The organism is Cereibacter sphaeroides 2.4.1 (genome assembly GCF_000012905.2).
GTDB classification, from domain to species: domain Bacteria; phylum Pseudomonadota; class Alphaproteobacteria; order Rhodobacterales; family Rhodobacteraceae; genus Cereibacter_A; species Cereibacter_A sphaeroides.
This window is the reverse complement of the sequence record NC_007494.2, coordinates 206,669-262,650: the sequence shown is the minus strand read 5'-3', so window position 1 is coordinate 262,650 and position 55,982 is coordinate 206,669. Positions and strand designations below refer to the sequence as shown.

Annotated in this window: 54 protein-coding genes and 1 riboswitch (2 of these 55 running past the window's edge); of the genes, 29 read left to right on the top strand and 25 right to left on the bottom strand. The window is 70.8% G+C overall.

All coding sequences use genetic code 11. The annotated features are described in order from the left end of the window. The 7 genes from cbiM to RSP_RS16670 form a co-directional block, all read right to left on the bottom strand. Positions 1-27: the beginning of a cobalt transporter CbiM gene (gene cbiM / locus RSP_RS16700; protein ID WP_011339128.1), read on the bottom strand. 591 nt of this gene lie to the left of the window's left edge; the window shows 27 of its 618 coding nt (coding positions 1-27); its start codon is at positions 25-27; the stop codon falls past the left edge of the window. A gap of 1 nt (position 28) precedes the next feature. Continuing rightward, a complete protein-coding gene (locus RSP_RS16695; protein WP_011339127.1) occupies positions 29-799 on the bottom strand; it encodes a DUF4198 domain-containing protein in 771 nt (256 codons plus the stop codon). A gap of 263 nt (positions 800-1,062) precedes the next feature. Beyond that, a complete protein-coding gene (locus tag RSP_RS16690) occupies positions 1,063-3,282 on the bottom strand; it encodes a xanthine dehydrogenase family protein molybdopterin-binding subunit (RefSeq protein ID WP_011339126.1) in 2,220 nt (739 codons plus the stop codon). Beyond that, positions 3,279-4,262 (bottom strand): FAD binding domain-containing protein, encoded by a 984-nt coding sequence (locus RSP_RS16685; protein WP_011339125.1) that lies wholly within the window; start codon positions 4,260-4,262, stop codon positions 3,279-3,281. Before RSP_RS16685 ends, RSP_RS16690 begins: the two co-directional genes overlap by 4 nt. Continuing rightward, positions 4,259-4,780 carry a 2Fe-2S iron-sulfur cluster-binding protein gene (locus RSP_RS16680; protein ID WP_011339124.1) on the bottom strand — a complete coding sequence of 174 codons (522 nt, stop codon included), beginning with the start codon at positions 4,778-4,780 and terminating at the stop codon, positions 4,259-4,261. Before RSP_RS16680 ends, RSP_RS16685 begins: the two co-directional genes overlap by 4 nt. 163 nt (positions 4,781-4,943) lie before the next feature. Next, positions 4,944-5,975 carry a GlxA family transcriptional regulator gene (locus RSP_RS16675; RefSeq protein WP_011339123.1) on the bottom strand — a complete coding sequence of 344 codons (1,032 nt, stop codon included), beginning with the start codon at positions 5,973-5,975 and terminating at the stop codon, positions 4,944-4,946. Positions 5,976-6,209: 234 nt separating this feature from the next. Continuing rightward, entirely contained in the window at positions 6,210-7,121 is a 912-nt protein-coding gene (locus tag RSP_RS16670) for an AraC family transcriptional regulator (protein WP_011339122.1), read from the bottom strand. A gap of 168 nt (positions 7,122-7,289) precedes the next feature. Here RSP_RS16670 and RSP_RS16665 point away from each other — a divergent pair, with 168 nt between their 5' ends. After that, entirely contained in the window at positions 7,290-8,309 is a 1,020-nt protein-coding gene (locus tag RSP_RS16665) for an aldo/keto reductase (RefSeq protein WP_002723784.1), read from the top strand. A 149-nt stretch (positions 8,310-8,458) separates the two neighbouring features. Here the strand turns inward: RSP_RS16665 and RSP_RS16660 are convergent, their stop codons facing one another. From RSP_RS16660 to rsxA, 9 genes are all read right to left on the bottom strand, one after another. Further along, a complete protein-coding gene (locus RSP_RS16660; RefSeq protein ID WP_011339121.1) occupies positions 8,459-9,703 on the bottom strand; it encodes an Hsp70 family protein in 1,245 nt (414 codons plus the stop codon). Between the two features lie 140 nt (positions 9,704-9,843). After that, a complete protein-coding gene (locus RSP_RS16655; RefSeq protein ID WP_011339120.1) occupies positions 9,844-10,866 on the bottom strand; it encodes an FAD-dependent oxidoreductase in 1,023 nt (340 codons plus the stop codon). A gap of 49 nt (positions 10,867-10,915) precedes the next feature. Next, the gene (locus RSP_RS16650) at positions 10,916-11,173 is read right to left on the bottom strand and encodes an RnfH family protein (protein WP_002723777.1); all 258 of its coding nucleotides are present in this window, start codon (positions 11,171-11,173) and stop codon (positions 10,916-10,918) included. Next, the gene (locus tag RSP_RS16645) at positions 11,170-11,904 is read right to left on the bottom strand and encodes an electron transport complex subunit E (RefSeq protein WP_009561393.1); all 735 of its coding nucleotides are present in this window, start codon (positions 11,902-11,904) and stop codon (positions 11,170-11,172) included. Before RSP_RS16645 ends, RSP_RS16650 begins: the two co-directional genes overlap by 4 nt. A 15-nt stretch (positions 11,905-11,919) precedes the next feature. Further along, the gene (gene rsxG / locus RSP_RS16640; RefSeq protein ID WP_011339119.1) at positions 11,920-12,579 is read right to left on the bottom strand and encodes an electron transport complex subunit RsxG; all 660 of its coding nucleotides are present in this window, start codon (positions 12,577-12,579) and stop codon (positions 11,920-11,922) included. Further along, complete coding sequence (locus RSP_RS16635; RefSeq protein ID WP_011339118.1) at positions 12,576-13,664, bottom strand: RnfABCDGE type electron transport complex subunit D; 1,089 nt, start codon at positions 13,662-13,664, stop codon at positions 12,576-12,578. The genes rsxG and RSP_RS16635 overlap by 4 nt, the downstream gene beginning before the upstream one ends. Continuing rightward, complete coding sequence (gene rsxC / locus RSP_RS16630; RefSeq protein WP_011339117.1) at positions 13,661-15,214, bottom strand: electron transport complex subunit RsxC; 1,554 nt, start codon at positions 15,212-15,214, stop codon at positions 13,661-13,663. Before rsxC ends, RSP_RS16635 begins: the two co-directional genes overlap by 4 nt. Then, positions 15,211-15,777: an RnfABCDGE type electron transport complex subunit B gene (locus tag RSP_RS16625; RefSeq protein WP_011339116.1), complete on the bottom strand. Its 567-nt coding sequence runs from the start codon at positions 15,775-15,777 to the stop codon at positions 15,211-15,213. The genes rsxC and RSP_RS16625 overlap by 4 nt, the downstream gene beginning before the upstream one ends. A 19-nt stretch (positions 15,778-15,796) precedes the next feature. Continuing rightward, positions 15,797-16,378 (bottom strand): electron transport complex subunit RsxA, encoded by a 582-nt coding sequence (gene rsxA, locus RSP_RS16620; RefSeq protein ID WP_002723764.1) that lies wholly within the window; start codon positions 16,376-16,378, stop codon positions 15,797-15,799. A 488-nt stretch (positions 16,379-16,866) separates the two neighbouring features. Between rsxA and RSP_RS16615 the strand changes: the two genes are divergently transcribed. The 6 genes from RSP_RS16615 (at position 16,867) to RSP_RS16590 (ending at position 22,153) form a co-directional block, all read left to right on the top strand. Continuing rightward, entirely contained in the window at positions 16,867-18,162 is a 1,296-nt protein-coding gene (locus RSP_RS16615; protein WP_017140334.1) for an FprA family A-type flavoprotein, read from the top strand. 29 nt (positions 18,163-18,191) lie between these two features. Further along, positions 18,192-18,479 carry a ferredoxin FdxC gene (gene fdxC / locus RSP_RS16610; RefSeq protein ID WP_002723760.1) on the top strand — a complete coding sequence of 96 codons (288 nt, stop codon included), beginning with the start codon at positions 18,192-18,194 and terminating at the stop codon, positions 18,477-18,479. A 50-nt stretch (positions 18,480-18,529) separates the two neighbouring features. Next, complete coding sequence (locus RSP_RS16605) at positions 18,530-18,727, top strand: 4Fe-4S binding protein (protein WP_002723758.1); 198 nt, start codon at positions 18,530-18,532, stop codon at positions 18,725-18,727. 4 nt (positions 18,728-18,731) lie between these two features. Continuing rightward, positions 18,732-19,217 carry a SoxR reducing system RseC family protein gene (locus RSP_RS16600; RefSeq protein WP_017140333.1) on the top strand — a complete coding sequence of 162 codons (486 nt, stop codon included), beginning with the start codon at positions 18,732-18,734 and terminating at the stop codon, positions 19,215-19,217. Further along, positions 19,205-20,305: an FAD:protein FMN transferase gene (locus RSP_RS16595; RefSeq protein ID WP_017140332.1), complete on the top strand. Its 1,101-nt coding sequence runs from the start codon at positions 19,205-19,207 to the stop codon at positions 20,303-20,305. Before RSP_RS16600 ends, RSP_RS16595 begins: the two co-directional genes overlap by 13 nt. 252 nt (positions 20,306-20,557) lie before the next feature. Then, complete coding sequence (locus RSP_RS16590) at positions 20,558-22,153, top strand: glucan biosynthesis protein (protein ID WP_011339113.1); 1,596 nt, start codon at positions 20,558-20,560, stop codon at positions 22,151-22,153. 87 nt (positions 22,154-22,240) lie between these two features. Here the strand turns inward: RSP_RS16590 and RSP_RS16585 are convergent, their stop codons facing one another. Then, entirely contained in the window at positions 22,241-22,591 is a 351-nt protein-coding gene (locus tag RSP_RS16585) for a hypothetical protein (protein WP_002723750.1), read from the bottom strand. A 338-nt stretch (positions 22,592-22,929) separates the two neighbouring features. Then, positions 22,930-23,142: riboswitch (cobalamin riboswitch) on the top strand. A gap of 61 nt (positions 23,143-23,203) precedes the next feature. Here RSP_RS16585 and RSP_RS16580 point away from each other — a divergent pair. The 6 genes from RSP_RS16580 to RSP_RS16555 all read left to right on the top strand — a co-directional run bounded on the left by RSP_RS16580 (position 23,204) and on the right by RSP_RS16555 (position 29,825). Continuing rightward, on the top strand, positions 23,204-23,881 hold the full coding sequence (locus RSP_RS16580) for an energy-coupling factor ABC transporter permease (RefSeq protein WP_002723748.1): 678 nt from the start codon (positions 23,204-23,206) through the stop codon (positions 23,879-23,881). A 228-nt stretch (positions 23,882-24,109) separates the two neighbouring features. Then, positions 24,110-25,435, top strand: coding sequence for a cobyrinate a,c-diamide synthase (locus tag RSP_RS16575; protein WP_011339112.1), 1,326 nt, complete (start codon positions 24,110-24,112; stop codon positions 25,433-25,435). 160 nt (positions 25,436-25,595) lie between these two features. Next, a complete protein-coding gene (locus tag RSP_RS16570) occupies positions 25,596-26,756 on the top strand; it encodes an acetyl-CoA C-acyltransferase (protein ID WP_011339111.1) in 1,161 nt (386 codons plus the stop codon). Next, positions 26,756-27,517, top strand: a complete 762-nt coding sequence (locus RSP_RS16565; protein ID WP_011339110.1) for an SDR family NAD(P)-dependent oxidoreductase — start codon at positions 26,756-26,758, stop codon at positions 27,515-27,517. The genes RSP_RS16570 and RSP_RS16565 overlap by 1 nt, the downstream gene beginning before the upstream one ends. Then, positions 27,514-28,647, top strand: a complete 1,134-nt coding sequence (locus RSP_RS16560) for an acyl-CoA dehydrogenase family protein (protein ID WP_011339109.1) — start codon at positions 27,514-27,516, stop codon at positions 28,645-28,647. The genes RSP_RS16565 and RSP_RS16560 overlap by 4 nt, the downstream gene beginning before the upstream one ends. Further along, entirely contained in the window at positions 28,644-29,825 is a 1,182-nt protein-coding gene (locus RSP_RS16555; protein WP_011339108.1) for a CaiB/BaiF CoA transferase family protein, read from the top strand. The genes RSP_RS16560 and RSP_RS16555 overlap by 4 nt, the downstream gene beginning before the upstream one ends. Positions 29,826-29,828: 3 nt before the next feature. On the opposite strand, the gene RSP_RS16550 is transcribed toward RSP_RS16555, so the two are convergent. Together RSP_RS16550 and irr are read right to left on the bottom strand one after the other, a co-directional pair. Then, positions 29,829-30,641: a transglutaminase-like domain-containing protein gene (locus RSP_RS16550; RefSeq protein WP_011339107.1), complete on the bottom strand. Its 813-nt coding sequence runs from the start codon at positions 30,639-30,641 to the stop codon at positions 29,829-29,831. A 130-nt stretch (positions 30,642-30,771) separates the two neighbouring features. Further along, a complete protein-coding gene (gene irr / locus RSP_RS16545) occupies positions 30,772-31,212 on the bottom strand; it encodes a Fur family transcriptional regulator Irr (RefSeq protein WP_011339106.1) in 441 nt (146 codons plus the stop codon). Positions 31,213-31,361: 149 nt separating this feature from the next. On the opposite strand from irr, the gene fabA reads away from it, so the two are divergent. The 5 genes from fabA (at position 31,362) to RSP_RS16520 (ending at position 36,250) form a co-directional block, all read left to right on the top strand. After that, on the top strand, positions 31,362-31,871 hold the full coding sequence (gene fabA, locus RSP_RS16540) for a bifunctional 3-hydroxydecanoyl-ACP dehydratase/trans-2-decenoyl-ACP isomerase (RefSeq protein WP_002723732.1): 510 nt from the start codon (positions 31,362-31,364) through the stop codon (positions 31,869-31,871). 19 nt (positions 31,872-31,890) lie between these two features. Next, positions 31,891-33,120, top strand: coding sequence for a beta-ketoacyl-ACP synthase I (gene fabB / locus RSP_RS16535; protein WP_011339105.1), 1,230 nt, complete (start codon positions 31,891-31,893; stop codon positions 33,118-33,120). A 10-nt stretch (positions 33,121-33,130) separates the two neighbouring features. Then, entirely contained in the window at positions 33,131-33,919 is a 789-nt protein-coding gene (locus RSP_RS16530; RefSeq protein ID WP_011339104.1) for an enoyl-ACP reductase FabI, read from the top strand. A gap of 173 nt (positions 33,920-34,092) precedes the next feature. Next, complete coding sequence (locus RSP_RS16525) at positions 34,093-34,518, top strand: VOC family protein (RefSeq protein ID WP_011339103.1); 426 nt, start codon at positions 34,093-34,095, stop codon at positions 34,516-34,518. Between the two features lie 232 nt (positions 34,519-34,750). After that, the gene (locus tag RSP_RS16520; RefSeq protein ID WP_011339102.1) at positions 34,751-36,250 is read left to right on the top strand and encodes an NCS1 family transporter; all 1,500 of its coding nucleotides are present in this window, start codon (positions 34,751-34,753) and stop codon (positions 36,248-36,250) included. A 22-nt stretch (positions 36,251-36,272) separates the two neighbouring features. Here the strand turns inward: RSP_RS16520 and RSP_RS16515 are convergent, their stop codons facing one another. Genes RSP_RS16515 through RSP_RS16500 form a run of 4 tightly spaced genes read right to left on the bottom strand, consistent with a single transcriptional unit; the run spans position 36,273 to position 39,288 of the window. Beyond that, the gene (locus RSP_RS16515) at positions 36,273-37,106 is read right to left on the bottom strand and encodes a sulfite exporter TauE/SafE family protein (protein WP_011339101.1); all 834 of its coding nucleotides are present in this window, start codon (positions 37,104-37,106) and stop codon (positions 36,273-36,275) included. Further along, positions 37,106-37,972, bottom strand: coding sequence for an NAD(P)-dependent oxidoreductase (locus RSP_RS16510; protein WP_011339100.1), 867 nt, complete (start codon positions 37,970-37,972; stop codon positions 37,106-37,108). The genes RSP_RS16515 and RSP_RS16510 overlap by 1 nt, the downstream gene beginning before the upstream one ends. Next, positions 37,973-38,581, bottom strand: coding sequence for an RraA family protein (locus RSP_RS16505; RefSeq protein ID WP_227590663.1), 609 nt, complete (start codon positions 38,579-38,581; stop codon positions 37,973-37,975). An 8-nt stretch (positions 38,582-38,589) separates the two neighbouring features. Further along, a complete protein-coding gene (locus RSP_RS16500) occupies positions 38,590-39,288 on the bottom strand; it encodes a fumarylacetoacetate hydrolase family protein (RefSeq protein ID WP_011339098.1) in 699 nt (232 codons plus the stop codon). Between the two features lie 221 nt (positions 39,289-39,509). On the opposite strand from RSP_RS16500, the gene RSP_RS16495 reads away from it, so the two are divergent. The 11 genes from RSP_RS16495 (at position 39,510) to RSP_RS16445 (ending at position 55,012) form a co-directional block, all read left to right on the top strand. Then, entirely contained in the window at positions 39,510-40,541 is a 1,032-nt protein-coding gene (locus tag RSP_RS16495) for an ABC transporter substrate-binding protein (protein ID WP_011339097.1), read from the top strand. Further along, positions 40,541-41,356 carry an ABC transporter ATP-binding protein gene (locus RSP_RS16490; protein ID WP_002723717.1) on the top strand — a complete coding sequence of 272 codons (816 nt, stop codon included), beginning with the start codon at positions 40,541-40,543 and terminating at the stop codon, positions 41,354-41,356. Before RSP_RS16495 ends, RSP_RS16490 begins: the two co-directional genes overlap by 1 nt. Next, on the top strand, positions 41,353-42,198 hold the full coding sequence (locus RSP_RS16485) for an ABC transporter permease (RefSeq protein ID WP_011339096.1): 846 nt from the start codon (positions 41,353-41,355) through the stop codon (positions 42,196-42,198). Before RSP_RS16490 ends, RSP_RS16485 begins: the two co-directional genes overlap by 4 nt. After that, positions 42,198-42,938: a GntR family transcriptional regulator gene (locus RSP_RS16480; protein WP_011339095.1), complete on the top strand. Its 741-nt coding sequence runs from the start codon at positions 42,198-42,200 to the stop codon at positions 42,936-42,938. The genes RSP_RS16485 and RSP_RS16480 overlap by 1 nt, the downstream gene beginning before the upstream one ends. A gap of 85 nt (positions 42,939-43,023) precedes the next feature. Beyond that, complete coding sequence (locus tag RSP_RS16475; protein ID WP_009561349.1) at positions 43,024-43,482, top strand: (2Fe-2S)-binding protein; 459 nt, start codon at positions 43,024-43,026, stop codon at positions 43,480-43,482. Positions 43,483-43,485: 3 nt separating this feature from the next. Then, a complete protein-coding gene (locus RSP_RS16470; RefSeq protein ID WP_011339094.1) occupies positions 43,486-45,621 on the top strand; it encodes a xanthine dehydrogenase family protein molybdopterin-binding subunit in 2,136 nt (711 codons plus the stop codon). A 7-nt stretch (positions 45,622-45,628) separates the two neighbouring features. Further along, the gene (locus RSP_RS16465) at positions 45,629-46,216 is read left to right on the top strand and encodes a hypothetical protein (protein WP_011339093.1); all 588 of its coding nucleotides are present in this window, start codon (positions 45,629-45,631) and stop codon (positions 46,214-46,216) included. Positions 46,217-47,346: 1,130 nt separating this feature from the next. Next, positions 47,347-49,962, top strand: a complete 2,616-nt coding sequence (gene mprF, locus RSP_RS16460; protein ID WP_011339092.1) for a bifunctional lysylphosphatidylglycerol flippase/synthetase MprF — start codon at positions 47,347-47,349, stop codon at positions 49,960-49,962. A gap of 218 nt (positions 49,963-50,180) precedes the next feature. Then, positions 50,181-51,176 carry an HlyD family secretion protein gene (locus RSP_RS16455; protein WP_011339091.1) on the top strand — a complete coding sequence of 332 codons (996 nt, stop codon included), beginning with the start codon at positions 50,181-50,183 and terminating at the stop codon, positions 51,174-51,176. A 4-nt stretch (positions 51,177-51,180) separates the two neighbouring features. Beyond that, positions 51,181-53,886, top strand: a complete 2,706-nt coding sequence (gene rbbA / locus RSP_RS16450) for a ribosome-associated ATPase/putative transporter RbbA (RefSeq protein WP_017140331.1) — start codon at positions 51,181-51,183, stop codon at positions 53,884-53,886. Position 53,887: 1 nt separating this feature from the next. Continuing rightward, the gene (locus RSP_RS16445; RefSeq protein WP_011339089.1) at positions 53,888-55,012 is read left to right on the top strand and encodes an ABC transporter permease; all 1,125 of its coding nucleotides are present in this window, start codon (positions 53,888-53,890) and stop codon (positions 55,010-55,012) included. A 122-nt stretch (positions 55,013-55,134) separates the two neighbouring features. On the opposite strand, the gene RSP_RS16440 is transcribed toward RSP_RS16445, so the two are convergent. Beyond that, positions 55,135-55,896 (bottom strand): sulfite exporter TauE/SafE family protein, encoded by a 762-nt coding sequence (locus RSP_RS16440; protein WP_011339088.1) that lies wholly within the window; start codon positions 55,894-55,896, stop codon positions 55,135-55,137. A gap of 12 nt (positions 55,897-55,908) precedes the next feature. After that, on the bottom strand, positions 55,909-55,982 hold the 3' portion of the coding sequence (locus RSP_RS16435; RefSeq protein ID WP_002723694.1) for a LysR family transcriptional regulator. The gene runs 823 nt beyond the window's last position; the window shows 74 of its 897 coding nt (coding positions 824-897); the start codon falls outside the window, past its right edge; the stop codon is at positions 55,909-55,911.

Sequence of the window (55,982 nt, the reverse complement as noted above, 5' to 3'; positions counted from 1 at the left end):
CGTCAGGATGCCGTCGGGGATGTGCATCTCACTCACCCGCCTTGCGGGTGCGCACCCAGATCAGCGCGCCCTCCTCGACCGGCACTTCTGTGCCCTCGGGCGAGACCATCGGATCGTCCGCCTCGATCAGCGCGGCAAAGCCCCACCAGCCTTCGAAGGGCATCGCGTAGGAGAAGGTGCCGCTCGCATCCGCCCGGAGGACCTGCGTGATGTAGGCATCGTTCGGCGCGGGGATCCCGGCCGTGTTCACGAACTCCACCTCGACCTCGGCGTGAGGAACCGGCGCGCCGGCCTTCGTCACCACGCCGGTGAAGAGGTTGCCGGTCCAGAGCCCGGTCGGCCGCGTCAGCGGGCGGATCTCCACCGGCAGGCCCACCATCTCGTCCCAGCCCTCGCCGCTCGCATAGGCATCGACCACCACCTTCGCGTGATGGACGATGAACTTGCCCTCCGCGGGCTCCCAGTAGGGTTCGGGCGTGACGTAGAAGACGGCGGCGCCCGGCTGGTCGAGCGTGTGGCTGAGACGCCAGCTTCGGGCCTCGCCGGTCGCGGTCTCCTCCAGCGCGGCCGACAGGTCGGTGCGGGTGCCGTGCGCCAGCACGCCCACGGCGGCGGGACGCGCCATCTCCATCGCGGGACCGCCCTCGAACGGATGGGTGAAGAGGAGATCGAGCGTCACGGCGCCCCCGTCGGGCAGCACGTCGTCCGACGGCAGGATCTCCTGAAAATGTGCGTGGACCGGCGAGGCAAGGCCCGCCAGCAGGAGCGCCGCAAGAAGCGGCCGGGAAGAAAGCAGCATCGGCACCCATCCGTATGAACGATCGCAGGCTCGATCATACGATCTGCGGCGGCAAGGGATAAGCCGTCGCAGCAAGCGATGGGTCGTCCGCGCGGGGCGCTGCGCGGACGCCAATGCCCGTTCGTTGGGCGCGACAGAAGCATCGCGCTTGGAAAAGCAGCAGGATTAAGCTTTGTCGGCAGTGTGGGACGCCGACGTCCCTGCCCTTGGCATGCTTTCCGACGGTCTGCGGGCAGGCCATCAGCCTGCCCGCAAGTCCGGTCCTACCGCCCGAGGGCGCAGAGGCCGTCCAGCACCTTGTCCGGCGTGGCCGGCAGATCGCGCACCCGGACGCCGCAGGCGTTGTGGATCGCGTTGAGGACGGCGGCCCCCGATCCGCAGATCCCGAGTTCCCCGATCCCCTTGGCCTGAAGCGTGCCGCCGTAGCTGTCGCGCTCTTCGAGGAAGTGAACCTCCAATGCGGGCACGTCGGCATGGGCGGGGATATGGTAGTTCGCCAGATCCCGGCTCACCACCTGACCGAAGCGGCGGTCGTGCACCATCTCTTCCATCAGCGCCATGCCGATGCCGAAGGTCATCCCGCCCAGACATTGCGAGCGGGCGGTCTTCTCGTTCAGGATCCGCCCGGCGGCAAAGGCGCCCAGCATCCGGCGCACGCGCACCTCTCCCGTGATCTCGTTGACCGCCACTTCGGCGAAATGCGCGCCAAAGGTCGAGCTGCGGACGCCCTTCAAGGCCTTGCCGGGCTCGAAATGGCCCTCGGCCGACAGCGGCTGGGTCACGATCTCGGCCAGATCGCGGGTCCGGTTGCCGCAGGTGGCGCGCCCGTCCTTCAGGGTCAACTCCTCCTCGGGGCAGCCCATCCCCGCCGCGATCTGCCGGCGAATCTCCTCGCAGGCGAGGAACGCGGCCGAGCCGTTCGAGGCCGCGCCGATCGAGCCGCCCGAGCCGGAGCCCTCCGGCAGATCGGTGTCGCCGAGGACGGTGCGCACCCGGTCGGGCGCGAGGCCCAGCATCTCGGCCACGATCTGGGTGAGGATCGTGTAGGTGCCCGTCCCGATGTCGGTCATGCTGCTCTCGACGAGGGCGCCCTCGCCCGTCAGCGTGACGCGCACGCGCGCCTTGTGCAGCATGTTCACCCGCACGGCCGAGGCCATGCCCATCCCGATCAGCCACTCGCCCTGCCGCCGCTCGCCCGGCGCGCGCCGGTCCGACCAGCCGAAGCGGTCGGCGCCGTCCCGCAGCGCCTCGGCCAGCATGTGCGAGGTGAAGGGCTTGCCGGTCTCGGGATCCTCTTCGGGAATATTGCGAAGCCGCAGCTCGAGCGGATCGAGGCCCGCCTTCTCGGCCAGCTCGTCCAGCGCCATCTCGAAGATCGTGACCCCCACCGCCTCGCCCGGCGCGCGCACCGACCCCGCGCAGGTGAGGTTCACCCGCGCCACCTCGTGCCGGATCTGACGATGCTCGCCGCGATAGGTGAAATGGGTCGCCTGCTGCACGGGCTCGGAGAAGCTCTCCCCGTCGAGGTTCGACACCCGCGCCTCGTGCCCGATCCCGGTGAGCCGTCCGTCCGCGTCGAGGGCGAGGCGCACCCGCTGCTCGGTTTCGGAGCGGCGGTGGGCAATCTCGAACTCCCGCTGCCGGGCGAGCGTCACCATCACCGGCCGGCCGAGCGTCTCGGACGCCACGGCCGCCGCCACGGCCTCGGGCGCGATCCCGAGCTTCGAGCCGAAGCCGCCGCCGATGAAGGGCGCGAGAACCCGCACCTTCTCGGGCGCGATCCCCAGCGCATCGGCCAGTTCCTCGGCATTCTGCGACACCATCTGATAGGCGCCGCAGAGCGTCACCCGGTCGCCCTCCCACCAGGCGAGGGCCGCGTGCGGTTCCATCGCGGCGGCGGCCATCGAGGGGGTGCTGTAGGTCGCATCGAGCGAAACGGCGGCCTCGCGCAGGGCGGCCTCCAGATCCCCCTGCGCCGACTGCTTCTTCTCGGGGAATTCGGACGGCGCCTGGGCGGGGTCGAGCTCGGCGTCGGCCGAGGTCTCGTAGTCCACCCGCACCAGCCGCGCGGCTTCGCGGGCGGCCTCGAAGCTCTCCGCCACCACCAGCGCGAGGGGCTGGCCGAAATAGGTGACCTCGGACGGATCCTGCGGCGGCGACTTCCGCGCCATGCCCTGCGCCGGATGGCGCACGAGGCGGGGATCCTGCAGCACCTTCAGCACGCCGGGAACCGCGCGCGCCGCGTCGGAGGCAAGCGAAGCGACCCGGCCCAAGGGCACGGTGGCCCGCACGAAGACGCCGTAAGCGCAGTCGGCGCGCTTCTCGGACCAAAGGCTCGACGCCTGTTCGGCCGCATAGACGGCCCGTCCGGACACTTTCAGCGCGCCTTCAGAGCGGTCGATGGGGCGCCCGACCACCTCCTGCGCCATGGCATCCAGCCGGTTACGCTTGTCGGGCTCGTCGAATACGAGATGAGCGGTCATGCCATGCCTCCGGTGGCTTCGCGCAGCGCCGCCGTCAGGGCGCGCCGCGTGAGCGGGATCTTGAAATCGTTCTCGCCCTGACCTCGGGCGCTCTGCAGCAGCCGGTCGGCTGCCCTGTCGAAGAGATCGTCCGAGGGGGTCTCGCCTTCGAGACAGGCCTCCACCTCCGGATCGCGCCATGGCTTGTGGGCCAGTCCGCCGAAGGCGAGCCGCGCGGTGGCGATCCGGCCCTCTTCCATCCGCACCACCGCTGCCACCGAGATGAGCGCGAAGGCATAGGAGGCGCGATCCCGGATCTTGCGATAGACTTGCCGCTCGCCCGCGGGCGCGGGCAGGATCACCGCGGTGATGAGGTCGCCCGGGTCGAGACAGGTCTCGATATGGGGCGTGTCGCCCGGCAGGCGGTGGAAATCGGCCAGATGCACATGCCGACGCGCGCCGCCCGGCGCCTCGATCTCGACCACCGCCTCGAGTGCGGCCATCGCCACGGCCATGTCGCTCGGATGGGTGGCGATGCAGGCCTCGGACGCGCCGAGGATCGCGTGGTAGCGGGTAAAGCCGCCGATCGCCGAGCAGCCGGCACCGGGGGTGCGCTTGTTGCAGGCCATGTCCGTGTCGTAGAAATAGGGGCAGCGCGTGCGCTGAAGAAGGTTGCCGGCGGTGGTGGCCATGTTGCGGAGCTGACCGCTCGCCCCGGCCAGGAGGGCGCGGGACAGGACGGGGTAGCTGCGCCGCACCCGCGGATCGGCCGCCAGATCGCTGTTGCGCACCGTGGCCCCGATGCGCAGGCCGCCGTCCAGCTCTTCGATGAAATCCAGATCGAGCCGGTTCACATCCACCAGCCGGGCGGGCGTCTCGATCCCGAGCTTCATCAGATCCAGAAGGTTGGTGCCGCCGCCCAGAAAGCGGGTCGCGGGCTCCAGCGCCTCGGTCGTGGCCTCGTCGCGGGAGGAGGCGCGAAGATAAGCGAAATCCTTCATTCGGCAGCCTCCGCCATGCGCGCTTCCGCAACCTTCGCGATCGCTTCGACAATGTTCGGGTAGCAGGCACAGCGGCAGAGGTTGCCGCTCATCCGCTCGGATATCTCCTCGCGGCTGAGCACGGCCTCGCCCTCTAGGTCTTCGGACACCCAGCTGGGCCAGCCCTTCGCGGCCTCCTCGATCATGGCGGTGGCAGAGCAGATCTGGCCCGGGGTGCAGTAGCCGCACTGGAACCCGTCCTGCGCAAGGAAAGCCTCCTGCAGCGCCGAGAGCCGCCCGGGCTCGCCCAGACCCTCGATGGTCGTGACCTCCGCCCCCTCCTGGGTGCAGAGGAGCGTGAGGCAGGAATTTATGCGCCGACCGTCCACGATCACCGTGCAGGCGCCGCACTGGCCGTGGTCGCAGCCCTTCTTCGTGCCCGTCAGCCCGACGTCGTGACGCAACGCGTCGAGCAGGGTGACGCGCGCCTCGGCCTCGATCTCGCGGTGCTCGCCGTTGATCGTGAGCGTGGTCTTCATGCTTGCCCTCCGGCTGGCTGTTCAGCCGGAGCAACAGACGAGGCTGCCCGAGGTTCCGTCTGCGACGGGACGGCCGCCTCTGCGCGGCGCTCTCCTGCCGGTCCTGCGGGGGAGCGGGCGGCAGTCCGACCAGCGCCGCCCTACGGGCGCGTCAGGCCCCCGTCTAGGCGCGCGCCATCCGGCTCGGGCTGCGGCTGCGGTGGCTGAAGCGCGTGGGCACCGTCCCGAACCGCGCCTTGAAGCATTTCGAGAAATGCGAGACCGAGTTGAAGCCGCAGGCGGTCGCCACTTCGAGCAGCGTCATGTCGGTGGTGCTGAGCAGATTGCGCCCCCGGTCGAGCCGCAGGCCGCGGTAGAAGCCGTTCGGCGTCTCGCCCACCGTGGCCTTGAAGAGCCGTTCGACATGGCGGCGCGAGCAGCCCGCGGCGTCGGACAGTTCCTCGAGCGAGAGCGTGTCCTCCAGATGCTCGTTCATGAGTTTCACCACCGCGATCAGCGCGGGGCTGCGCGAGCGCATCAGGGCGGCGAGCGAGCTGCGCTGCTCGGGCGCGGCCCCCGCGAGCACGGTGCGCAGGCACATGTCCGAGACCATGGCGGCGAAATCGGCGCCGTGGTCCCGGGCGATCAGCGAGAGCATCATGTCGGTCGAGGCCGCCCCGCCGCCGCAGGTCAGCGTGCGACCTGCGCTCTCGAACCGGTTCGAGGTCGGCACGAGGCGGGGGAAATCCTCGAGAAAGCCGGGCTGGTTCTCCCAATGGAGGGTGAAGCGGCGGTCTTCGAGCACGCCCGCATGGGCGAGGGCGAAGGCGCCGGTGCAGATGCCGCCCACCGTGCCGCCGAAGCGGTGGTGGCGCTGGACGGTGGCCACCACCGCCGAGCCGGCTGCGGCCGAGGGGATGTTGCCCGCGCAGACCATGAGGTCGGTCTCGCGGTCGAGCGGTCCCAGCGCCTCATCGGCCGCCACCGTGATGCCCGAGGAGCTGGCGACCGGACGCCCGCCTTCGGACAGGACGCGCCACCGGTAGAGCGGCTTCTGCGACAGCTGGTTGGCGATGCGCAGGGGCTCGACGGCGGAACTGAAGGCCAGAAGCGTGAAGCCCGGCACCAGCAGGAAGGCGTAGCTGCGCGTGTCGCCTGCGCTCTGCACCGGATAATAGGCCGCGCCCGGCGGCACGAGAGGGGCGTGGGTGGGCAAGTTCCTGGCCTCCGAGGCGGCAGCCAGACGGCCGCCTTCCCGCGCTTGTGCCGGGTCCGGAGGCAGCCCGCAATCGTGCGAGCGGCGCAATTCGGCTCACCCGCGTCATCCGGGGGTCCGCGGCGGCCGGGTGGCAAGTCTCTGCCGGGTCTCGCGAGGGAGACGCGGTTGATTGGGGCGTGTCCGTTCCCGGGCACGCGGGATGCCATGGCGACTGCTGCCCGAACGGGCCGCCTAGAGGCGGAGGGACGCGGGCGCCCGGATCTCGCGGCGGATCTGGGCCCCGTCGCGGCCGGGAGGCGCACCGAACAGGCGGCGATATTCGCGGCTGAACTGCGACGGGCTCTCGTAGCCGATGGCGAAGCCCACCCGCGCCACGTCGGCCCCGTCCGAGAGGAGCAGCCGCCGCGCCTCCTGCAGGCGCAGGCTCTTCTGGAACTGCACCGGGGTCATGGCCGTCGCCGCCTTGAAATGGCGGTGGAAGGTGGCCGGGCTCATCCCCGCGAGGCCCGACAGCCGCTCGATGCTGAGCGGCTCGGCGAAATGGTCGCGGATCCAGGCGATGGCCCGGCCGATGCGCGACATGCGGCTGTCGGCGAGCCCGATCTGGCGCAGGGCCGCGCCCTGCGGGCCGGTCAGCAGCCGCCAGACGATCTCGCGGCGGATCATCGGCGCGAGCACGGGGATGTCCTGCGGCCGCGCCGGCAGCGCAAGAAGCCGCTCGAGCGGCCCGATCAGCTCCTCGGTCAGCGGATGCACGGCGAGCGCCGGGGACGGCATCCCGGGCTCCATCGGCAGGCTTCCCTGCCCGAGGATCAGGTCGGCCACCGTTGCTGGGTCGAGCGTGAGCGCGAAGGCGAGATAGGGCGCGCCCGGCGCGGCCTCGGTGATCTCGGCGCGGATCGGCACCTCGAGCGAGGCGATCAGGCATTTCCCCGCATCGTAGCGGAAGGCGCGGTCGCCGAGACGGCTGGTCTTCGCGCCCTGCAGCACGACGCAGAACGAGGGGTCGTAGACCGTGTGGATCGGCCCGGTCGGAGCGGTTTCGCAGGAAATCCTCAGCCCCTCGAGCGGCCCCTGCCGCCCGTGCCGGTCCCATTGCTCGCGCGTGAGCCGCTTCAGCCTGTCGAGTCGCGATCCATCCATGCCCCGGATCCTAGCCGAGCCCACGGCCCGCCCCAAGCGCCGCCGCCCACGCTTGAGAGGATCGTGCAGCATTTCGAGAGGATCGGCGTCGCGGGAACCGGCCCCTCTGCCCCATGTTCGGAAACGTGGCGGAGCCAGCGCCCGGCCGACAAGGAAAGGATTTCATCCATGCGTTACCGTCGTCTCGGCCCGAGCGGCCTTTTTGTCTCCGAGCTCTGCCTCGGCACCATGACCTTCGGCGGCTCGGACGGCATCTGGGGCCAGATCGGTCAGCTCGGACAGGACGAGGCGGATGCGCTGGTGCGCACCGCGCTCGATGCGGGCATCAATTTCATCGACACGGCCAATGTCTATGCGGGCGGCGAGAGCGAGCGCATCCTCGGCCGGTCGCTGCGCAACCTCGGGGTGCGGCGCGAGGATGTGGTGATCGCGACCAAGGTGCTCGGGCCCATGGGCGCAGGCGTCAATGCGCGCGGGGCCTCGCGCGTCCATATCCTCGATCAGTGCAAGGCCAGCCTCGAGCGGCTGCAGCTCGACCATATCGACCTCTATCAGATCCACGGGTTCGACGCCGAGACCCCCATCGTGGAGACGCTGGAGGCGCTCGACACGCTCGTGCGCCACGGCCATGTCCGCTACATCGGCCTGTCGAACTGGGCGGCCTGGCAGGTGATGAAGGCGGTGGGGATCGCCGAGGCGCGCCGTCTGGCGCCGATCCTGTCGCTTCAGGCCTATTACACTCTGGCCGGCCGCGATCTCGAGCGCGAGGTGGTGCCGATGCTGAAGGACACGGGCATGGGCCTCATGGTCTGGAGCCCGCTGGCGGGCGGCTTCCTGTCGGGAAAGTACGACCGCGAGGGCAAGGCCGCCGACGGGCGCCGCGCGGCCTTCGACTTCCCGCCGGTCGACAAGGATCGCGGCTGGACCGTGATCGAGGCGATGCGCCCCATCGCGGAGGCGAAGGGCTCGTCTGTCGCGCAGGTGGCGCTGGCCTGGCTCCTGCATCAGGAGGCGGTCACGAGCGTGATCGTGGGGGCCAAGCGCGTGGATCAGCTGGCCGACAACATCGCCGCGACCGAGGTGCGGCTCGAGGCCGAGGATCTGGCGGCGCTCGACCGGGCGAGCGCGCTGGCGCCGGAATATCCGGGCTGGATGCTCGAGCGGCAGCGGAGCTACCGCGCCCGGTAGGCCGCTCCGGAGCCTGCCGCCGCGGACCCGCGGTCTGCGGCGGCGCCCCGGGCGGGCCCGCGGCCAAGGCCAGCTCGTCCACCATCGCCGTGACGGCTCCGGCGCTCCGCAGCAGGGCTGCGAGACAGCGGGCGCGGGCCTCGTCGGCCTCAGCCCGGCCGGCCGATCGCCAGCGCCAACCCGTCCACCACTGCCGTGAAGGCCTCGGCGCTCCGCAGCTCGGCCGCGGGACAGAGGGCGCGGGCCTCCTCGGCCACCAGCCGCATGAGGCTCGAGCCGCCGACGAGGATCACCGTCTCGACCTCCTGCGGCGCCACGCCCGCGCGGCCGCAGGTCTCTTCGGCGGCGGCCCGGAGGTCGGCGCGGTGCCGTGCCAGCGCCTCGGCCAGCGAGGCCTGGCTGATCTCGGCATAGAGCCCGCGCTCGATCCGGCCCATGCGGATCGCGGCGCCGGGCTTGTCGGCATTGGCCTCGATCTTGCCGCGCTCCACCGCGAAGGCCAGATCGTGCCCGAGCTCATGCTCCAGCACCTCGGCCAGACGGCGCAGCAGCCGCGGCTCCTCGGCGCGCTTCACCATTTCGGCCACGGCCGAGCGCGTCTCGCGGGTATAGAGGAACGGGATCTTGGCCCAGGTCGCGAGATCGACGAAGAGGTCGTTCGGCATGGGCAGAAGCCCCGGCCCCATCTCGCGCCGCAGCCGCCCGCCATGGCCGAGGCAGGGCATAGCATGGGCGAGCGAGACCGACCGGTCGAAGTCGGTCCCGCCGAGCCGGATGCCGTGGCTGGCGAGGATGCCCACCTGCCCCGCCTCGGCGCGGAAGAGCGAGAAGTCCGAGGTGCCACCGCCGATGTCCACGATCAGCCCCGGCGCGCCGTCGCGGCCGAGCGCGTGGCTCGCGAGCGCGGCGGCCTCGGGCTCGTAGAGGAACGCGACCTCCTCGAAACCGGCCGCGAGATAGCAGGCCCGCAGATCCTCTTCGGCGCGGGCGTCGCGCGCCGGATCGGCATGAAAGCGGACGGGGCGTCCCGAGAGGGCGCGACGGAACGGGCGGCCCGTGGTCTGCTCCGCGCGCGCCTTCACCTCGGCGAGGAAGGCCGTCACCACTTGGGCGAGCGTACGCCGCCGCCCGCCCACCAGCCGCGCTTCGTGAAAGAGCGGCGCGCCCAGCACGCTTTTCAGCGCGCGCATGTAGCGCCCCTCCTCGCCCGCGATCAGCGCCTCGGCCGCCGCGGCGCCGATCCGCATCGGGCCGCGGTCGGCGGGGAAGAAGACCGCCGTCGGCAGCGTGTCGGCGCCCGGTTCGAGCGCGAGCCTCTGCACGCGGCCCTCCTCGAGCACCGCGGCGGCGGAGTTCGAGGTTCCGAAGTCGATGGCGAGCGTGTCGGCTTGCATGGGGCCCTCCCGGAGAAAGCCTGCGCGGCTAGCCGAGATCGGGCCGGGGTGCAAGTCCGCCCTGCCGCACCGCTCCGGCCGCAGAGGCGCCGGAGCGCCCGTGCCCTGCGCTTGCGACGCTCCGCGCCCGGCCGTTCCCCTCAGGCGAGGTGATCCGTGGCCGCCCGCGCCGACCGGAGCGCCTCGGCCACGGTGCGCGGGGCCGACTTCCGCGCGTCGCCCAGCACCAGCGCCTCGCGCCGCAGGACGGACCGGCCCGCCGCATCGCAGGGGCACCAGCCGCTCGTATCGGCAAGGCCCGCCGCCGCGGCGATGGCCCCCGCCCGCAGCGCCGGCACGAAATTCACCACATCCGCGCGGATCGGTCCCGCCTCGGTCTCGATCAGCCCTGCCCGCGCATCCACCGCGCGCACCCGCCCGCCCTGTGCGGCCGAGACCCACTCCACCCGGGCAGCCGCCTCGGCAGGGGCACGGTCGGCGAAGGCGCGGGCGAGATCCGCGCCCTTCGAGCCGTCGAGCACCGTCAGCCGCGCGCCCGGCCGCCGCGCCACATGGCCCGCCAGCGCCAGCGCCCGGCCGAGCGCCGCCGCGGGATGGGCGGCCTCGCCCTCGGGCAGGCGCAGGACGACATGGCCGCGCTCGGGCAGCGCCTGAAGGCCTGCGAGCAGACGTCGGGCCTCGCGCGGGCTGCCCCAGGCGGCGGGCCATGCGTGGCGGGCCACCGCATCGAGCCCCGAAATCGCCTCGTCGCGCGGCGCCGTGCCGGGCGCGAGCAGTAGCCGGTCGAAGGCCAGATCGCGGCCCGAGAAGAGGACGGCCCGCCCCGCGGCCCAGTCGACGCTCACCACCTCGTCGAGGGCGAGACCCACGCCCGCGGCCTTCAGGGCCGCAAGCCCCGCCTCGGCGCGCGGGCGCAGGAAACCCGCAAGGCCCGCCTCATCCGGCTCGCGCGCAAGCCGCGTCGGATCGCGCTCGACGAGCAGCACCGAAGCCCGGGGATGAGCGGCCCGGAGCGCAAGCGCCGCCTCGGCCCCGGCGGGACCGCCGCCCACGACGAGGACGCGCTCGCCCGGACGAAGCGCGAAGGCGGCGCCTCCTGCCGCGAGACTGGCTGCGGCGGCAAGGCCAAAGGTGAAATGGCGGCGGCTCAGGCTCTGCATCATCAGGTCTCCTAGCGGGACCGGGCCCGGCCCGCGGCCGGGACGCCCGGGATCAGCGTTTCTTTTCCAAGAGCTCGGCTTCGGGATGGATCGGGCGGTAGATCTCGACGCGGTCGCCCTCGGCGAGTGTCCGGTCGAGCGGGCAGATGGCGCCGAAGATCCCCACCTTGTTCACTGCAAGGTCGATCTCGGGGAACTGGGCCAGAAGCCCGGACCGTTCGATCGCCTCGCGCGCAGAGGTGCCCTCGGGCACGTCCACATGTTTCCAGACCTGCACGGTCGGCTTGGCATAGGCCACTCCCACGATCATGCGTCGTCCCCCGCCTCTTGCAGCCGCGGCGTCAGCACGCCGGCCGCGGTGAACACGCGTTCGACGCGCAGATCCCGGATCTCCTGCTCGAGGCTCTTCTTGCGGCTGTCGACGATGGACTTCAGCGCGAGGATGACGCCGAGCAGGATGAAGCCGCCCGGCGGCAGGATGGCGATCAGGAAGCCCGGATAGTCGGGCAGGATCGTGAGCTCCATGAAGGCGAAATGCGGCCCGAGCAGCACCGAGGCCTGCGCGAAGAGCGTGCCAGACCCCACCAGCTCGCGCACCGCCCCGACGAGGACCAGCGCCAGCGTGAAGCCCACGCCCATGGTCAGCCCGTCGAAGGCCGAAGCGAGGATGCCGTGGCGCGAGGCGAAGGCTTCGGCGCGCCCGAGAATGGCGCAGTTCGTGACGATCAGCGCGATGAAGAGGCCCAGAACCTTGTGCAGGTCGTGGACCCAGGCATTCAGCGCGAGATCGACCACCGTCACGATGGCCGCGATCACGAGGACGAAGGCCGGGATGCGGATCTCGGGCGTGATGGCGCGGCGCAGGGCCGAGATGGCCGCGTTCGACAGGATGAGGACGGCGGTGGTGGCCAGCCCCATCCCGAGCCCATTGGTGGCCGTGCCGGTGATGGCGAGCGTGGGACAGAGCGCCAGCATCTGGCCCACCACGATGTTCTTGTCCCAGAGCCCGTCGCGGGCGATCTTGCCGAAGTCCGTGGACATGGGGGGCCTCCTCCCTCAGGAGCGGGGTGGGAGCGGGGCGAGCAGCTCCGCGCGGTGACGGTCGAACAGGGTGAGGCCGCGGTGGATGGTGCCCACCACCGCGCGCGGCGTGATGGTCGCGCCCGAGAACTGGTCGAACACGCCGCCGTCGCGGCGCACCTTCCAGCCCGCGGGCCCCGGATCGGTGAGCGAACGTCCGGCGAAGCCCTCGATCCAGTCGTCCTTGCCGATCTCGATCTTGTCGCCGAGGCCCGGCGTCTCGGTGTGCGAGAGGACGCGCGCACCGAGGATCGTGCCGTCGGCGGCCACAGCCATCAGGACGCGGATCGCGCCGCCGTATCCATAGCCCGTGAGCTCGAAGGTGACGGCCGTCACCGCCCCGCCCCTGGCCGCGACATAGACCCGCACCGCCCCTTCGTCCGCGTCCGAAAGGGTCCGGATGTCGGCGGTGGGATCGTTGTCGTGCAAGGTTTCGGGCAGCACCTGCGCCAGCGAGGCCAGCAGATCCTCGGCCGAGCGGGCGGCGATGGGGCCGCGGGTGGCGTCGCTGGCCAGCGCCAGCATCAGCGCCGAGACGAGCGAGAAGAGGCCGAGGAGCAGCCCCGAGACGAGGGGCGAGCTCTTCCAGTCGCGGGCGGGGCCCCGGGGCGGCGGAGCGGCGGTGTCGTCGGTCATCTCTTCCCTCCGCGCGGCGTCCGGGCCTTGACCGGCAGGGACTTGCCCGTCCGGGTGCGGCCGAAGACGCGCGGGCGCACATAGGTTTCGATCAGCGGCGTGCAGGCATTCATCAAAAGCACCGCGAAGGCCACGCCCTCAGGGAACGATCCCCAGGTGCGGATCACGAAGACGAGCGCGCCGATCGCCACGCCATAGACGAGCTTGCCCATCGCAGTGACCGGCGAGGTCACATAGTCGGTCGCGATGAAGAAGGCGCAGAGCATCGTCGAGCCCGAGGTCAGATGCAGGAGCGGCGGCGCGAACCGGTCGGGGGCGAGGGTCGAGGCCACCGCCGAGAGCCCGGCCAGCGTGCCCAGCACCGAGAGTGGGATCACCGGCGTGATGATGCGCAGCGCCATCAACGCGATGCCTCCGAGGAGAAGGAGGATCGTGCTGGTCTCGCCGAGGCTGCCCGGAACGAGGCCGATCAGCCGCGCCTCGAGATCGGACAGATCCGGCGCGATCTCGGACATGGTGGCGCCCGCGCCGATCTGGCTCTTGATGTGGCTCAGCGTGGACGCGCTCGAGACCGCGTCGAACTCCTGCGAACCCGCGAAGGTGATGGCGAGGCCGTCGAGGAAGCCCGGCCCCTCGGGCAATCCCACCGGCGCGACCCAGGTCGTCATGTGGACGGGCAGCGCGATGAGCAGCATGGCGCGGGCGACCATGGCCGGGTTGAAGAGGTTCTGGCCGAGGCCGCCGAAGAGATGTTTCGCGATGACGATGGCGATGGCCGAGCCCGTCATGCCGAGCCACCAAGGCGCATAGGGCGGCAGCGTCATGGCCACGAGCCAGCCCGTCAAGATGGCCGAGCCGTCGCCCGCGAACCGCGCCACGGGCTTGCCCGCGACCCGGAGGCAGGCCACCTCGAACAGCCAGGCCGAGGCCACCGTCACGAGGAAGAGGAAGATCGCGGGCCAGCCGAACATCCACAGGCCGAAGAGCGTGGCGGGCGCCAGCGCCGCGCTCACCGTCAGCATGGTGCGCGAGACGGTGAAGAGCGTGTGGGTATGGGGACCCGAGATGATGAGCGGGGCGGTCATTGCGCGGCACCTCCGGGCTGGGCCATCGCCTGAGCGAGCGGTGGCGGCGGGGGCGCGGCGGCCTCGCGCTGCTTCCTGGCCTCCATCTCGGCCTTGCGTTTCGCCATCATCTGCCGCTTGGCCTCGGCCGCGGCCTCCTCGCGCGCCTTCCGCGCGGCGGCGAGGCGCTTCGTCTCTTCCTGTTGGTGCCTGCGCCCCTCGGCCTCGGCGAGCTTGCCCTTGGCGTAATGGATCGTCTGCACGAGCGGGAGGTTCGAGGGGCAGGTGAAGGAGCAGCAGCCGCAGGTGATGCAGTCGAGAAGCCCGATCCGCCCCGCCCCCTCGAGATCCTCGGACTGGATGCGGGCATTGAGTTCGAAGGGCGTGAGGCCCACGGGGCAGGCCTGCGCACAGCGCCCGCAGCGGATGCAGGGCATCGTATCGACGCCGGGGGTCTCGGCGCGCGTCAGGGCGAGGATGCCGCTTGTGCCCTTCACCACCGGCACGCGCAGGTTCTGGATCGGCTGGCCCATCATCGGCCCGCCGAGAAGCAGCCGGTCGGGCTCTTCGGCATAGCCGCCGCAATGGGCGACGACCTCAGACACCGGCGTGCCGATCAGGACGCGCACATTGGCAGGCCGCCGCACCGCCCGGCCCGAGACCGTGACCACGCGCGACAGGAGAGGCTCGCCGTAGCGCACCGCGAGATGGACGGCATGGGCGGTGGCGGCATTGTGGACGACGACGCCCAGATCGGCCGTCAGCGCCCGCGCCGGCGTCTCGCGCCCGGTCAGGATCTTCACCAGATGCTTCTCCGAGCCCATCGGATACTGGGTCGGCACCACCTGCACCCGGAGCGGGATGTCGAGCGCGCGGTCGAAGCGCTGCATGGCCGAGATCGCCTCGGCCTTGTTCGACTCGATGGCCACGACGATCTGCGTCACGCCCAGAGCCCTTGCCATGATCCCCACGCCGTCGGCGATCTCCTCGGCCCGCTCGCGCATCAGCCGGTCGTCGCAGGTGAGGTAGGGCTCGCATTCCGCCCCGTTGATGACGAGCGTATGGAGGTCGTATTTCGCCCGCAGGTTCAGCTTCACCGCCGAGGGGAAGGTGGCGCCGCCCATGCCCACGATCCCCGCCTCGGCCACCTTGGCCGCGATCTCCTCGGGGGTGGCATTCTCGGGCCGGAGGCGACCCAGCCGGGGCCCCCAGCTGTCCTGCCCGTCGGTGCGGATGGTGATGGTGGGAATGGGCAGCCCCGAGGGATGGGGAGCCGCGAAATGGCCCACCGCGATCACCCGGCCCGAGGTCGGCGCGTGTATGTTGGCCGAGACCGGGCCGCGGGCGCGCCCGATCAGCTGGCCCTTCACCACCAGATCGTCGCGCCTGACCAGCGGCTCGGCCTCGGCGCCGATATGCTGCTGGAGCGGCACGCGGATCAGCGTGGGGATCGGCATGTCCTCGATGGGGCTTTCCGAGCTCAGATGCTTGCGCGTCTCGGGGTGGACGCCGCCGCGGATGCCGAAGAACTGCGAGGGCCGGAAGAGGGCCGCGAAATGGGGAAAGCTCATGCCGCCACCTCCGTGCCCCGGGCCTCGAAGGCCGTGCGGGGCTTGTCCCAGTACCAGCTCTTGAGGGTCTTCGGCTTCACGCGCGCCACGATGGCCTCGGTCGGGCAGGCCTCGATGCAGGCGTTGCAGCCGATGCAGGCGTCGGTGACCACGGTGTGGATCTGCCTGTTCGCGCCGATGATCGCATCGGTGGGACAGCGCTTGAAGCAGCGCATGCAGCCCGTGCAGTGGTCCTCGAAGATGAAGGCCACGGTGGGCTCGGCCTCGGCCATGCCCGGAACCGCCCCGCCGCCGCCGTCGGTCTCGACGATGGCCGCCAGCGCCAGCGCCACGTCGCGTCCGCCGGGCGCGCAGGCGGTGACGGGGGCCGCGCCCTCCGACATGGCCTCGGCGAGGCCCCGGCAGCCGGGATAGCCGCAGGCGCCGCAGTTGGTGCCGGGCAGGATGCCCTCGATCGCATCGACGATGGGCGGGCTCTCGACATGGAACCTGCGGGCGGCCACCCCGAGCAGGAGGCCCAGCCCGAGGCCCAGGGCAGACATGGAGACGGCGGCTTCGATCATGGTGGGGCTCCGGTCCGGGTCAGTTCGGGGCAAGTCCCGCGAAGCCCATGAAGGCCATCGACAGGAGACCTGCGGAAATGAAGGCGATGGGCGCGCCCGCGAAGGGACCGGGCACCGAAAGCTGCGCCAGACGCTCGCGCATACCGGCGAAGATCACGAGGACGAGGGTGAAGCCCGAGGCCGAACCGAAGCCGTAGAGCAGGCTCGAGGCAAGCCCGTGCCCCTCCTGGATGTTCAGGAGCGCCACGCCGAGGACGGCACAGTTGGTCGTGATGAGCGGCAGGTAGATCCCGAGCGCCCTGTGCAGCCCCGGGGCCAGCTTGCGCATCACCACTTCGATGAACTGCACGATCGCCGCGATCACGAGGATGAGGCTCAGGATGCGCAGGAAGGTGAGATCGAGCGGCTCGAGGATCAGCGCCTCGACCATCCAGCTCGCGCCGGCGGCAAGGGTCAGCACGAAGGTGGTGGCGAGGCCCATGCCGATGGCCGCGTCGGTCTTGCGCGACACGCCCATGAAGGGACAGAGCCCCAGAAACTTGACCAGAACCACGTTGTTCACGAGCGCGGTGCTGAGCAGGATGAAGAAGAAATCGCCCATGGCCTGTCCCGTCTGACGCCCGCCTCCGCGGAGATCGCGGGAGGGGAGCGGCGCTGTCGCACATCTGTCACGACCCGGAAGAAGCAGCCGCCGTGCCAAGTGGCGGAAGGAGGCGCCTCGCGCCCGCCCGCACGACGCGCCCCCGCGACCGTCAGAGGAAGGGTCCCGTCCCACGGGCCGCTCCGTCACACGGGGGCGTGATGTCGCGTTCCCGACAGCTCTGTCGGGGTTCCGCCCGTTTCGGACAAACGGCGCGGGAGGGATGACCTTTCCGAGAGTTTCCCTGCGGCCCTGGTCCTTGCTGCCCATCCAGGTCCGGGAGGCAAGGGACCAGGGCCCTTCCCGGCCTCCCGGGCTCTGGCGCTGGCGGAAGGAGACGCGCTTCCCCGTCAGCCCCGGCCGCGCCCGAACGGTCGCCGGACCGGCGCCGCCGCACTTGGCATGCCGCCTGCTTCTTCCGCTCCAGATGCCAGCCGAAGGAGCGTCCCTTGACCGCCGCCGCCGCACGCCCTGCCTCCGTGCCGCCCCTTCCCGCAGAAGGGCCGGTCGAGATCGTGCCCGGCGTGCACTGGATCGGTGCCTTCGACCCGGGGCTGCGCAGCTTCGACACGCTGATGAAGACGGCCAACGGCACGAGCTACAACGCCTACACCGTCCGCGGCGCGGCGGGCGTGGCGGTGATCGACACGGTGCATGCGGATCATGCCGAGACCTTCTTCGCGCGCCTCGAAGCCGTGGCCCGCTACGACGAGATCACGCAGATCGTGCTCAACCACCTCGAGCCCGACCATTCCGGCGCCCTGCCCGAGCTGCTGCGCCGGGCGCCGCAGGCCGAGATCCGCCTCTCGCCCCGCGGCCTGCCGATCCTGCGCGCCCTCCTCCGCGATGCCTTCGAGACGGCCCGGATCCTGCCCGTCACCACCGGCGCCGAAGCGGATCTGGGCGGCCGGCGGCTGCGCTTCCTGACCACGCCCAACGTCCACTGGCCCGACACGCAATGCACCTATCTCGTCGAGGAGGGGATCCTCTTCACCTGCGATCTCCTCGGCAGCCACTATTGCGACGAGCGGCTCTTCGACGACCGGGTGGGCGATTTCCGCTTCGCCATGGACCATTATTTCGACCGGCTGATGCGGCCCTTCCGCAGCTTCGTCACCCAGGCGCTCGACCTGATCGAGCCGCTCGACCTCACCGTCATCGCCCCCTCGCACGGCCCCGTGCTGCGCACCGATCCGCGCGCCTATCTGCGCCAGTATCGCAGGCTCGCGGGGCCGCGCTCGGCCCCCGGACCCGACCGGACGCTGGCCATCCTCTACATCTCCGCCCATGGCGCGACCGCACGGCTCGCGCAGGCGATCCGGGACGGCGCGGCCGGAGAGCCGGGCGTGCGCGTCTCGCTCTTCGATCTCGAAGGGGGCGAGCTTCATCCCTTCCTCGACCTGATCGAGGAGGTCGACGGGATCGCGCTCGGCACGCCCACCATCAACGGCGATGCGGTCCGCGCGATCTGGGAGCTTCTGGCCATGCTCGTGGACATCGAGACCCGCGGCAAGCTCGGCGCGGTCTTCGGCTCCTACGGCTGGTCGGGCGAGGCGGTCCGTCAGGTCGAGGCGCGGCTTCAGGGGTTGAAGATGCGCCTGCCCGAGCCGGGGCTGAAGGTGAAGCTCGAGCCCACCGACGAGGATCTTCAGGAGGCGCGCGCCTTCGGCCGCCGCCTCGCCGCCCATCTCACCGGCCGCGCCCCGCCGCGCGAGGTCGATCTGGCCGATCTGGCCTCCCGCTGACACGAGCCCCGACACGAAAAGGACCCGCGATGGAAAAGGCCACCCTCACGTTCACCGATGTCGCCATCACGGTCAATGTGCCGCCCGGAAGCCGCATCATCGAGATGTCCGAGAAGGTCGGCTCCGGCATCACCTACGGTTGCCGCGAGGGCGAATGCGGCACCTGCGTCACCCACATCATCGAGGGGAGCGAGAACCTCTCGGACCCTTCGGCGCTCGAGCTCCGCGTGCTCTCGGAAAACATGGCCGGCAAGGACGATCGCCTCGCCTGCCAGTGCCGTGTGCTGAGCGGCGCGGTGAAGGTGCGCCCCGGCTGAGGCCGGGCGCGTCCAAGGCAGGCTTCTCCCACCCCAGAAAGGAACGTCCCATGTCCATGACCATCTCCGCCGATCTCTGCACCGCCTGCGGCGACTGCGAGCCCGTCTGCCCCACCCATGCGATCGTGCCGCGCAAGGGCATCTATTTCATCAAGTCCGAGGTCTGCACCGAATGCGAGGGCGCCTTCGACATGCCGCAGTGCATGAGCGTCTGCACCTCCGACAGCATCGCCCCGCTGGAGGCCTGAGCCGATGGCGGGCGCCGGCACCCCGGCCGATCCGCGCCTGCTGCGCGAACGGCTGAGGGTGGTCGCCGCACCTGCCGGGCGCTTGCGGCTCACGGCCCCGCGCGCCGCGGGCTGCGCCGGCTGCGGCGCGCGCGCGGCCTGCGGCGGGGCGGCGGCCTCCGGCCCCGCCCGGCTGCTCGAGATCGCCTGCCCGCCGGACCTCGCGCCCCGGCCCGGCGATGAGGTCGAAGTCGCTCTGTCCGGCGGGCGCTTCCTCGCGGCGGTGGGGCTGGCCTATCTGCTGCCCACGCTGGCGGTCGTGATCGCGGCCGGCGCGGGGCTGGCGCTGCAGCTGTCCGATCTGGGCGTGGCGCTCCTCTGCCTGCCCGCCCTTGCGCTCTCGCTCATCCCCCTTGCCCTCGCCGGCCGGGGCGAGGGGCTGACAGAGGCGCTCCGCGTCGAGGCCCTCCACCCCGCCGGGCCTTCCGAACCCGACCCATGCGGACCGTGACCCTCCCGCGCCGGGCCTTCCTTGCTACCCTCGCCGCGCTCGCGCTCGGCGGGGTGGCGGCCCTGCGCCTCGAGCCCGCCTCGGACGTTCGCGAGACCTTCTATCTCTTCGGCACGCTGGTAGAGATCGAGACCCACGGCGTGCCCGAACGCATGGCCCGCGCCGCCATCGCCCGCGCGGGCCAGAGCCTTGAGGCCGCGCATCGCGACTGGCACGGCTGGCGGCCGGGCGAACTCGGGACCTTGAACACGGCCATCGCGGCGGGGCGCCCGCAGCGCGTGGATGCGACCCTCGCGGCCCTCCTGCGCAAGGGGCGCGCCCTCTCCTGTGCGAGCGGCGGGCTGTTCGATCCGGCCATCGGCAGGCTGGTCGGCGCCTGGGGCTTTCACGCCGACACATTGCCCGAGGGCGATCCGCCATCCGCCGCCGCCATCGCGGCCCTCGTCGCGCGCCACCCGCGCATGACCGACCTGCGCTTCGACGGCACCGAGGTGCGCTCGCTCAATCCCGCGGTTCAACTCGATCTCGGGGCCTATGCCAAGGGGGCGGCGCTCGAGATGGCGGCGGCCGAGCTTCGGGCGGCAGGCGTCGAGGATGCGGTGCTGAACGCCGGCGGCGGTGTGCAGGTCATGGGCCGCCACGGCGCGCGGCCCTGGCGGGTGGCGATCCGCGATCCGTTCCAGTGGGGCGTGGTGGCGGGCGTTTCGCTCCGCCCCGGCGAGGCCCTGCATACGTCGGGCAATTACGAGCGCTATTTCGACCGCGGCGGTGTGCGCTTCTCGCACATCCTCGATCCGCGGACGGGCCGTCCGATGCAGGGCATCGTCTCGGTCTCGGTGCTCGACACCGACGGCGCGCGGGCCGATGCCGCGGCCACCGCGCTCTGCATCGCGGGCCGCGAGGCCTGGCCGCGGGTCGCGGCGGCGATGGGCGTGCGCGCCGTCCTGATGATCGCGGACGATGGCGCGGTCTTCGCCACGCCCGAGATGATGGCGCGGCTCGAACCGGCGCAGGGCGGCTACCCCGCCCCGGTGCAGATCGTATCGCTGCCGGAGGATGTCACACCGCCCGCCTGTCCCGAGGACTGACGGACCCCGCACCTCCGCTTCCGGCGGAAGGTATCGCGAGGCCCGGGCGACCGGCAATCGCACGACATGGGTCGCGGAGGCCGCCCAATCAAGCGCTTCGCCTCCGATGGGCGATCCTCCGCGGGCGGAGCGCCCAAAGGCTGCGCTTCTTGGGCGCAGGGCCGCTGAACGGCGGCGGCCGCTGCAAGTTGGTCTTGATCTGGCGCCGATTCGCCCACATCGCATCGCTCGGGCTTCCGCGCCGGAAGCATAATGGAGCAGACCTTGTCCTCGCCGCCCTTCAGACTGACCGCCCTCAGCCTCCTGGCCGCATTGTCGCTGTCAGGCGCCGTTCTCGCACAGGAAACCCCCGTCCCCGCGGCGGCCTCCTCCGGCCCGGTGTTCTCGGCGCCGTCCGCCTTCTCCTTCGACCTTCTGGCCGAGCGCGCCGCAACCCTTGCGCGCCAGCCCTATGCGCCGACCCCGATCGAGCATCCCGAGGTGCTGGAGAAGATCGACTACGACGCGCACTGGCGCATCCGCTTCCGCGATGCGGCCTCGGTGCAGGTGGGAGACACGTTCGCGCAGTTCTTCCATCTCGGCACCTACTTCCGCCAGCCGGTGAAGATCTTCACCGTGGCCGAGGGCGAAGCCCGCGAGGTGGTCTACAGCCCCGACTATTTCGAGATGCCCGAGGACAGCCCGGCGCACGGTCTCGAGACGAACGCGGGCTTCGCGGGCTTCCGGCTCATGCGGCCGGACATGAAGAGCGACTGGATCTCGTTTCTGGGCGCGGCCTATTTCCGCAGCGACGGCGCCCTGCGCCAGTACGGGCTGTCGGCGCGCGCCGTGGCGCTGAACACCGGCCTCTCGATCCCCGAGGAGTTCCCGCGGTTCACGGAGTTCTACCTCGAGCCCGGGCCGGACGGCGCGACCATCGTGAACGCACTGATGGACGGGCCGAGCGTGACCGGCGCCTACCGGATGGTGATGCGCGACACGCCCGGCAAGGGCCAGGTCATGGACATCTCGAGCCGCCTCTTCTTCCGCGCCCCGGTCGAGCGTCTGGGCGTGGCGCCGCTCACCTCGATGTTCTGGTATTCCGAGAGCAACCGCTTCCAGTCCGCGGACTGGCGGCCGGAAGTGCACGACACCGACGGGCTCATGATCCATACCGGCGCGGGCGAGCATATCTGGCGGCCGCTGAACAACCCCGACCGCGTGGTGACCTCGAGCTACCTCGACCGCGGGCTCAAGGGCTTCGGCCTCGTGCAGCGCGACCGGGATTTCAACCATTATCAGGATGACGGGGTCTTCTACGACAAGCGCCCGGCCGTCTGGATCGAGCCCACCTCGGACTGGGGCGCGGGCGCGGTGCAGCTGGTCGAGATCCCCACCGACGACGAGATCTACGACAATATCGTGGCCTTCTGGAACCCGGAGACCGCGCCCAAGGCCGGAGACGAGCTGCGCTTCGACTACCGGATGCACTGGGTGGACGAGCCCCCCGTCGAGATGCCGCTCGCCCGCACCGTCGCCACGCAGGTGGGCAATGGCGGCGTGCCCGGCCAGCCCCGTCCGAAGGATGCGATCAAGGTCGTGCTCGACTTCGCGGGCCCGGCGCTCGAAGGGCTCGACCCGCGCGAGGGGGCCACGCCCGAGATCTCGGCGCCCGAAGGGGTGAAGGTGGTCAATCCCTTCGTCGTGCGGGTGGTTGGGACGGATCGCTGGCGGCTGACCTTCGACCTGAAGGCCCCGGCCGAGACGGACACGGTGGACCTGCGCGCCTATATCGCGCAGGACGGCGTGCCGCTCACGGAGACCTGGCTCGGCCAGTTCCATCTGGCCCAGATCCATCGCCTGCGCTGAGGCGGGGGCGTGCGCCACAAGGGAAAGGCCGGACCCGAGGGTCCGGCCTTTTGCTGTCAGCGCGGGTCGCGCGGGCGCGGGGTGCGCTCACTGCGAGGCGAGGCTGAAGGCCACGGGTTCGGCGGTGATCGTCACCTGATCCGCAACGCGGGCGAAGGTATAGACCGTGCGCAGGTCGGACGGCATCGAGAACTGCACCCGGTCCTGATCGGCGAGGAGCATCTTGACCACCTGCGGCTCGCCCGACGGCGTGCGGGCGCGGAAGGCGGCAGTGACTTCGAGCCCGCCTTCCGCGAGATCGCGGCGGTAGGCCACGAGATCGAGCGCGCCCTCGTGCAGGCTCTGGGCCTGCATCGGGGCCTTCAGCGCGATCTCGCCTGCAAAGGCGGCGGGAACCAGCATCATCGTAGCGGCGGCGGCGGCCATGATCGTTTTCATCTTGAGACTCTTTCCAGAAGGGCGGGCCCATGACGGCAGGCCGATTGATGGCGGGAACATATTGCTGCGGCGCAGCAGCGTCTACCGGCGCCCCTGCAGTCCCGTCATGCAGCGAACGGGACGCTGACCGCTGCATTATGCCGCAGGATGAGCGGCTTGACGGCCGAAAGTCATGCGCGGACCGCATCTTGCTGCACCTGCGAGGGAGCGCGCTCTTGCCGCGGCCGACAGCCGCCGCGGGGCCCCGGGCGCGCGGCCGCGACGTCCGGTCGCTGGCTGTCCGCCTTGGGCAAAGGCCCGGCCTGCCCGTGCCGCAGTTGACGCGGGCACCGGGATCTGTCACGCCGGGCTATGACGGTTCCCGAACGCCGCAAGGTCAAGGGATGAAAAGGGAACGCGGTGAGGGGTGCTGACCCCAGTTCCGCGACTGCCCCCGCAACTGTGAGCGGCGAGCCCGCCCCGAAGACGCCACTGGACCGAAAGGGCCCGGGAAGGTTCGGGGAAGGCCGCGACCCGCGAGTCAGGAGACCTGCCGTCGAGCGCGCAAGCGCCTGTCCGCCGGGAGACCGGCTCCACCCCACCGCCGTCGGGGATGACGGCCAGGAGGACCACATGCATATCGAACCCGGTCTGGTGACCGGCGCCAAGCTCATCGCAGGCTATGCCACCGCCGCCACGGCGGGTCTCTACACGCTGAAGCTGGGCTGGGAGGCCATTCGCGAGAAGGGTCTCCTGTCCCTCGCGGCACGCGCGCTGATCGCCACGGCCTGCGTCTTCACCTTCTTCGAGATCTTCCCGCATTATCCGGTGGGCGTCTCGGAGGTCCACCTGATCCTAGGCTCGACCCTTTTCCTGATCCTCGGAGCGGCGCCGGCAGCCCTAGGGCTCGCCCTCGGGCTGCTGGTTCAGGGGCTCTTCTTCGCGCCCTTCGACCTGCCGCAATATGGCATGAACGTCACGACGCTGCTCGTGCCGCTCTTCGCCGTCAAGGCGCTTGCCGACCGGATCATCGCTCCCGACTGTCCCTATGTGGAGCTGCGCTACGGCCAGGCGCTCGCGCTCTCGACCGCCTATCAGGGCGGCGTGGTGGCCTGGGTCGCCTTCTGGGCCCTGCTGGGCCAGGGGGTGGAGGCCGGGAACCTGACCTCCATCGCCACCTTCGGCAGCGCCTACATGCTGGTGGTGCTGATCGAGCCGCTGGCCGATCTCGCGGTGCTGGCCGCGGCCAAGGCCGGCAGCCGCTTCGCCTCGTCGGGGCTCTTCACGCCGCGCCTGCATCAGGCGGCCTGAGACGGAGACCTGCGCCCGGACGCGCGGCGTTGTGCCCGGGCGCGCCGACAGAGAGGGGGCTGTCTGCCCCCCACGGGCCCGGCCTCGCGGCCGGACCCTCCCCCCGAGGATATTTGGGCAGAGTGAAAGCGGGCTTGGACGGGTGACGGCCCGGAGGCGGTGCGCCTGCCGGAGCGCTGCGCCCCGGCCCCGGGCGGGCCTCGATCTGCCGCCACAGAGGAAGAGCCCATGTCGACCGCGTCCCTGTTGCCGCCCGGCCTCCTGATCGCAGCGCCCGGGTCGGGATCGGGGAAGACCACGGTGACGCTGGGCCTGCTGCGGGCCTATCGCACGCAGGGGCTCGCCGTGCAGCCCTTCAAGAACGGGCCGGATTACATCGATCCGGCCTTTCATCGGGCGGCGGCCGGGCGGGCTTCGGTCAATCTCGACGGCTGGGCGATGCCGGACGCGCTGCTCGCGGCGCTGGTCCGGGCGGCGGAAGGGGCGGATCTGGCCCTGGCCGAAGGATCGATGGGTCTCTACGACGGCACCTCGCTGCCCGGGATGAGCGGGCGCGGCTCGGCCGCCGAGATCGCACGGCGCTTCGGCTGGCCCGTGCTGATCGTCCTCGATGTGAGCGGGCAGGCGCAGTCGGCGGCGGCGACCGCGCTCGGCTTCGCGCAGCATCCCGACGCACCGGCGCTCGGCGGCGTGATCCTCAACAACGTGGCCAGCCCGCGCCACGAGACCCTGATCCGGCGCGAGATGGAGCGGCTGGGGCTGCCGGTGCGGGGCGCCCTGCCGCGGCGGCGCGATCTGGCGCTGCCCGAGCGGCATCTGGGTCTGGTGCAGGCGGGCGAGCATCCCGATCTGGAGGGGGCCATCGGGCAGTTCGCGGCTTTGCTGGCGGAGCATGCCGATCTCGACGCGATCCGGGCCGCCGCGGGCGACACCCGGGCCGGCCCGCCGGGCGCCCTGCCCCGACCGCCGGCGCAGCGGATCGCGCTCGCGTCGGATGCGGCCTTCTCCTTCGTCTATCCGCATCTGATCGCGGGCTGGCGGGCGGCGGGGGCCGAGATCCTGCCCTTCTCGCCGCTCGCCGACGAGGCGCCGCCCGAGGCCGATCTCGTCTGGCTGCCGGGCGGCTATCCCGAGCTGCACGCGGGCCGGCTGGCCGCGGCGGCAACTTTCCGGGCAGGCCTCTGCCGCCATGCCGCGACGCGGCCCGTCCATGGCGAATGCGGCGGCTACATGGTGCTGGGCGAGGCGCTGATCGATGCGGCGGGAGAACGCCATGCGATGACCGGGCTTCTGGGCCTCGTCACGAGCTTCGAGCGGCGGCGGCTGCATCTGGGCTACCGCTCGGCGCGGCTTCTGGCGCAGGCGCCCGGCCATGCGGCGGGCGCGCGCCTGCGGGGCCACGAGTTCCATTATTCCACCATCCTCGAACAGCCGGATGCGCCGCTGGCGGAGGTGCGGGATGCGGAGGGGCGGCCCGTGGCCGAGACCGGATCGAGCCGGGGGCCGGTGACGGGGAGTTTCTTCCACCTGATCTGCGCCGAAGCGGAGGCGTAAGCGAGATCCGCCTCCGCGGGGGCGGGGCGCCACTCCGGCACGGCACCGGCGGTCGCAGGAACCGTTACGGAACGTCACGGCATGGTGCGGGGCCTTTCCCCTTCCCCGGCGCGGGCAGGCCGGATTAGCCTCCGCCGGTCAGCAGGCAGGGGAGGGCTTCATGGCAGCGGAACCGATCGTGATCGCGGGGGCGGCGCGGACGCCGATGGGCGCCTTTCAGGGTGCGCTCAAGGGCCGGACGGGGGTCGAGCTCGGCGCGGCGGCGATCTCGGCCGCGCTCGCGCGGGCGGGCCTCGCCCCCGAGGCGGTCGAGGAGGTCGTGATGGGCTGCGTGCTGCCCGCGGGCCTCGGGCAGGCGCCGGCGCGGCAGGCGGCTCTGGGCGCGGGGCTGCCGCTCTCGGTGCCCTGCGCTACGCTGAACAAGGTCTGCGGCTCGGGGATGAAGGCCGCCATGGCCGCGCATGACATGATCCGGGCGGGCAGCGCGGGCATCGTCGTCGCGGGCGGTATGGAGAGCATGTCGAACGCGCCCTATCTGCTCGACAAGGCGCGCGGCGGCTACCGGATCGGGCATGGGCGCGTGCTGGACCACATGTTCCTCGACGGGCTCGAGGATGCCTACGACCGCGGCCGCGCCATGGGCACCTTCGCCGAGGATTGCGCCGAGGCCTACCAGTTCACCCGCGACGCGCAGGATGCCTATGCGCTGGCCTCGCTGGCCCGGGCGCAGGCGGCCATTGCCGAGGGGCGCTTCGCGGCCGAGGTGGTGGCAGTGGACGGGGTGGCGGTTGACGAGGCCCCGGGCCGCGCCCGCCCCGAGAAGATCCCCCAGCTCAGGCCCGCCTTCCGCGAGGGCGGCACGGTGACGGCGGCCAACAGCTCCTCGATCTCGGACGGGGCGGCGGCGCTCGTGATCGCCTCGGCCGGCGCGGCCGAGGCGCAGGGGCTGACCCCGCTCGCCACGATCCGCGGCCATGCAAGCCATGCGCAGGCGCCGAACCTTTTTACCACGGCGCCGATCTTCGCCATCGGGAAGCTTCTCGAGCGGTTGGGCTGGAGCGCGGCCGAGGTCGATCTCTTCGAGATCAACGAGGCTTTCGCAGTGGTGGCCATGGCCGCGATGCGCGACCTAGACCTGCCCCACGACAAGGTCAATGTGAACGGCGGCGCCTGCGCGCTCGGCCATCCGATCGGCTGCTCGGGGGCGCGGATCGTGGTGACTTTGATCGAGGCGCTGCGGGCGCGGGGATTGAGACGCGGCGTGGCCTCGCTCTGCATCGGCGGCGGCGAGGCGACGGCGCTGGCGGTGGAGGTGATCTGATGGACCTTCGGGATCAGGCGGCGCTCGTCACCGGCGCGGGATCGGGCTTGGGCGAGGCCACGGCGCGGGCGCTGGCGGCGGCGGGGGCGCGGGTGGCGCTCCTCGATTTCAACCTGCCCGCGGCCGAGGCGGTCGCGGCCGAGATCGGCGGGCTCGCCATCGGCTGCGACGTGGCCTCGGCCGAGGGCGCCGAAGCGGCGGTGGCGCGGGCCGCGGCCGAGCAGGGCGTGGCGCGCATCCTCGTCAATTGCGCGGGGGTGGCGCCGGCGAAGAAGATGCTCGGGCGCGCGGGCGTCATGCCGCTCGAGGAGTTCCGCCGCACGGTCGAGGTGAACCTCGTGGGCAGCTTCAACCTTCTGCGCCTCTTCGCGGCGGGGGCGGCGGAACTCGCGCCGCTCGAGACCGGCGAGCGGGGGGTGGCGATCCACACCGCCTCGGTGGCGGCCTGGGAGGGGCAGATCGGCCAGACCGCCTATGCCGCCTCGAAGGGGGGCATCGTGGGCCTCACCCTGCCCGCCGCGCGCGAACTCGCCCCGCTCGGCATCCGGGTCTGCGCCATCGCCCCCGGCATCTTCGAGACCGCGATGCTGAAGGGCCTGCCCGAGGCCGCGCAGGAGAGCCTCGGCGCGGCGGTGCCCTTCCCCTCGCGGCTCGGCCGGCCGGCCGAATTCGCGGCCCTTGCGCTCCACATCCTGTCGAACCCCATGTTGAACGGCGAGACGATCCGGCTCGACGGCGCGCTGCGGATGGCACCGAAATGAGCGTCCTGACCGACGAGCAGCGCCTCGTGCAGGAGATGGCGCGCACCTTCGCCCGCGAGGTGCTGGCACCCGGCGCCGCGGCCCGCGCGAAGGCCAAGGCGATCGAGCCGGCCGTGCTCGCGCAGATGGGCGAGCTCGGGTTCTTCGGCATGACGGTGCCCGAGGAGATGGGCGGCGTCGGCGCCGACTATATGAGCTATGCGCTGGCGCTGATCGAGATCGCGGCGGGCGACGGCGCGGTCTCGACGGTGATGAGCGTGCATAACGCCCCCTTCAACGCGATCCTCCAGCGGTTCGCGAGCCCCGCGCAGCGCGAGAGGGTGCTGCGGCCGGCGGCACAGGGCGCCTTCATCGGCGCCTTCGCCCTGACCGAGGCCCATGCGGGTTCGGACGCCTCGGCGCTGCGCAGCCGGGCGCGGCGCGCGGGCGGAGACTATGTGATCGACGGCGAGAAGGTCTTCATCACCTCGGGGCGGCTCGCGGGCTGGGCAATCCTGTTCGCGCGGATGGAGGGAAGCACGGGCAAGGAGGGCATCACCTGCTTCCTCACCCCCACCGACACGCCGGGCTACGAGGTGGTCAAGGTCGAGGACAAGCTCGGGCAGGAGGCGTCCGACACCTGCGCGCTGCGCTTCGACAGCCTGCGGGTGCCCGAGGCGCTGCGGATCGGGGCCGAGGGCGAGGGCTACCGGATCGCGCTCTCCAGCCTCGAGACCGGGCGCATCGGCATCGCGGCCCAGTCGGTCGGCATGGCGCAGGCGGCGCTCGAGGCGGCGGTGGCCTATGCGCGCGAGCGGACCTCGTTCGGGCGGCCGCTGATCGAGCATCAGGCGGTGGGCTTCCGGCTTGCCGAGGCGAAGACGCGGCTCGAGGCGGCGCGGCAGATGGTGCTTCATGCGGCGCGGATGAAGGATGCGGGCCAGCCCTGCCTGACCGAGGCCGCGATGGCCAAGCTCTTCGCCTCGGAGGCGGCCGAGCGGATCGTGTCGGACGCGATCCAGACCTTCGGCGGCTACGGCTACAGCCGCGACTTTCCCGTGGAGCGGATCTACCGCGATGTCCGGGTGTGCCAGATCTACGAGGGCACCTCGGACATCCAGAAGATGCTGATCCTCAGGGGCATGGCGTGAGCCTCGCCGAGGGCGGGCCGGAGGCTTCCGGAGAAGCCCCTGCCGGACCGCTGGCGGGGCTGCGGATCGTCGAGATGGTGGGCCTCGGCCCCTGCCCCTTCGCGGCGATGATGCTCTCGGATGCGGGCGCCGAGGTGATCCGCGTCCATCCGCTCGCGGCGCGCGCCGAGATCCCGCTGATGGACACGGAGTTCGACGTGCTGGCGCGCGGGCGGCGCTCCATCGCGATCGACCTCAAGCGGCCCGAGGGGGTGGCGCTGCTCCTCGATCTCGCGGAGCGGGCGGACGGGCTGATGGAGGGCTTCCGGCCGGGCGTGATGGAGCGGCTGGGGCTCGGGCCCGCGGAGTGTCATGCGCGCAATCCGCGCCTCGTCTACGGGCGGATGACGGGCTGGGGGCAGGACGGGCCGCTGGCCGCCACCGCCGGGCACGATCTGACCTATATCGCGCTCTCGGGCGTCCTCGGCGCGCTGGGGCCTGCCGACCGGCCGCCGGCGGTGCCGCTGAATCTCATCGGCGATTTCGGCGGCGGCGGCATGATGCTGGCCTTCGGGATGGTGGCGGCCCTCCTGCAGGCGCGCACGACCGGGCGCGGGCAGGTGGTCGACGCGGCCATGACCGAGGGCGCCTCGCTGCTCGCCGCGATGATCTGGGGCTTCCGGGCCGGCGGCGCCTGGCAGGACGGGCGGCAGGCGAACCTCCTCGACGGCGGGGCCTGGTTCTACGGCACCTACGAATGCGCCGACGGCCGCTTCCTCGCCGTGGCCCCGATCGAGGGCCGGTTCGCGCGGACCTTCCTCGAGCGGCTGGGCCCCGAAGCTGCGGAGCTGCGGCAGGGACCGCCCGCCGACTGGCCCGCGCAGCGCACGCGGCTGGCCGGGATCCTGCGGACGAAGCCGCGGGACGAATGGGTCGCTCTCTTCGCTGGAACCGACGCCTGCGTGGCGCCGGTGCTGGACTGGTCAGAGGCGCCGGAGCATCCGCAGGCCCGTGCCCGCGAGACCTTCGTGACCGTGGGCGGCGTGCCCCAGCCCGCCCCTGCCCCGCGCTTCTCCGACTTCCCGGGCCCGCGGCCCTCTCCGCCCGCGCGGCCCGGGGCCGACACGGCCGAGATCCTCGCCCGCTGGGGTGTGGACGGAGGCCCGGCCGCCGCCGCAGGCGCCATCCCGACGGGCTGAGGCTCAGCCCGTCTCCGCCACTTCCTCGCAGCGCACGAAGAAGTTCGTGAGCAGATGCGGCCCGAAGGAATGGACCATCGGCACGTCCGCCGCATCCCGGCCGCGTGCGATGACGATGCGGCCGATCCGGCGCTGGTTGTTGCGCGGGTCGAACACATGCCAGCGGCCGCCGAGATAGACCTCCATCCAGGCGCAGAAATCCATCGGCCCGCCGGGAGGCACGCCGATGTCGCCCAGATAGCCGTTGATGTAGCGGGCGGGAATGTTCAGTGCGCGGCAGAGCGCGATGCCCAGATGGGTGAAGTCGCGGCAGACGCCCGTCCCTTCCTCCCACGCCCCGTAGGCCGTGCGGAACGAGCTTGCGGCGGCATAGTCGAAGCGGATGTGACCATGGACGAAGTCCGAGATCGCCTGCACCCGTGCCCAGCCGGGCGTCACCTGTCCGAACATGTCCCAGGCGAACTGGCTGATCCGGTCGGTCTCGCAGTAACGCGAGCCGAGGAGGAACGGCAGCACCTCGTCGGGCAGTTCCGCCACCGGGATCTCGGCCGCGCCCCAATCCTCGGGATCGGGCGTGCCCGGATCCTCCATCACCCCGCCGCCGGTCAGGCGCAGGGTGCCGGCCGGCGCCACCAGCCGCCGGCAGCGGTTGCCGAACATGTCGTGATGCACCGTCATCGGCACCGAAGGATCGGCCTCCGCGGTCTCGGGGATCCGAAGCGCCCCGCGCTCTTCATCGCGGATGTCGAGAAGGCAGATCATCGGCGTCGGGACCTCGCATTGCAGCGAGATGTCGTAGCCGAACCGTATCAGCATAACCTGCCCCCTTTCGTGGTCCAGGCTCCGCCAACACATGGCCGGGCCACCGGTTCCGCGGCCGGGCCGGCTAAAGCGACGCCTGCCCGCAGAAGCGGCAGACGCTGCGCAATAAAGCGGGAATTGCCGATCAGGTACGCTTGAGGCGGATGACCACGTCGACCCGGCTCAGCTCGGCGCCCGGCGGCAGTTCGGGAATGCGGCTGATCTCGAGCTGGTCGGCCGGGGCGTCGAAGAGGTCGGCCGTATCTTCCCAGTAGAAGTGGGGATGGTTGTCGACGCGCGTATCGAAATAGCTGCGTGCGCCATCCACCACGACCTCCTGCATGAGGCCCGCTTCGCAGAAGGCGCGCAGCGTGTTGTAGACGGTGGCGAGGCTGACCTTGTCGTTGGACTGGCCGGCTGCGGCGAAAAGACTTTCCGCCGTCACATGCCGGTCGCGACCGTCGCCGACCAGAAGCGCCGCCAGCGCCACGCGCTGCCGCGTCGGGCGCAGGCCGCCCTTCGCCAGCCAGTCGGTGCCGCGTTCGATTGCCGATCGTGCCATCATTCCATCTGCCATGAAATGCATCTTATCCCATTGCGGGCGCAAAATTCAAACGGAAAGACCCATGTTTTTCTGACGGCCCGCTGCCCCGGTGACGCAGGGCGCCGCCCTTGCCAGCCCTTCCGTACGGGTGCTAAGGGGAAGCGGTTGACCCAGGGACGGACGGGAGAAAAATGGCGGACTATCCGACGAGCTTCGACAAAGAGGCGCTGCTGGCTTGCGCGCGGGGCGAGCTCTTCGGGCCTGGCAATGCCCAGCTCCCGTTGCCGCCGATGCTGATGATGGACCGCATCACCGACATTTCGGCCGATGGCGGGCTGCATGGCAAGGGGCATGTCGTGGCCGAGTTCGACATCCATCCCGACCTATGGTTCTTCGAATGCCATTTCCCGGGCAATCCAGTCATGCCGGGCTGCCTCGGGCTCGACGGGCTCTGGCAGCTCACGGGCTTCAACCTCGGCTGGCGCGGCTGGCAGGGCCAGGGCTTCGCGCTCGGCGTGGGCGAGGTGAAGCTCTCGGGCATGGTCCGCCCGGACCGCAAGCTCGTCACCTACCACGTCGATTTCACCCGCGTGATCGACCGCCGCCTCAAGATGGGCGTGGCGGACGGCCGCGTCTTCGCCGATGGCGAAGAGATCTACAGCGTCAAGGACATGAAAGTCGGTCTGGCCGCTGCGGCCTGATCGAGGGGGAGGAACACCGATGCGCCGCGTCGTCATCACCGGGATCGGCATCGTCTCGCCGATCGGGAACAATGCCGCCGAAGTGGAAGCGAGCCTGCGCGCCGGCCGCTCGGGCATCTCCTTCTCGGAGGACTATGCCCACCACGGCTTCCGCAGCCAGATCCACGGGATGCCCGATCTCGTGCTCGAGGACCATGTCGACAAGCGCGACCTGCGCTTCATGGGCGCCGGAGCCGCCTACAACTTCATCGCGATGGAGCAGGCGATCAAGGATTCGGGCCTCGAGGCCACCGAGGTCTCGAACCCGCGCACCGGTCTCGTGATGGGCTCGGGCGGGCCGTCGACCTCGAACTTCTTCCAGGCCCACAAGATCGTCATCGAGAAGGGCTCGCCCAAGCGGATGGGTCCCTTCATGGTGACGCGCTGCATGAGCTCGACCAACTCGGCCTGCCTTGCCACGCCCTTCAAGATCAAGGGCGTGAACTATTCGATCACCTCGGCCTGCTCCACCTCGGCCCATTGCATCGGCAACGGCACCGAGCTGATCCAGATGGGCAAGCAGGACATCGTCTTCGCCGGCGGCGGGGAAGAGCTCGACTGGACGCTCTCCTGCCTCTTCGACGCGATGGGGGCCATGTCGTCGAAATACAACGATGCGCCCGAGACCGCCTCGCGGCCGTTCGACGCCACGCGCGACGGGTTCGTGATCGCGGGCGGCGGCGGCGTGGTCGTGCTGGAAGAGCTCGAGCATGCGCTGGCGCGCGGCGCGAAGATCTATGCCGAAGTGACCGGCTACGGGGCCACCTCGGACGGGGCCGACATGGTGGCGCCGTCGGGCGAAGGCGGCGAGCGGTCGATGCGGCTGGCGCTCGGCACGCTGCCCGAGGGGCGCCGGGTCGATTACATCAACGCACACGGCACCTCGACGCCCGCGGGCGACGTGACCGAGGTGCGCGCGATCCGGCGGATCTTCGGCGAGGGCAAGGTTCCGCCGATCTCCTCCACCAAGTCGCTCACCGGCCATTCGCTGGGGGCCACCGGCGTGCACGAGGCGATCTATTCGATCCTGATGATGCAGGGCGACTTCATCGCGGCCTCGGCCAACGTGACCCAGCTCGACCCCGAGATCCAGCCGGACGAGATCGCCACCACCCTGCGCGAGGGGGTCGAGATCGACTCGGTCCTGTCCAACAGCTTCGGCTTCGGCGGCACCAACGCCAGTCTGCTCCTGAGCAAGTTCAACAACTGAGGGTGCGGCGATGGCCGATCTGATGAAGGGTAAACGCGGTCTGGTGATGGGGGTCGCGAACGACCGCTCGATCGCCTGGGGCATTGCACGCGCCCTGGCCGCCGAAGGGGCCGAACTCGCCTTCTCCTATCAGGGCGAGGCGTTCGGCAAGCGGGTCGAGCCGCTGGCGGCCTCGGTCGGCTCGGACTTCCTCGTCGATGTCGATGTGATGGACGATGCCTCGCTCGACGCCTGCTTCGGCGCGCTGAAGGATCGCTGGGGCACGCTCGACTTCGTGGTCCATGCAATCGCCTATTCGGACAAGACCGAACTCGCCGGACGCTTCATCAACACCTCGCGCGAGAACTTCCGCAATTCGCTGACGATCTCGTGCTATTCCTTCATCGACATCGCGCGGCGCGCCTCGGAGCTCATGCCCGACGGCGGCGCGCTGCTGACGCTGACCTATCAGGGGTCGAACCGGGTGACGCCCTATTACAACGTGATGGGCGTGGCGAAATCGGCGCTGGAATCGGCGGTGCGGTATCTCGCCAATGACCTCGGGCCGCAGAAGATCCGGGTGAATGCGATTTCGCCCGGCCCGATGAAGACGCTCGCGGGCGCGGCCATCGCGGGCGCGCGCGCCACCTTCCGCCACACCGAGGCCAACGCGCCCCTGCGGGCGAACGCGACGCTCGAAGCGGTGGGCGGCACGGCGGCATGGCTCGCCTCGGACTATGGCGCCTGCACCACGGGCGAGATCGTCCGGGTGGACGGCGGCTATCATGTGCTGGGGATGCCGCAGCCCGACCATCTCTGACGACGGGGATGCGCCGGAGACGGCGCGTCCGGGATCCTGAGGAACGGGCCTGACGGCGGCCCGTTCAGTCCTGTCCCGCGCCTCTCGCGCAGCGGCGGAGGGAACGGCGGGCCCCGTCGCTCCGTTTCCTGTCCATGCGGCCCGGCCGCACCATCGGACAGCGAGGGAGCCCCATGCCCCAGTCGATCTATGTCAACCTGCCCGTCGCGGACCTCGATCGGTCCATAGCCTTCTATCTGTCGCTCGGCTTCCAGCTCGAGGAGGCCTTCACCGACGAGACGGCCGCCTGCATCGCCATTTCCGGCTCGATCCGGCTCATGCTGCTCACCCATGCCCGGTTCGATCAGTTCGCCACCCTGCCGCGCGCCGATCCGCGCACCGCGACCTCGGTGCTGCTCGCCCTGTCGCGCGACAGCCGCGACGCGGTGGACGATCTTCTGAATGCGGCGCTCGGGGCGGGGGCGACAGAGCCCAAGCCCGCGGACGACCACGGCTGGATGTATCTGCGCACCCTGCACGATCCGGACGGCCATGTGTTCGAGATCTTCTGGATGGATGCGGAAGCCGCCTCGGCCGCAGGCAGGATGCCGAGCGGCTGACGGGCCGCCGCACGCCCGGCGGCTTTCGCGCAGAGGCTCCGGCCTCTGCCGAGCCCGGCCTCATCAGGCCACGGCACGCGGCACCGGAGGCGCTTGACCTCCGGCGCCGGACGCGAGACATGCGCGCCGGGGGCCGCGCGCCGGACCCCGATGCGCAGAGCCGCGCGGCGGCGCCCGGTTCCTTCCCGACAGGCGGCGGACCGGCCCGCCGGCCGTCCAACGGGGAGAAAAAATGACACTGGCCGACCAGCTGCGACGCGCCGAGCACGACCGCTCGGCCCTGATCGAGGAATCGATCCTGCCCACCCACCTCAACCAGCGTCCCATCGGGATGATCGGCTATGGCTGGATCTGGGTCGGCATCGCCGTCATCATCGCCACCTACTCGCTGGGCGCCGCGGGCGTGGGCGGAGGCGTGCCGCTTGCCACGGTGATCCTCACCATCTTTGCGGCCAACCTCACCATCGGCGCCTTCATGCTGCTCACGGCCGACATCGGCACCGAGCATGGCGTGCCCTTCGCGGTCTATCTGCGGGCGCCCTTCGGCATCCACGGCACCCACCTGCCCTCGCTCTCGCGCGGGCTGGTGGCGGCGATGTGGTTCGGCATCCAGACCTATCTCGGTGCGCTGGCCCTGAACGGGATCGGCGAATATGTCCTCGGCGTCTCGAACTGGTTCGTCTGGTATCTCCTCTTCGGCCTCCTCCAGATCGCGAGCACCATGGCGGGCATCCGCTCGGTCGAGCGGCTGGCGGCGCTGGCCGCGCCCGCGATCATCGCCATCTCGGTCTGGATGTATTTCAGCCTCGAGGGGATCGCCGAGACCAAGGGGCTCAACATCTGGACCTTCCGCGCCGAGGGGCAGATGTCGCTGCTCGCGCTCTTCATCGCCAACCTCGGCTTCTGGTCGACCATGGCCATCGACATTCCGAACCTGACCCGCTTCATCGCGGTGAAGCCCGGCGCGCGCGGCTTCCTCAGCCGCAACCGCGCGGTGTTCCTGGGCCAGCTCGTGGCGCTGCCCGTCACTCAGGCGCTGGTCGCGGGCATCGGCGGGGTCTCGTTCATCGCCACCGGCAACTGGAACCCGATCGAGGTGATCCAGGGGGATGCGCAGGGCCTCTCGCTCCTCACGCTTCTCCTCCTCGTCGTGCTGGCGCAATGGTCGACGAACAACTCGGCCAACCTGATCCCGGCCGCACTGACCTTCGTCAACCTCGCGCCGCGCCGGATCGATTACCGCATCGGCGTAGCGCTGGCGGGGGTCGTGGGCACGCTCTGCTTCCCGTGGGAGATCCTGAACAACCTCTTCACCTTCCTCGGCTACTGCGGCGCCTTCCTGCTTTCCATCGGCGGGATCATGGTGGCGGATTACTATGTGCTGCGCGGCCGGCGGGTGAACGTGCCTGCCCTCTACGATCCGCAGGGCCAGTACCGCTACGCGGGCGGCTTCAATCCCGCGGGCCTCGTGGCCTGGATCGTCGCGGGGGCGGCGGCAGCCTGGTGGTCGGACTATTCCGTCTTCGTGGGCTTCCCGCTGGGCGCCCTCCTTTATCTCGCGCTGATGAAGCTCGTGGTGCTGCCGCGCCATCCGCAGCCCGAGATGGCCGCGGCCGAGGGCTATCTCGCCACCTCCGAGGGGGTGAGCTGGGCCTATCTCGGCGGCGGCCGGTTCACCCGCCTGCGCCCCGGCGAGACGGCGGGCGCGGTCGTCCCGCGCGAGGATCTGTAACGCGCGCCGGGGGCGGGTCCCCTCACCCGTCCCCCGCGATCATCGCCACGAGGAACCGCGCGCAGACAAGGAGCAGGAAGCAGCCGAAGCTGCGCGCTAGCCATTCCTTCGACAGCCGGTGCGCCAGCGCCACGCCGAAGCGCGTGGTCAGGATCGAGGTCGGGATCGTCAGGAGGAAGGTCGCCACCGAGACGAACCCCAGCGCGTCGGGCGGCAGGTCGGGCCGGCCCCAGCCCGCGATCATGTAGCCTATCGTGCCGGGGACGGCGATCAGCACGCCCACGCCGGCCGCGGTCGAGACGGCACGGTGGATCGGCACGCCATGGAGCGTGAGGATCAGGTTCGAGACCGCGCCGCCGCCGATGCCCATCAGCGCCGAGACGAGCCCCACCACCGCGCCGTAAAGGCGCAGGATCGCGCGGCGCGGCAGGCCCTCGGACAGCCGCCACTTGCCCCCGGTCAGGAGCTTCGTCGCGATGAGCAGCGCCACGCAGACGAAGACGCCCTGAAAGAGCCGCGGTGGCGCGACGCTGGCCAGCGCCGAGCCGAGCGCCACGCCGATGAGGATCGGCAGCGCCCAGACCTTCAGCAGATCCTTGTCGACCGTGCCGCGCTGCAGGTGCCCGTAGGCCGAGACGAGCGAGGTCGGCACGATCACCGCAAGCGAGGTGCCCACGGCGAGCGGCATCGCCACTTCGGGATCGTGGCCGAGCAGCCGGAAGACCTCGAAGAAGACGGGAACCGAGATCGCGCCGCCGCCGATCCCGAACAGGCCCGCGAGGAACCCCGTCACCGCACCCGCCGCGGCCAGCGCCGCGATGAGCGCGAAGATCGTGCCCGAGGAAAGGAGCTCCATCAGCCTTCGGCCGTCCGCCGCGCGAGGCTTGCGCCGTCGAACCGGCCGAGGCCCGCCTCCAGCGCCGCCCGATAACGCTCCTCGGCGGCGGCGGAGAGCGGCAGCGCCGCCCCCTCGCGCTCGGCAAGGGCCAGAGCCAGATGCAGATCCTTGGCGAGGCCCGCGATGTCGAAGGTGCCGCGCTGATCGGCCCCTTCCAGGGTCTCCACCACCACCTGCGCGCGGTTCTTCAGCACCGCGGGACCGCCCGAGCTTTCGGCCATCAGGCCGATCGCCTGCTCGGCCGGAATGCCCGCCCCGCGCAGGAGGAGGAGGCTCTCGCCCAGCGTCTGCCAGTAGAGCGCGAGCGGCAGGTTCACGGCGAGCTTCATCCGGGCCGCGGCCCCGACGGACCCCAGATGCTCGACGCGACGGCAGAGCCGTTCGAGCACCGGCCGGGCCTGTTCGAGGGTCTCGGCCGGCCCGCCCGCGAAGCCCAGAAGCTGGCCCTTCAGCGCGGGGGCCACGGTGCCGCCCACCGGGCAATGGAGGAACTGCGCCCCGAGCGCCGTGGCCTGCGCCTCGAGCGCCTCGGCCTGATCGGGCAGGAGCGTCGACATCTCGACCACGATGCGGCCCGCCAGCGCCGCGCCCATGCCCGCCAGCACCGCCTCGGCTGCGGCGGCATCGGTCAGCGACAGAAGAACGAGATCGGCCTCGGCCAGCGCTTCGAGCGCCACGGCCTCGGCGCCGGCATCGACCGCGGCGCCCGTCCGGTCGGAACTGCGGTTCCAGACCCGGACCGGGGTCCCCGTCTCGCGGAGGCGGCGGGCGAAGGCCGTGCCCATGCGCCCGGTTCCGGCAATGCCCACCACGGTGTCGCTCATTCAAGCCTCCTTCATCAGTCCGAGTATCGCGAGCGTCGTCTCGCCCGCGGCGATCCGGCGCTTCATCTCTTCCTCGCGGCCGGCCCGCGCGCGGCCCGCGGCCAGCGCCGCCCCGGCCTCGTCGCGCGGCAGGATCAACACGGCATCCGCATCCGCCACCACCATGTCGCCGGGCCCGACAGAGGCCCGCCCGAACCTCAAGACCGCGCCCAGCTGGCCCCGGTCGGTCTTGGTCGTGCCGCGGATGTCGAGCCCGCGGGCGAAGACCGGAAAGCCCAGATCCGCGATCTGGGCACTGTCCCGCACCGCTCCGTCGATCACAAGGCCCGCGAGACCCCGCGCCATGGCCGCGAGCGCCATGATCTCGCCGAAGGGACCGCTGTCGAGGCTGGCTTCGTAATCGACCACCAGCACCTCGCCCGGCCGCGCCACCGCAAGCGCGCGGTGGAGCGCGAGATTGTCGCCCGCCCGGCAGCGGACCGTGAAGGCCGGCCCCGCCAGCGCCATGCCCGGCGCGAGCGGGCGGAGCGGCAGGCCCGGCAGACGCGCGCCGGGCCAGGCCTCGCCGAGCGTCGCCGTGCCGAGCGCGAGGAGATCGGCCGCGCGCACCACGGCTGTCAGACGGCCTTCGGCCCGATGCGGACCTGCATCGGCTCGAGCCCCTCCATCGTGCAGTCGAGCACGTCTCCGGTCACCACCGCGCCCACGCCCGCGGGCGTGCCGGTCATGATGATGTCGCCCGGCTGAAGGCGGTGCTGCTCGGAGAGCTTGGCAATGATCTCGTCGACCTTCCAGATCATCAGCCCGATGTCGGCATCCTGCTTGACCTCCCCGTTCACCTTCAGCGTGAGCTGGCCCGAGGTCAGCACCCCGCACTCCTCGGCGCGGGTGACGGGGCCGATCGGGGCCGAGAGGTCGAAGGCCTTCGTGACCTCCCACGGCAGGCCTTTTTCCAGCACGCCCTTCTGATGGTCGCGCCGCGTCATGTCGAGGCCCACGGCATAGCCGTAGATGTGGCTGGCGGCATCGGCGACCGAGATGTTGTAGCCGCCCGACTTCAGCACCACCACGAGCTCGCATTCGTAATGGAAGTTCTCGGTGAAGACCGGATAGGGGATCTCGCCGCCGTTGCGCACCACCGCATCCGCAGGCTTCATGAAGATCACCGGCGGGTCGCGCTCGTCCGCATTCATCTCGCGGATGTGGGCGACGTAGTTCTTGCCGATGCAATAGACGCGGCGCACCGGGAATTTCTCGTCGCTGCCGACGACATCGAGGTGGGCTTGCGCCGCGGTGGGTAGGACGTAGGCCGCCATCTGTCACTCCTCCTGAACAGTCGCGTGCGGGCCGCAGCCCTCCCGGCCGCGACTCGTGATGACAAAGCGTTCCCGGTATCGGGCGGCAGATCAAGATATGAAAACGCCTGATCTTCCGTTTCGTATATTTTTTTGAATTGTGGCTCGAATGGTATACGCTGAGTCGCGGAGGGAGCGCCCCTCGTCGGGGCGGAACGTCCGACAACGGGAGGAACAACAAGATGACCAGCACGACCAGACTGAGCCGTCGCAGCTTCGGCCTTCTGACCGCCGGAAGCGTCGCGAGCCTTGCCATCGGGGCGCCGAGCCTGATCCGCGCCCAGACGGCGGTGAATTTCGCCGTCCCCAATCCCTCCGCCCTGACCTGGCTGCCCTACTGGGTGGCGGTGGGCGAAGGCTACTTCGCCGAAGAAGGCTTCGAGCCCCGGCTCGAGGCCATCGACGGCTCTTCGGCCGTGCTTCAGGCCATGTCGGCGGGACAGGCACAGATCGGCGCGCCGGGACCGGGCCCGACGCTCGGCGCGCGCGCGCGCGGGGTGGACGTCAAGTTCCTCTACAACCTCTATCCGAAGTCGGTCTTCGGCCTCCTCGTGAAGGAGGACAGCGCCTATCAGACCCCGGCCGACCTCAAGGGCCAGGTCATCGGCGTGGGCACCGCGGACGGGGCCGAGGTCTCCTTCACCCGCGCCATCCTGACCGAGGCGGGCATGACCGAGGGGGCCGATTACAGCTTCCTGCCGGTGGGCGACGGCGGCACGGCGGCGGTGGCCTTCCTGCGCGACGAGGTGGCGGCCTATGCGGGCGCGGTCTCGGATGCGGCGATCCTTGCCGCGCGCGGCCTCACGCTGCGCGAGATCACGCCCGAGGCCTTCCTCGGCTTCTTCGGCAACGGCATCGCCATGCTGGAAAGCCAGATGCAGGCCATGCCCGAGCTTGCCCCCGCTTTCGGCCGGGCGCTGGTGCGCGGCACGCGCTTTGCCTCGGATCCGGCCAACAAGGAGAAGGCACTGGCCCATTGCGCGGCCGGCAACCCGCAGGAGGGCGAGCAGGATTACGCGGCCTCGCTCTATGACGGCGTGGTCAACCGCATGACCCCGACCGAGGCCTTCATCGGCAAGGGCTACGGCTACCAGCCGCCCGAGCACTGGCAGGCGATCCACGATTCCGCCGTGGCTTCGGGCGCCCTCTCCGAGCCGATCGAGGATCTGGCCTCGGTCTATACCAACGAGTTCGTCGAAGGCTGGAACAGCTGATGGCGATGGCAGAGCCCCGTGCCCGGATCCCGGAGACGGCCGCCCCCGCGCGGCCGATATACGAGATCGAGCGCCTGTCGAAGACCTATGCCAACAACCGGCTGGTCGCCCTGCAGGACGTGCATCTGACCCTGCGCAAGGGCGAGTTCGTCTCGGTCGTCGGCTCCTCCGGCTGCGGAAAGTCGACGCTTCTGAAGATCATGTCGGGGCTTCTGCCGCCCACGCGGGGGCGCGTCGTGCTGGACGGCAGGCCGGTGACGGGGCCGCGCCCCGATATCGGCATGATGTTCCAGCAGGCAACGCTCCTGCCCTGGAAGACCACGATCGAGAACATCGTGCTTCCCATCGAGATCCGCGAGGGGCGGGCGGCGGCGAAGGCCGCGCTGCCGCGCGCACAGGCGCTGCTGTCGCTGGTGGGTCTCGGCGATTTCGCCCGGGTCTTCCCGGGCGAGCTGTCCGGCGGCATGGCGCAGCGGGCCTCGATCTGCCGGATGCTGATCTCGGAGCCGGCGGTCCTGCTGCTCGACGAGCCCTTCTCGGCGCTCGACGAGCTCACGCGCGACTTCATGAACATGGAGCTGCAGCGGATCTGCGCCGAGCAGGAGGCCACGGCCTTCCTCGTGACCCACTCGCTCGCCGAGGCGGTGATCCTGTCCGACCGGGTGCTGGTGATGAAGCCGCGTCCGGGCCGGGTGGTCGAGGAAATCGTGATCGACCTGCCCCGCCCCCGCACGCTCGAGATGATCAACACGCCGAAGTTCGGCCAGATCGTCGGCCACATCCGCGACCTGCTCGGCAAGGAGGCCCACCAATGACCGACACTCTCGACAGCCGCGATACCGTCTGGGTCGAGCATGAGGCGCTGATCGACCGGGTGCCGCGCTGGGTGGCGATGCTCGCCCTCGCCGTCGTCGTGGTGGCGATCTGGGATCTGGCCACCGCGCGCATGGCCTGGGTCTCGCCCATCATCCTGCCGAGCCCCGGCGAGACGCTCGACGACCTGATCTTCGTGGGCAAGAACCTCCTTTCGGGGGGGTACATGCTCGAGGCGCTCTGGACGACGACGCGGACGGTGTTCTGGGCCTTCCTCTTGGCCACGGGCATCGGCTTCTCGCTGGGCGTGCTCGTCGGCGAGACGAAGTTCGGCGAGCGCGCGGTCATGCCCTATCTCGTGGCGATCGACACGATGCCGAAGGTCGCCTTCGCGCCGCTCTTCATCGCGTGGCTCGGCTTCGACATCGCCTCGAAGGTGGCGCTCGCGGCCTTCATCGCCACCTTCCCCATCGTGGTTTCGACGGCGGCAGGCCTCTATTCCGCTTCCGAGAACGAGCGGATGCTGTTCAAGGCGATGGGCGCCTCTCGGCTGCAGACGCTGCTGCGGCTCAAGCTGCCGAACGGGCTGCCGCACATCTTCACCGGGCTGAAGATCGCGGCCGTGGGGGTGATGGCGGGCGCCATCACGGGCGAGTTCCTCGGCGGCGGGCGCGGCTTCGGCGCGCTCATCCGCCAGTCGGCCAGCCAGATGGACACGCCGCGCGTCTTCGCGCTGATCCTCTATCTGAGCCTCCTCGGACTGGCCCTTTTCTTCACCGTGGCCTGGCTGCAAAAGCGTCTCGTCTTCTGGAACAAGGCGAATCAGCCCATCGGAGCTGCGTGATGACGAGTGCTGCGGAGAAGGCGCCGCCCGAAGCGCGGAACCTGTCGGAACAGGCCCACGACCGGATCCGCCGCGACATCCTGAGGGGCGAGCTCTTTCCCGGCGTGAAGCTCCATATCGAGGGCATCTCGGAGCGCTACGGCATCGGCATCGCCCCGGTGCGCGAGGCGCTGAACCGCCTCTCCTCGGAAGGGCTCGTCGAGCGCAAGAGCCAGCGCGGCTTCTTCGTGGCGGGCATCTCGATGGCGGGGCTCGAAGAGCTGGTGAAGACCCGGATCTGGCTCGAGACCCTGGCCCTGCGCGAGTCCATCGCGCAGGGCGACGTCGCCTGGGAGGAGAATCTCGTGCTCGCCTATCACCGGCTGGCACGGACCAATCGGCGGGTGCCTGACGCGTCCGGGCGCGATCTGGCCGAGGAGTGGGAGCATCTGCACAAGGCCTTCCACATGCTGCTCCTCGAGCGGTGCGGCTCGAGCTGGCTGCTCGGCTTCTGCTCGACCATGATGGATCAGGCGGTGCGCTACCGCAGCCTGTCGATGAAGGTCCACCCCAACGTCCAGCGGCGCGAGGGCGCGGCTGCGGAACATGCGGCCATTCTCGCAGCGGCCATCGACCGCAAGACGGATCTGGCCTGCGAGCTGCTGACCGAACATTACCGGGCCACCCTCGAGGCGCTGCGGGGCGTCGTCGGCGGCGACGAGACCGCGCCTGCCGCCGGGACGGGCCGCGAGGCCGGCTGAGCGGAAAGCTCCGCCGAGGGAGCGCGACCTCTTGACGCAGCGCCTTCGGCCGCTAGGTGGCCGCCAAAGCCACCGGGAGGCCGCCATGATCCACCTGACCGTCAACGGGCGCGAGATGTCCCTCGACGTCGATCCCGACACCCCTCTGCTCTGGGTCCTGCGCGACGAGCTGCGCCTGACCGGCACGAAGTTCGGTTGCGGGGTCGCCCAGTGCGGGGCCTGCACCGTCATGCTGGACGGGATGCCCCGACGGTCCTGCGTGACGCCGGTCGGGATGATCGAAAATGCGTCCGTCACCACCATCGAGGGGATGGAGGGGCCGGAGATCTCCGCCGTGCAGGCCGCCTGGGCCGCGTCGGACGTGCCGCAATGCGGCTGGTGCCAGTCGGGCCAGGTGATGTCGGCGACCGCGCTCCTGCGCCAGATCCCGAAGCCCACCGACGAGGAGATCGATCACGCGATGGGCGGCAACCTCTGCCGCTGCGCCACCTATGTCCGCATCCGGCAGGCGATCCATGACGCCGCCCGCACCCTGGAGGGCTGAGCCATGACCATGCTCTCGCGCCGCCGCTTCCTCGCCTCGACCGCGGGCTTCACCCTCGCCCTCGTGCTGCCCACTCCCTTCGCCCGGGCGCAGGGCGCGCCGCCGGACCTGCCCGCCACGCCCAACGCCTTCATCCGCGTGGGCGCGGACGATACGGTGACGGTCATCATCAAGCATCTCGAGATGGGCCAGGGCCCCTACACCGGCCTTGCGACGCTGGTGGCCGAGGAGATGGACGCGGACTGGAGCCAGATGCGCGCCGAAGCGGCCCCCGCCGACGATGCGCTCTACAAGAACCTTGCCTTCGGGGCGCAGGGCACCGGCGGCTCGACCGCCATCGCCAACAGCTACATCCAGATGCGCAAGGCGGGTGCTGCGGCCCGCGCCATGCTGGTCGAGGCCGCAGCCGAGGAATGGGGCGTGGCGGCCTCCGAGATCGCCGTCCGCGCGGGGCGGCTCTCGCATCCCGGCGGCAAAGAGGCGGGCTTCGGCGCCTTCGCGGCCGCCGCGGCCGAGCGCGCGGTGCCGCAGGATCCGCCGCTGAAGGACCCGTCGCAGTTCGTGCTGATCGGCGGCACGGGCAAGCGGCTCGATTCCGCCGCCAAGTCGGACGGCACCGCCGAATTCACGCTCGACATCTACCGCGAGGGGATGCTGACGGTCGTGGTGGCCCATCCGCCCGCCTTCGGCGCCACCGTGGCCTCCTATGACGATGCCCGCGCGCTGAAGGTGAAGGGCGTGGAGATGGTGCGCCAGATCCCCGAGGGGATCGCGGTCTATGCCCGCAACACCTTCGCCGCCATCAAGGGCCGCGACGCGCTGGAGATCCGCTGGGACGAGAGCAAGGCCGAGCGGCGCAGCTCCTCCGCCATGCTGGAAGACATGGCCGGTGCGCTGGCCGAGGCCCGGGTGGTCGAGGAATCCGGCGACAAGGGCGCCATCGAGGGCGCCGCCGAGGTGCTTCAGGCCGATTACCGCTTCCCCTATCTCGCCCATGCGCCGATGGAGCCGCTCGATGCGGTGATCGAGGTGAAGGAGGGCCGCGCCGAGCTCTGGTATGGCTGCCAGTTCCCCTCGATCGACCGGCCGACCGTGGCCCAGACCCTCGGCCTTCCGATGGAGTCCGTCAGGATCAACGTGCTCCTCGCGGGCGGCTCGTTCGGGCGGCGCGCGCAGGGCAACGGGCATCTCGCCGCCGAAATCGCCCATATCGCGCAGGCCGCCGGGCGCGACGGCGCCTTCAAGCTGCTCTGGACCCGCGAGGACGATCTGAAGGGCGGCTACTACCGCCCGATGACGCTCCACCGGCTGCGTGCCGGTCTCGATGCCGAGGGCCGGATCGTCGGCTGGGAGAATGCCGTCGCGAACCAGTCGATCATGGCAGGCACCGCGCTCGAGGCCTTCATGCAGGACGGGCTGGATCCCAGCTCCTACGAGGGATCGAACGATCTGCCCTACGACGTGGGGGCGCGACGCATCTCCTGGGCGCGGGTGGAAAGCCCGGTGCCCGTGCTCTGGTGGCGCTCGGTCGGCCACACGCACACGGCCTTCGCGGTCGAGGTCTTCCTCGACGAGGTGCTCGAGCGGGCGGGCAAGGATCCGGTGCAGGGGCGGCTCGATCTGATGACGCCCGAGGCGGGGCGCTACCGCGGCGTGCTGGAAAAGGTGGCCGAGATCGCGGACTGGCAGGGCCGCACCCGCGAGGGACGCGCCTATGGCGTGGCGGTCGCCAAGAGCTTCGGCACCTATGTGGCCCAGATCGTCGAGGTCGAGAACGGCGGGGCGCTGCCGAAGGTCACGCAGGTCTGGTGCGCCGTCGATTGCGGCGTGGCGGTCAACCCCGACGTGATCCGCGCCCAGATGGAGGGCGGCATCGGCTATGCGCTTTCGGCCGCGCTTTACAGCGCGATCACGCTCGATGGCGAGGGGCGGGTGCAGCAGTCGAACTTCGACGATTACCGCCTGTTGCGCATCCACGAGATGCCGCAGGTCCATGTGGCGATCCTGCCCTCGACCGAGCCGCCCACCGGCGTGGGCGAGCCCGGCGTGCCGCCGCTTGCCCCGGCCGTGGCGAATGCCTGGCGCGCCCTCACGGGTCAGCCGGTGCGCCAGCTTCCCTTCGCGCAACTTCTGTCCTGAGGTGACCATGCGCCTTTCCTTCCTCGCCGCAGCAATGCTCGCGGCGGCCCCTGCGCTCGCGCAGGACCTGCGCGGGCCCGACGCCTTCGCCGACATCGCCGACGAGGGCGCGCGCTCCGAGGCCCTCTTTGCCGAGATGGGCAAAGTCCTCACCCATCCGCGCTGCCTGAACTGCCACCCCGTCGAGGGCGGCCCCACGCAGGGCGACCGGATGCAGGCCCACAACCCGCCGGTGGTTCGGGGCGCGGCCGATTTCGGCGCGGTCGGGATGAACTGCACCACATGCCACGGGTCGCGGAACGTCTCCTTCACCGGCAGTCCCGGCAGCATCCCGGGCCACGAGCCTTGGGCGCTGGCACCGATCAGCATGGGATGGGTCGGCCGCAGCCTGGGCGAGATCTGCGCGCAGATGAAGGACCCCGAACGCAACGGCGGCAAGACGCTGGAACAGCTGCACGAGCACAATGCAGAGGACGGGCTCGTGGGTTGGGGCTGGGACCCCGGCGAGGGCCGCGAGCCCGCGCCCGGCAGCCAGAAGATCTTCGGCGAGCTCACGCGCGCCTGGATCGACAGCGGCGCCGCCTGCCCCTCCTGATCCCGGTGACCGCCGCCGGCCGGGGTCGGTCCGGCGGCAGCGCGGCCGCGCCGACCAGCCCCGGCCGATGCTCCTTGGATACGAGCAGCTTGGCCAGATGCACCGCCGACAGGATCGGGCAGGTGCGCAGCATCCCCGGTCGACGGCAAAGCGGGTCGCCCCAGCGCCTTCGGCAGCCGGTCGCGCTGTCGGCAGGCGTCCGTGGGGCGGATGAGGCTGCGCCCGGAGATCCCGTCGCGCGACCGGCGGCAATCGATCTTGCCGCCCTCGATGGCCGAGGTCAGAGGCAGCTCGCCCACATCGATGGTCACATGGGTCATGTACTGGCGCCCCGGATGGTCGCTGTGGTTCCCGAGCCCCTCGGGCCGGACGTTGCGCGAGGCGCCCGCCCCGGACGGTAGAGGCACCGCCGAGCATCCGGCGCCGGAAGCGATGGGCGGCGGGATGGCCGTCGCCCGACAGGCTTCAGGCTCCTCATCCGCGCGGTCGCGGCGCCGGCTTCCGGCCTCGATCAGCGCGAGGCTGAGCCCGCGTCCCACGAGGCGGCTGACGATGGCGAGCCGGCCGGGCCGCGGCCCGCCACCGCACCGTCGAAGGGGGGATCCGACGGTCCGCCGCCCAACCAGCATCAACCCTCGGGCAGCCATCCCGCGTGCCGGACGATATGCCGGAACCAGCCTTCTCCCCACGGGACTGTCGGCAGATCCTGTCCCTGAGCAGCCGGTTTGCCCGCCGCTGCGCAGCGATCGGGCGCAGGCCGGATCCTCGCGGAGCGCGCCGTCGAGAGCGGTTAAGGCTCCCCTTCCGAGGGGCGCAGACGTCTCTCATCCTGAGGGAGAGAGTGCCCCTTGCCCGGACCCTGACGACGGATGCCGGCGGAGGGGGAAGGATGACGGAGATTTGGCGCAGCTGGGGAGCCTTGAGCGACGCCGCGGCAGGCCCGGGCGGCCCGGCGCCGGAGGGGCTTGGCGGCAGCGCGGGCGCAGGCTAGAAGGACCCGCGACACGAGCGTCGGGAACCGACGATCTTCAGGAGGCTGTGCGCCGCGCCCCGGGCTTTCTTGCCGGGCCGGGCGCAGCATGAGGAGCAACGCCGGAGCCGTCAGGCGGGCGATCCAGAAGGGGCACTGCATGTCCTGGCGCAGCGAGACGCCCGAAGACGCGACGCCTCCGGACGAGGCCCTCCCGCCCCGGTCGCGCCCCGTGCGCGACTGGCTCAGCCGCAACCGCACCGTGCTGCTCGCGCTGGTGACATGGGTCGTGTTCGCGGCAGTCGCCTACACGACCTACCGGATCACGGGCGACATCCGCTACAAGGACATCCTGCACGCGCTCGAGGCGACGACCTGGACCGACATCCTGATCGCGGGCTTCTTCACCGTGGTGAGCTTCGTCCTGCTCGCGGGCTACGATGTCAACGCGCTGCGCCATCTGGGCAAGCAGGCCAATCTGGTGCAGGTGGGCATGATCGCCTTCAGCGCCTATGCGATCGGCAACACCGTGGGGTTCGGCCCGCTGTCGGCCGGGGCGGTGCGCTACCGCGGTTACAGCCGGCTCGGCCTCTCTGGCGAGCAGATCGCCGGCGTGATCGCCTTCGTGACCCTCTCCTTCGGCCTCGGTCTGACGGTCACCACCGCGCTCGCGGCGCTGGTGGCGGCCGATCAGGTGGCGGGCTTTGCCGGTCTCACGCCGCAGATGCTACGGCTTCTGTCGGCGGCCCTCCTGCTCGCGCTGACGGTGGCGGCCGTGATCCTCTGGCGCAGCGACGGGTGGCTGCGGCCGCACATGCCGCGCCCGGGCATCGCACTGGGCCAGCTGGCCATCACCGCGGCCGATCTCATGGTCTGCGCCACTGTCCTCTGGGTGCTCCTGCCGCAGGATCTGGAGGTCAGCTGGATCTCCTTCGTCATCATCTATGCCATCGCCATCGGCCTCGGCGTGCTGAGCCACGTCCCGGCGGGACTGGGCGTCCTCGAGGCGGTGATCCTGACCACGCTCGGCGGCTCGACGGGGACGGACGCTCTGCTGGGGTCGCTCGTCCTCTACCGGGTTATCTACCATGTCGTGCCCCTCCTGATCGCGGTGGTGGTGGTGGCCTGGACCGAGGCGCTCGAGGCGTTCCATTCGCCGCGCCTCGAATGGGCGGAGCGGATGGGCACGCTGCTCGCGCCCTCGCTCCTCGGCTCGCTCGCGGTGATCTGCGGCGTCATGCTGATCTTCTCGAGCGTGATCCCCGCGCGCGAGGCGAACCTCGTCTGGCTCGCGGGCTACGTCCCCGCCCTGCTCATCGAAGGGGCGCATTTCCTGTCGAGCCTGATCGGCCTCGTGCTGTTCGTCGCGGCCCGGGGCCTCACGCAACGGCTGGACGGCGCCTACTGGCTGACGCTGGGTGCGGCGAGCGCGGCCTTCCTCTTCACCTTCGTCAAGGCGCTGGCCCCCTACGAGGCGGTGATGCTGGCCGCCCTGATCGGCTTTCTCCTCCTGAGCCGGCCGCTCTTCGACCGGCCCGCCTTGCTCTTCTCGCAGACGCTGACGCCGCCCTGGATCGCGGGGATCGCCACCGTGGCCATTTCGGCCATCACGATCCTGCTCTTCGTTCAGAAGGACGTGGCATACAGCCACGACCTCTGGTGGCAGTTCGAGATCTCGGCCGAGGCGCCGCGCGGGCTGCGCGCCCTTCTGGGCGTAGTGGTGCTGTCGGCGCTGATTGCGATCCGCAGCCTGCTGCAGCCCTCCCGCCCCGAGCCCGGGATGCCCGACGAGGCCGAGCTGCAGAAGGCGCTCGCCATCGTCGAGGGGCAGGACATGGGCGAGGCCAATCTCGTGCGGATGCGCGACAAGAGCCTGATCTTCTCGGACGCGGGCGACGCCTTCCTCATGTATGCGGTGCAGGGCCAGTCCTGGATCTCGCTCTTCGGGCCCATCGGCGCCCCGCGCGCGCAGGCCGAACTGATCTGGCGCTTCATCGAGACCGCGCGCGCCAAGGGCGGCCGGCCGGTCTTCTATCAGGTGCCGCCCTCGCTTCTGCCGCTCTGCGCCGACGCGGGCCTGCGCGGGCTGAAGCTGGGCGAGCGGGCGGTGGTCGATCTCGAGGCGATGGACCTGCAATCGAGCCAGTGGGCCGAGCAGCGGCAGGCCCTGCGCAAGGGCGAGCGGATGGGGCTGGCCTTCGAGCTGCTGGAGCCCGCCGACCTCGGCCCGATCCTCGACGAGCTCCAGCAGGTTTCGGACGCATGGCTCGCGCATCACGACACCCGCGAGAAAGGCTTCGCCCTCGGCCGGTTCGAGCGCGACTATGTGGCCGAGCAGCCGGTGGCGGTGCTGCGCGCCGAGGGACGCATCGTGGCCTTCGCCACGGTCATGCAGACGGGAACGAAGGCCGAGGCCACGCTCGATCTGATGCGCTTTGCCCGCAGCGCGCCGCCGGGCTCGATGGATGTGCTGCTGTGCAACCTGCTGGTCGAGATGAAGCGGCAGGGCTTCCGCAGCTTCAACCTCGGGATGGCGCCGCTGTCGGGCATCACCGCACATCAGGCCGCGCCGTTCTGGAACCATCTCGGCCAGTCCGTCTTCGAACATGGCGAGCGGTTCTACAATTTCCGCGGCCTGCGGTCCTTCAAGGCCAAATACCGTCCCGACTGGCAGTCGCGCTACCTCGTGACGCCGGGCGGGGTCTCGCCTCTGGCGGCACTGGTCGATGTCACGCTGCTGATCGGCGGCGGCCTCCGGGGCGTGATGCGGAAGTGAGCCGCGCGGCTGCGGCCGGAGCCGCGCCCTCCGCAGCACCCGAGGCCCGCGGCGGAATGCCGCAGCGCCGGTGCCCGAAGCCCTTGCTGCAGGGCGGCAGAGGCCGCAGGACCGACCGTGGCGGCCGATCCCCGACCGGCGAGACACTGGACGCTCGCCCCCCGGAGGTCATTATCGCCTCACGGGCCCGGCTGCCCGGTCCACGGGAGACTCAGTCCATGATGCGCGCCCTCCTTCCCTTCCTCCTCGCACCGGCGCTGGCCTGTGCGCCCGCGATGGCCGAGACGCCGTTCGAGAAGCTCAAGGCCCGCTTCTTCGCCGAGGAGACCGAGGGCATCGCGCGCTCGAACGGGCGGATCGAGGCGCAGACGGTGGATGTGGCGGCCAAGCTCGCCGGGCGCGTGACCGAGGTGCTGGTCGCGGAGGGCCAGATCGTGTCGCCCGGCGATCCGGTCGCGCGGCTCGACGACCGCGATGCGCAGGCGCAGCTTCTGGCGGCCAAGGCCGCGCTCATGCGCGCCCACGCGGGCAAGAGCGTGGCCGAGGCGAGCGTGGCGCAGGCGGACAGCGCGCTCACCGTGGCCGAGACCAACCGGGACCGGGTGGTGCAGCTGCACGCCGACAAGCATGTGTCGGACGCGGTGCGCGACGATGCGGTCAATGCCGCCGTCTCGGCCGAAGCGGCGCTGAAGATGGCCCGGGCGCAGGTGACGGAGTCCGAAGCGCTGATCGCTGCCGCCGAGGCCGACCTCGCCCGCGCCGAGATCGCGCTCGAGGATCTGACGATCGCGGCCCCGGTGCGCGGGCGCGTGGTCTACCGGCTGCGCGAGCCGGGCGAGGTGGTGGCGGCCGGCGCGGCGGTGGTCTCGATCCTCGACCTCTCCGACGTCTACATGAACATCTACCTGCCCGCCGCCGACGTGGGGCCGCTGGTGCTGAACGACGAGGCGCGGCTGATCCTCGATCCGGTGCCGCGCTACGTCATCCCCGCCACCGTCACCTTCATCTCGCCCGAGGCGCAGTTCACGCCGAAGTCGGTCGAGACCGCCTCGGAGCGCGAGGATCTGGTGTTCCGGGTGAAGCTCCGGGTGCCGCCCGAGCTGCTCTCCCGGTTCGAGACCCAGATCAAGACCGGCGTCCGCGGTCTGGGCTTCGTGCGCACCGAGCCCGGCCGCGACTGGCCCGCCGATCTGGCCGTGAAGCTGCCGGACTGAGGGCATGGAGAGCGTAGCCGAGATCGCGGGCGTCTCGCACCGCTACGGCACCGTGACCGCCCTCGATGCGGTCAGCCTCGCCATTCCCGCGGGCCGGATGGCGGGGCTGATCGGGCCGGACGGGGTGGGCAAGTCCACCCTTCTCGCGCTGGTCGCGGGCGTGCGGCGGCTGCAGGGCGGCGGGCTCACCGTGCTCGGCCACGACATGACCCGCCGCGCCGAGCGGCAGGCGGTGGCGCCGCGGGTGGCCTACATGCCGCAGGGGCTCGGGCGGAACCTCTATCCCACCCTCACGGTGCGCGAGAACCTCGAGTTCTTCGGCCGGCTCTTCGGCCAGAAGGCGCCGGAGCGCGCGCAGCGGATCGAGATGCTGCTCCGCGCCACGGGCCTCGACCCCTTCCCCGACCGCCCCGCCGGCAAGCTCTCGGGCGGCATGAAGCAGAAACTTTCGCTCTGCTCGGCGCTGATCCACGACCCGGACCTGCTGATCCTCGACGAGCCCACGACCGGGGTCGATCCGCTCTCGCGCCGTCAGTTCTGGGAGCTGATCGCGGCCATCCGCACCCACCTGCCGGGGATGAGCGTCCTCGTCGCCACCGCCTACATGGAGGAGGCCGACCGGTTCGACTGGCTGGCCGCGATGGACGGGGGCCGCGTGATCGCCACCGGCAGCCCGGCCGAGCTGCGCGCCCGCACCGGGGCCGCCACGCTCGAGGCGGCCTTCATCCGTCTCCTGCCCGGCGGGGCCGATGCCGCCCCCGTCATCCTGCCGCCGCGGGGCGATGCGCCCGACGCCACCCCCGCCATCGAGGCGCGCCACCTCACCAAGCGGTTCGACGACTTCACCGCGGTGGACGATGTGAGCTTCACCATTCCCGAGGGCGAGATCTTCGGCTTCCTCGGCTCGAACGGCTGCGGCAAATCCACCACGATGAAGATGCTGACCGGCCTTCAGGACGCGACCGAAGGCGAGACGCGGCTCTTCGGCGAGCGGCTGGGCGCCGCCGACATGCAGAGCCGGATGCGCATCGGCTACATGTCGCAGGGCTTCTCGCTCTATGGCGAGCTCACCGTGCGGCAGAACCTGACGCTCCATGCCCAGCTCTATGCCCTGCCCGCCGCGCGGCGCGCGCCCCGGGTGGCCGAGGTCATGGCCGAGTTCGATCTGGCCGAGGTCGCCGATCAGAAACCCGAGAGCCTGCCGCTCGGCATCCGCCAGCGCCTCCAGCTCGCGGTGGCCACCATCCACGAGCCGCGGATCCTGATCCTCGACGAGCCCACCTCGGGCGTGGATCCGCTCGCGCGCGACGACTTCTGGCGCAAGCTCATCGTGCTCTCGCGCGAGCGCGGCGTGACCATCTTCATCACCACCCATTTCATGAACGAAGCCGAGCGCTGCGACCGCATCTCGCTCATGCATGCGGGCCGCGTGCTCGAGATGGGGACGCCGGCCGAGATCGTGTCCCGCCGCGGGGCAGCCACGCTCGAGGAGGCCTTCATCGCCTGCCTCGAGGAGCAGACCGGCTCGGCCGGCGGCGAGGCGGCGGCCATGGTGCCGCCCGATCCCGCCCCGCCCGCGGGGCGAATGCGGCAGGCGCTGACCCGCGCCGGGGCCTACAGCTGGCGCGAGACGCTGGAGCTCGTCCGCGACCCGATCCGGCTCTTCTTCGCGCTAGCGGCGCCGGTGATCCTGCTGCTGACCATGGGGTTCGGCATCTCCTTCGACGTGAACCGCCTGAGCTTCGCCGTCAACGATCAGGACCGCAGCGCCGAGAGCCGCGCCCTCGTCGACGAATTCGCGAGCATCCGCCAGTTCGACCGGCGGGCGGACTTCGCCAGCCGGGCCGATCTCGATGCCCGCATGACGCGCGGCGCGGTGACAGTCGCGCTCGAGATCCCCGACGGCTTCGGCCACGACCTCCGGCGCGGCACCGTGCCCGAGGTCTCGCTCTGGATCGACGGGGCCATGCCCTTCCGCGCCGAGACCGCGCGCGGCTATGCGGCGGGCGTGCTGCAGACCTTCGCGGCCCGGCTCGCGCGCGAGGAGGGACGCGGCACAGCCTCGCCGGTCACGGTCGAGACGCGCTTCCTCTACAATCAGGCGTTCCTCTCGGCCAATGCCATGGTGCCCTCCATCATCATGCTGATCCTGATGCTGGTGCCCGCCATCATGGCCGCGGTCTCGGTCGTGCGCGAGAAGGAGAGCGGCACCATCGCCAACTTCCGCTCGACGCCGGTCGGGCGGGCCGAATTCCTCGTGGGCAAGCAGCTGCCCTATGCCGTGATCGCCTGGGGTAGCTTCTGGGTGCTGTTCCTTCTGGCCCGCCTGCTGTTCGAGGTGCCCTTCTCGGGCGATCTGGGCGCGCTCGCCGCGATCTCGGCGGTCTATGTGGTGGCGACAACGGGCTTCGGGCAGTTCATCTCCTCCTTCACCGCGACGCAGGTGACGGCGGTCTTTGCCACCGCGATCATCACCATCATCCCCACCATCAACTTCTCGGGGCTGATCGTGCCGGTCTCGTCGCTGGCCCCGGCCGCGCGGATGCTGGGCCGCGCCTTCCCCGGCGCGTGGTATCAGCCGGTCTCGGTCGGCAGCTTCGTCAAGGGGTTCGGCTGGGCCGAGCTCTGGCCTGCGGGGCTGATGATGCTGGGCTTCTGCGCGGCCTATCTCGCGCTCTCCGTCCTCGCGCTGCGCAAGCAGGAGGCCTGAGATGGGCGGACAGAGCCTGAAGAACATCCTGCGGCTCACGGTCAAGGAGCTGCGCGCGATCCGCGGCGACCGGGTGATGATCGTGCTGATGATCTATGTCTTCACCGTCGCCACCTGGCTCGTGGCGGGCGCGGCCGACACCGACATCAAGAACCTCTCGGTGGCGGTGGTGGACGAAGACCGGAGCCAACTCTCGGACCGTCTGGCGGGCGCGATCCGCGCGCCGCTCTTCACCCCGCCCGAGCTTCTGACCGCCGCCGAAGCCGAGGCCGCGCAGAATGCCGGGCGGCAGGTACTGGTCGTCTCGATCCCGCCCGACTTCGAGCGGAGCCTGCGCCGCGGCGATCCCGCCACGCTCCTGATCCTGATCGACGCCACCGCGGTCGCGCAGGCCGGCAACGGCGCGAGCTTCCTGCGCCAGCTCCTGCTGGACGAGGTCCAGAGCTACCTCGCCCCCGGCGCGCCCGCCGCTGCGCTCGTCGCGGTAGAGACGCGCAACCGCTTCAACGAGAACCTGACCGGCAGCTGGTTCACCGCCGTCATGCAGCTGATGAATTCGGTGACGATCCTCACGCTCATCCTGTCGGGCTCCTCGATGATCCGCGAGCGCGAGCACGGCACCATCGAGCATGTGCTGGTGATGCCGGTGCGCCCGCACGAGATCGTCTTCTCGAAGGTGCTGGCCACGGGCGCGGTGATCCTCCTGGCCTCGGTCCTGAGCCTCGCCTTCGTGATCGAGGGGGCGATGGGGGTGCCGATCGAAGGCTCGCTCGCGCTCTATGCCGGAGGCGCCGCGCTCTATGTGGTGGCGGTGGCGAGCCTCGGGCTGATGCTGGCCTCGTTCACGCAGAACATGGGCCAGTTCGGCCTGCTGGTGCTGCCCGTCATCATCGTGATGTTCATGCTCTCGGGCGGGATCACGCCGCTCGAGTCGATGCCGGGCTGGCTGCAGGTGGTCATGCGGCTCATCAGCCCCTCGCCGCATTTCGTGGCCTTCGCCCAGTCCGTCCTCTACCGCGGGGCGGGCCTCTCGCTCGTCGTCTGGGAGATGGCGGCGATGGCCGCGATGTCGGTCGTGGCGCTGGCCATCGTTCTCGCCCGCTTCCGCAAGGTGCTGGCGGGCTGAAGGGCGCGAAGGCGGCGGCCCTTCGGGGGCCGCGCGGCGCGGCGCGCAGTCCGGACGCGGCTCCTGCGCGACCTATCGCGGGCATCAGGGCCGGGCGGCCGGCCGCACCCGCCGATCCGGGATCAGAGCGCCATCAGCGCCTTGCCCAGTTCCTGCACGAGGATGCTCGCCCCCGAGACGAAGAGGAGCAGGATCAGCAGGCGCTTGAACTGCGCGTCGGTGAGCCGCGCGAAGAGCCGGACGCCCACCTGTGCCGCGAGCATCGTCACCGGCAATGCGCCCGCGATCAGGAGGAGCGTCTCGGCGGTGTAGGCGCCCTGGAACGCGAGGAGCACCACCGTCGCGCCGAGGATGGTGACGTTGAAGGGCTGCATAACCCCGCGCTGCTCCTGCCGCGTCCAGGCATGGAGCGTGCACCACATGGTGGGCAGCGCCCCCGAGAGCGAGGCCGCGCCTCCGAGAAAGCCGCCGGAGAAGCCCACCGCCATATCGGCCACGGGCATTCGCAGATCGAGCGCGGGCAAGGTGCGGCGGAAGGCGAAGAAGAGCCCGTAAAGCCCCATGAAGCCACCGATAACCAGCTTCAGCCACCCCGCCTCGACATATTGAAGCGAGAGCACCCCGAGCGGGACCGCCACGAGCGCGGGCAGCACGAAGCGCAGGATGCGCCGCGGCTGGCGCGAGATCGCCTCGCGCACGGCCCAGAGGCCGGGCAGCCCGCTCGTCACCGACATGACCGCCGAGATCGCCACGGCCTGCGCCGGCGGCAGGATCTCGAGCCAGAAGGCCAGCGCGAAGAGCGCCGTGCCGAAGCCCGCGAGCCCGTTGACGAACCCGCCCGCCGCCGCGCCGAGCCCGAAGAGAAGGAGGAAGTCGAGGGTCACGAAAGGGCTCCGTCAGAGGGAAGAAGGGTCGAGCACGCCGATGCCCACCGCCTGCACCAGCTTCTCGTGCAGGATGCGCAGGACGC

Coding starts and splice junctions, on each gene's coding strand:
- RSP_RS16695 (WP_011339127.1), bottom strand. CDS start 799: ATGCTGCTTTCTTCCCGGCCGCTTCTTGCGGCGCTCCTGCTGGCGGGC.
- RSP_RS16690 (WP_011339126.1), bottom strand. CDS start 3,282: ATGACCGCTCATCTCGTATTCGACGAGCCCGACAAGCGTAACCGGCTG.
- RSP_RS16685 (WP_011339125.1), bottom strand. CDS start 4,262: ATGAAGGATTTCGCTTATCTTCGCGCCTCCTCCCGCGACGAGGCCACG.
- RSP_RS16680 (WP_011339124.1), bottom strand. CDS start 4,780: ATGAAGACCACGCTCACGATCAACGGCGAGCACCGCGAGATCGAGGCC.
- RSP_RS16670 (WP_011339122.1), bottom strand. CDS start 7,121: ATGGATGGATCGCGACTCGACAGGCTGAAGCGGCTCACGCGCGAGCAA.
- RSP_RS16665 (WP_002723784.1), top strand. CDS start 7,290: ATGCGTTACCGTCGTCTCGGCCCGAGCGGCCTTTTTGTCTCCGAGCTC.
- RSP_RS16660 (WP_011339121.1), bottom strand. CDS start 9,703: ATGCAAGCCGACACGCTCGCCATCGACTTCGGAACCTCGAACTCCGCC.
- RSP_RS16655 (WP_011339120.1), bottom strand. CDS start 10,866: ATGATGCAGAGCCTGAGCCGCCGCCATTTCACCTTTGGCCTTGCCGCC.
- RSP_RS16650 (WP_002723777.1), bottom strand. CDS start 11,173: ATGATCGTGGGAGTGGCCTATGCCAAGCCGACCGTGCAGGTCTGGAAA.
- RSP_RS16645 (WP_009561393.1), bottom strand. CDS start 11,904: ATGTCCACGGACTTCGGCAAGATCGCCCGCGACGGGCTCTGGGACAAG.
- rsxG (WP_011339119.1), bottom strand. CDS start 12,579: ATGACCGACGACACCGCCGCTCCGCCGCCCCGGGGCCCCGCCCGCGAC.
- RSP_RS16635 (WP_011339118.1), bottom strand. CDS start 13,664: ATGACCGCCCCGCTCATCATCTCGGGTCCCCATACCCACACGCTCTTC.
- rsxC (WP_011339117.1), bottom strand. CDS start 15,214: ATGAGCTTTCCCCATTTCGCGGCCCTCTTCCGGCCCTCGCAGTTCTTC.
- RSP_RS16625 (WP_011339116.1), bottom strand. CDS start 15,777: ATGATCGAAGCCGCCGTCTCCATGTCTGCCCTGGGCCTCGGGCTGGGC.
- rsxA (WP_002723764.1), bottom strand. CDS start 16,378: ATGGGCGATTTCTTCTTCATCCTGCTCAGCACCGCGCTCGTGAACAAC.
- fdxC (WP_002723760.1), top strand. CDS start 18,192: ATGGAAAAGGCCACCCTCACGTTCACCGATGTCGCCATCACGGTCAAT.
- RSP_RS16605 (WP_002723758.1), top strand. CDS start 18,530: ATGTCCATGACCATCTCCGCCGATCTCTGCACCGCCTGCGGCGACTGC.
- RSP_RS16600 (WP_017140333.1), top strand. CDS start 18,732: ATGGCGGGCGCCGGCACCCCGGCCGATCCGCGCCTGCTGCGCGAACGG.
- RSP_RS16595 (WP_017140332.1), top strand. CDS start 19,205: ATGCGGACCGTGACCCTCCCGCGCCGGGCCTTCCTTGCTACCCTCGCC.
- RSP_RS16590 (WP_011339113.1), top strand. CDS start 20,558: ATGGAGCAGACCTTGTCCTCGCCGCCCTTCAGACTGACCGCCCTCAGC.
- RSP_RS16585 (WP_002723750.1), bottom strand. CDS start 22,591: ATGAAAACGATCATGGCCGCCGCCGCCGCTACGATGATGCTGGTTCCC.
- RSP_RS16580 (WP_002723748.1), top strand. CDS start 23,204: ATGCATATCGAACCCGGTCTGGTGACCGGCGCCAAGCTCATCGCAGGC.
- RSP_RS16575 (WP_011339112.1), top strand. CDS start 24,110: ATGTCGACCGCGTCCCTGTTGCCGCCCGGCCTCCTGATCGCAGCGCCC.
- RSP_RS16570 (WP_011339111.1), top strand. CDS start 25,596: ATGGCAGCGGAACCGATCGTGATCGCGGGGGCGGCGCGGACGCCGATG.
- RSP_RS16565 (WP_011339110.1), top strand. CDS start 26,756: ATGGACCTTCGGGATCAGGCGGCGCTCGTCACCGGCGCGGGATCGGGC.
- RSP_RS16560 (WP_011339109.1), top strand. CDS start 27,514: ATGAGCGTCCTGACCGACGAGCAGCGCCTCGTGCAGGAGATGGCGCGC.
- RSP_RS16550 (WP_011339107.1), bottom strand. CDS start 30,641: ATGCTGATACGGTTCGGCTACGACATCTCGCTGCAATGCGAGGTCCCG.
- irr (WP_011339106.1), bottom strand. CDS start 31,212: ATGCATTTCATGGCAGATGGAATGATGGCACGATCGGCAATCGAACGC.
- fabA (WP_002723732.1), top strand. CDS start 31,362: ATGGCGGACTATCCGACGAGCTTCGACAAAGAGGCGCTGCTGGCTTGC.
- fabB (WP_011339105.1), top strand. CDS start 31,891: ATGCGCCGCGTCGTCATCACCGGGATCGGCATCGTCTCGCCGATCGGG.
- RSP_RS16530 (WP_011339104.1), top strand. CDS start 33,131: ATGGCCGATCTGATGAAGGGTAAACGCGGTCTGGTGATGGGGGTCGCG.
- RSP_RS16525 (WP_011339103.1), top strand. CDS start 34,093: ATGCCCCAGTCGATCTATGTCAACCTGCCCGTCGCGGACCTCGATCGG.
- RSP_RS16520 (WP_011339102.1), top strand. CDS start 34,751: ATGACACTGGCCGACCAGCTGCGACGCGCCGAGCACGACCGCTCGGCC.
- RSP_RS16515 (WP_011339101.1), bottom strand. CDS start 37,106: ATGGAGCTCCTTTCCTCGGGCACGATCTTCGCGCTCATCGCGGCGCTG.
- RSP_RS16510 (WP_011339100.1), bottom strand. CDS start 37,972: ATGAGCGACACCGTGGTGGGCATTGCCGGAACCGGGCGCATGGGCACG.
- RSP_RS16500 (WP_011339098.1), bottom strand. CDS start 39,288: ATGGCGGCCTACGTCCTACCCACCGCGGCGCAAGCCCACCTCGATGTC.
- RSP_RS16495 (WP_011339097.1), top strand. CDS start 39,510: ATGACCAGCACGACCAGACTGAGCCGTCGCAGCTTCGGCCTTCTGACC.
- RSP_RS16490 (WP_002723717.1), top strand. CDS start 40,541: ATGGCGATGGCAGAGCCCCGTGCCCGGATCCCGGAGACGGCCGCCCCC.
- RSP_RS16485 (WP_011339096.1), top strand. CDS start 41,353: ATGACCGACACTCTCGACAGCCGCGATACCGTCTGGGTCGAGCATGAG.
- RSP_RS16480 (WP_011339095.1), top strand. CDS start 42,198: ATGACGAGTGCTGCGGAGAAGGCGCCGCCCGAAGCGCGGAACCTGTCG.
- RSP_RS16475 (WP_009561349.1), top strand. CDS start 43,024: ATGATCCACCTGACCGTCAACGGGCGCGAGATGTCCCTCGACGTCGAT.
- RSP_RS16470 (WP_011339094.1), top strand. CDS start 43,486: ATGACCATGCTCTCGCGCCGCCGCTTCCTCGCCTCGACCGCGGGCTTC.
- RSP_RS16465 (WP_011339093.1), top strand. CDS start 45,629: ATGCGCCTTTCCTTCCTCGCCGCAGCAATGCTCGCGGCGGCCCCTGCG.
- mprF (WP_011339092.1), top strand. CDS start 47,347: ATGTCCTGGCGCAGCGAGACGCCCGAAGACGCGACGCCTCCGGACGAG.
- RSP_RS16455 (WP_011339091.1), top strand. CDS start 50,181: ATGATGCGCGCCCTCCTTCCCTTCCTCCTCGCACCGGCGCTGGCCTGT.
- rbbA (WP_017140331.1), top strand. CDS start 51,181: ATGGAGAGCGTAGCCGAGATCGCGGGCGTCTCGCACCGCTACGGCACC.
- RSP_RS16445 (WP_011339089.1), top strand. CDS start 53,888: ATGGGCGGACAGAGCCTGAAGAACATCCTGCGGCTCACGGTCAAGGAG.